General features: G+C 66.5%; 46 protein-coding genes (2 of these 46 cut by a window edge). 26 read left to right on the top strand and 20 right to left on the bottom strand.

Going from position 1 to position 57671, the window contains the following annotated elements:
- The 14 genes from BM397_RS21550 to BM397_RS21485 form a co-directional block, all read right to left on the bottom strand.
- Nucleotides 1-807, bottom strand: the 5' portion of a protein-coding gene (locus BM397_RS21550) for a phospholipase D family protein (RefSeq protein ID WP_092428367.1). 735 nt of this gene lie to the left of the window's left edge; 807 of the gene's 1542 nt are visible here — the first part of the coding sequence; its start codon is at nucleotides 805-807; the stop codon falls past the left edge of the window.
- A gap of 175 nt (nucleotides 808-982) precedes the next feature.
- A complete protein-coding gene (locus BM397_RS21545) occupies nucleotides 983-2077 on the bottom strand; it encodes a patatin-like phospholipase family protein (RefSeq protein WP_176806773.1) in 1095 nt (364 codons plus the stop codon).
- 112 nt (nucleotides 2078-2189) lie between these two features.
- The gene (locus tag BM397_RS21540) at nucleotides 2190-2552 is read right to left on the bottom strand and encodes a GFA family protein (protein WP_092428363.1); all 363 of its coding nucleotides are present in this window, start codon (nucleotides 2550-2552) and stop codon (nucleotides 2190-2192) included.
- Nucleotides 2553-2624: 72 nt separating this feature from the next.
- Entirely contained in the window at nucleotides 2625-4826 is a 2202-nt protein-coding gene (locus BM397_RS21535) for a pyrroloquinoline quinone-dependent dehydrogenase (protein WP_245696166.1), read from the bottom strand.
- Nucleotides 4823-5164, bottom strand: a complete 342-nt coding sequence (locus BM397_RS21530) for a hypothetical protein (protein ID WP_245696165.1) — start codon at nucleotides 5162-5164, stop codon at nucleotides 4823-4825. Before BM397_RS21530 ends, BM397_RS21535 begins: the two co-directional genes overlap by 4 nt.
- Nucleotides 5165-5308: 144 nt before the next feature.
- A complete protein-coding gene (locus BM397_RS21525) occupies nucleotides 5309-6763 on the bottom strand; it encodes a sensor histidine kinase (RefSeq protein WP_092428361.1) in 1455 nt (484 codons plus the stop codon).
- The gene (locus BM397_RS21520; RefSeq protein WP_092428359.1) at nucleotides 6760-7494 is read right to left on the bottom strand and encodes a response regulator transcription factor; all 735 of its coding nucleotides are present in this window, start codon (nucleotides 7492-7494) and stop codon (nucleotides 6760-6762) included. Before BM397_RS21520 ends, BM397_RS21525 begins: the two co-directional genes overlap by 4 nt.
- Before the next feature lie 206 nt (nucleotides 7495-7700).
- Nucleotides 7701-8513 carry an XdhC family protein gene (locus BM397_RS21515; protein WP_092428357.1) on the bottom strand — a complete coding sequence of 271 codons (813 nt, stop codon included), beginning with the start codon at nucleotides 8511-8513 and terminating at the stop codon, nucleotides 7701-7703.
- Nucleotides 8514-8529: 16 nt separating this feature from the next.
- Complete coding sequence (locus tag BM397_RS21510) at nucleotides 8530-9726, bottom strand: vWA domain-containing protein (RefSeq protein ID WP_092428355.1); 1197 nt, start codon at nucleotides 9724-9726, stop codon at nucleotides 8530-8532.
- Nucleotides 9723-10586 carry an AAA family ATPase gene (locus tag BM397_RS21505; RefSeq protein WP_176806771.1) on the bottom strand — a complete coding sequence of 288 codons (864 nt, stop codon included), beginning with the start codon at nucleotides 10584-10586 and terminating at the stop codon, nucleotides 9723-9725. The genes BM397_RS21510 and BM397_RS21505 overlap by 4 nt, the downstream gene beginning before the upstream one ends.
- 213 nt (nucleotides 10587-10799) lie before the next feature.
- On the bottom strand, nucleotides 10800-13220 hold the full coding sequence (locus BM397_RS21500) for an aerobic carbon-monoxide dehydrogenase large subunit (protein ID WP_092428353.1): 2421 nt from the start codon (nucleotides 13218-13220) through the stop codon (nucleotides 10800-10802).
- Complete coding sequence (locus BM397_RS21495) at nucleotides 13217-13747, bottom strand: (2Fe-2S)-binding protein (protein WP_092428351.1); 531 nt, start codon at nucleotides 13745-13747, stop codon at nucleotides 13217-13219. The genes BM397_RS21500 and BM397_RS21495 overlap by 4 nt, the downstream gene beginning before the upstream one ends.
- A gap of 10 nt (nucleotides 13748-13757) precedes the next feature.
- Nucleotides 13758-14591: an FAD binding domain-containing protein gene (locus tag BM397_RS21490; protein ID WP_092428349.1), complete on the bottom strand. Its 834-nt coding sequence runs from the start codon at nucleotides 14589-14591 to the stop codon at nucleotides 13758-13760.
- A gap of 136 nt (nucleotides 14592-14727) precedes the next feature.
- Nucleotides 14728-15888 carry an MHYT domain-containing protein gene (locus tag BM397_RS21485; protein ID WP_092428347.1) on the bottom strand — a complete coding sequence of 387 codons (1161 nt, stop codon included), beginning with the start codon at nucleotides 15886-15888 and terminating at the stop codon, nucleotides 14728-14730.
- 276 nt (nucleotides 15889-16164) lie between these two features.
- Here BM397_RS21485 and BM397_RS21480 point away from each other — a divergent pair, with 276 nt between their 5' ends.
- The 6 genes from BM397_RS21480 (at nucleotide 16165) to BM397_RS21455 (ending at nucleotide 23963) form a co-directional block, all read left to right on the top strand.
- The gene (locus BM397_RS21480; RefSeq protein WP_092428345.1) at nucleotides 16165-17409 is read left to right on the top strand and encodes an ABC transporter substrate-binding protein; all 1245 of its coding nucleotides are present in this window, start codon (nucleotides 16165-16167) and stop codon (nucleotides 17407-17409) included.
- A gap of 87 nt (nucleotides 17410-17496) precedes the next feature.
- The gene (locus BM397_RS21475) at nucleotides 17497-18369 is read left to right on the top strand and encodes a carbohydrate ABC transporter permease (protein WP_092428343.1); all 873 of its coding nucleotides are present in this window, start codon (nucleotides 17497-17499) and stop codon (nucleotides 18367-18369) included.
- Entirely contained in the window at nucleotides 18362-19270 is a 909-nt protein-coding gene (locus BM397_RS21470) for a carbohydrate ABC transporter permease (RefSeq protein ID WP_092428341.1), read from the top strand. Before BM397_RS21475 ends, BM397_RS21470 begins: the two co-directional genes overlap by 8 nt.
- Before the next feature lie 5 nt (nucleotides 19271-19275).
- Nucleotides 19276-20373: an ABC transporter ATP-binding protein gene (locus tag BM397_RS21465; protein ID WP_092428339.1), complete on the top strand. Its 1098-nt coding sequence runs from the start codon at nucleotides 19276-19278 to the stop codon at nucleotides 20371-20373.
- Between the two features lie 420 nt (nucleotides 20374-20793).
- Complete coding sequence (locus BM397_RS21460) at nucleotides 20794-22533, top strand: hypothetical protein (protein WP_092428337.1); 1740 nt, start codon at nucleotides 20794-20796, stop codon at nucleotides 22531-22533.
- A gap of 146 nt (nucleotides 22534-22679) precedes the next feature.
- Nucleotides 22680-23963: an NAD(P)/FAD-dependent oxidoreductase gene (locus BM397_RS21455; RefSeq protein WP_092428335.1), complete on the top strand. Its 1284-nt coding sequence runs from the start codon at nucleotides 22680-22682 to the stop codon at nucleotides 23961-23963.
- 62 nt (nucleotides 23964-24025) lie between these two features.
- Here the strand turns inward: BM397_RS21455 and amaB are convergent, their stop codons facing one another.
- On the bottom strand, nucleotides 24026-25546 hold the full coding sequence (gene amaB, locus BM397_RS21450; protein ID WP_092428333.1) for an L-piperidine-6-carboxylate dehydrogenase: 1521 nt from the start codon (nucleotides 25544-25546) through the stop codon (nucleotides 24026-24028).
- A 151-nt stretch (nucleotides 25547-25697) separates the two neighbouring features.
- Here amaB and BM397_RS21445 point away from each other — a divergent pair, with 151 nt between their 5' ends.
- Nucleotides 25698-26600 (top strand): LysR family transcriptional regulator, encoded by a 903-nt coding sequence (locus tag BM397_RS21445; RefSeq protein ID WP_092428397.1) that lies wholly within the window; start codon nucleotides 25698-25700, stop codon nucleotides 26598-26600.
- A gap of 378 nt (nucleotides 26601-26978) precedes the next feature.
- Here the strand turns inward: BM397_RS21445 and BM397_RS21440 are convergent, their stop codons facing one another.
- Entirely contained in the window at nucleotides 26979-29321 is a 2343-nt protein-coding gene (locus BM397_RS21440; RefSeq protein ID WP_218124908.1) for a helix-turn-helix transcriptional regulator, read from the bottom strand.
- A gap of 142 nt (nucleotides 29322-29463) precedes the next feature.
- Between BM397_RS21440 and BM397_RS21435 the strand changes: the two genes are divergently transcribed.
- The 12 genes from BM397_RS21435 to BM397_RS29055 all read left to right on the top strand — a co-directional run bounded on the left by BM397_RS21435 (nucleotide 29464) and on the right by BM397_RS29055 (nucleotide 43709).
- Complete coding sequence (locus BM397_RS21435; protein ID WP_092428329.1) at nucleotides 29464-30492, top strand: ABC transporter permease; 1029 nt, start codon at nucleotides 29464-29466, stop codon at nucleotides 30490-30492.
- The gene (locus tag BM397_RS21430) at nucleotides 30492-31376 is read left to right on the top strand and encodes an ABC transporter permease (RefSeq protein ID WP_092428327.1); all 885 of its coding nucleotides are present in this window, start codon (nucleotides 30492-30494) and stop codon (nucleotides 31374-31376) included. The genes BM397_RS21435 and BM397_RS21430 overlap by 1 nt, the downstream gene beginning before the upstream one ends.
- Nucleotide 31377: 1 nt before the next feature.
- The gene (locus BM397_RS21425) at nucleotides 31378-33024 is read left to right on the top strand and encodes an ATP-binding cassette domain-containing protein (RefSeq protein ID WP_092428325.1); all 1647 of its coding nucleotides are present in this window, start codon (nucleotides 31378-31380) and stop codon (nucleotides 33022-33024) included.
- Between the two features lie 14 nt (nucleotides 33025-33038).
- On the top strand, nucleotides 33039-34613 hold the full coding sequence (locus tag BM397_RS21420; protein ID WP_092428395.1) for a hydantoinase/oxoprolinase N-terminal domain-containing protein: 1575 nt from the start codon (nucleotides 33039-33041) through the stop codon (nucleotides 34611-34613).
- On the top strand, nucleotides 34606-35736 hold the full coding sequence (locus tag BM397_RS21415; RefSeq protein ID WP_092428323.1) for an S-methyl thiohydantoin desulfurase family protein: 1131 nt from the start codon (nucleotides 34606-34608) through the stop codon (nucleotides 35734-35736). The genes BM397_RS21420 and BM397_RS21415 overlap by 8 nt, the downstream gene beginning before the upstream one ends.
- A 32-nt stretch (nucleotides 35737-35768) precedes the next feature.
- Nucleotides 35769-37361, top strand: a complete 1593-nt coding sequence (locus tag BM397_RS21410) for an ABC transporter substrate-binding protein (RefSeq protein ID WP_218124907.1) — start codon at nucleotides 35769-35771, stop codon at nucleotides 37359-37361.
- 76 nt (nucleotides 37362-37437) lie between these two features.
- Nucleotides 37438-38514 carry an S-methyl thiohydantoin desulfurase family protein gene (locus tag BM397_RS21405; RefSeq protein ID WP_092428319.1) on the top strand — a complete coding sequence of 359 codons (1077 nt, stop codon included), beginning with the start codon at nucleotides 37438-37440 and terminating at the stop codon, nucleotides 38512-38514.
- Entirely contained in the window at nucleotides 38511-40049 is a 1539-nt protein-coding gene (locus BM397_RS21400; protein WP_092428317.1) for a hydantoinase/oxoprolinase N-terminal domain-containing protein, read from the top strand. The genes BM397_RS21405 and BM397_RS21400 overlap by 4 nt, the downstream gene beginning before the upstream one ends.
- A gap of 72 nt (nucleotides 40050-40121) precedes the next feature.
- The gene (locus BM397_RS21395) at nucleotides 40122-41081 is read left to right on the top strand and encodes an isoaspartyl peptidase/L-asparaginase family protein (RefSeq protein ID WP_092428315.1); all 960 of its coding nucleotides are present in this window, start codon (nucleotides 40122-40124) and stop codon (nucleotides 41079-41081) included.
- A gap of 5 nt (nucleotides 41082-41086) precedes the next feature.
- The gene (locus BM397_RS21390; RefSeq protein WP_092428393.1) at nucleotides 41087-42109 is read left to right on the top strand and encodes a dipeptidase; all 1023 of its coding nucleotides are present in this window, start codon (nucleotides 41087-41089) and stop codon (nucleotides 42107-42109) included.
- A gap of 195 nt (nucleotides 42110-42304) precedes the next feature.
- On the top strand, nucleotides 42305-43342 hold the full coding sequence (locus BM397_RS21385) for a zinc-dependent alcohol dehydrogenase family protein (protein ID WP_092428313.1): 1038 nt from the start codon (nucleotides 42305-42307) through the stop codon (nucleotides 43340-43342).
- 160 nt (nucleotides 43343-43502) lie between these two features.
- On the top strand, nucleotides 43503-43709 hold the full coding sequence (locus BM397_RS29055; RefSeq protein ID WP_143015402.1) for a hypothetical protein: 207 nt from the start codon (nucleotides 43503-43505) through the stop codon (nucleotides 43707-43709).
- Nucleotides 43710-44351: 642 nt separating this feature from the next.
- Here BM397_RS29055 and BM397_RS29385 read toward each other — a convergent pair.
- From BM397_RS29385 to BM397_RS21375, 3 genes are all read right to left on the bottom strand, one after another.
- Nucleotides 44352-44528, bottom strand: a complete 177-nt coding sequence (locus BM397_RS29385; RefSeq protein ID WP_176806769.1) for a hypothetical protein — start codon at nucleotides 44526-44528, stop codon at nucleotides 44352-44354.
- Between the two features lie 637 nt (nucleotides 44529-45165).
- Complete coding sequence (locus BM397_RS21380) at nucleotides 45166-46968, bottom strand: SulP family inorganic anion transporter (protein WP_092428309.1); 1803 nt, start codon at nucleotides 46966-46968, stop codon at nucleotides 45166-45168.
- Between the two features lie 71 nt (nucleotides 46969-47039).
- Nucleotides 47040-47519: an Lrp/AsnC family transcriptional regulator gene (locus BM397_RS21375; RefSeq protein WP_092428307.1), complete on the bottom strand. Its 480-nt coding sequence runs from the start codon at nucleotides 47517-47519 to the stop codon at nucleotides 47040-47042.
- A 138-nt stretch (nucleotides 47520-47657) separates the two neighbouring features.
- Between BM397_RS21375 and BM397_RS21370 the strand changes: the two genes are divergently transcribed.
- Nucleotides 47658-51098: an indolepyruvate ferredoxin oxidoreductase family protein gene (locus tag BM397_RS21370; RefSeq protein WP_092428305.1), complete on the top strand. Its 3441-nt coding sequence runs from the start codon at nucleotides 47658-47660 to the stop codon at nucleotides 51096-51098.
- Nucleotides 51099-51219: 121 nt separating this feature from the next.
- On the opposite strand, the gene BM397_RS21365 is transcribed toward BM397_RS21370, so the two are convergent.
- Nucleotides 51220-51687, bottom strand: coding sequence for a MarR family winged helix-turn-helix transcriptional regulator (locus tag BM397_RS21365; RefSeq protein ID WP_092428303.1), 468 nt, complete (start codon nucleotides 51685-51687; stop codon nucleotides 51220-51222).
- A gap of 77 nt (nucleotides 51688-51764) precedes the next feature.
- On the opposite strand from BM397_RS21365, the gene BM397_RS21360 reads away from it, so the two are divergent.
- The 6 genes from BM397_RS21360 to BM397_RS21335 all read left to right on the top strand — a co-directional run.
- On the top strand, nucleotides 51765-53237 hold the full coding sequence (locus BM397_RS21360) for a sulfatase-like hydrolase/transferase (protein ID WP_342707629.1): 1473 nt from the start codon (nucleotides 51765-51767) through the stop codon (nucleotides 53235-53237).
- Between the two features lie 21 nt (nucleotides 53238-53258).
- Nucleotides 53259-54227 (top strand): tripartite tricarboxylate transporter substrate-binding protein, encoded by a 969-nt coding sequence (locus BM397_RS21355; protein ID WP_092428299.1) that lies wholly within the window; start codon nucleotides 53259-53261, stop codon nucleotides 54225-54227.
- A gap of 80 nt (nucleotides 54228-54307) precedes the next feature.
- Nucleotides 54308-54874 (top strand): hypothetical protein, encoded by a 567-nt coding sequence (locus tag BM397_RS21350; RefSeq protein ID WP_092428297.1) that lies wholly within the window; start codon nucleotides 54308-54310, stop codon nucleotides 54872-54874.
- The gene (locus tag BM397_RS21345; protein WP_245696163.1) at nucleotides 54874-56487 is read left to right on the top strand and encodes a tripartite tricarboxylate transporter permease; all 1614 of its coding nucleotides are present in this window, start codon (nucleotides 54874-54876) and stop codon (nucleotides 56485-56487) included. The genes BM397_RS21350 and BM397_RS21345 overlap by 1 nt, the downstream gene beginning before the upstream one ends.
- Nucleotides 56487-57317: a universal stress protein gene (locus tag BM397_RS21340; RefSeq protein WP_092428293.1), complete on the top strand. Its 831-nt coding sequence runs from the start codon at nucleotides 56487-56489 to the stop codon at nucleotides 57315-57317. The genes BM397_RS21345 and BM397_RS21340 overlap by 1 nt, the downstream gene beginning before the upstream one ends.
- Before the next feature lie 36 nt (nucleotides 57318-57353).
- Nucleotides 57354-57671 carry the beginning of an FAD-binding oxidoreductase gene (locus tag BM397_RS21335; RefSeq protein ID WP_092428291.1) on the top strand. 1104 nt of this gene lie beyond the right edge of the window, so 318 of the gene's 1422 nt are visible here — the first part of the coding sequence; it begins with the start codon at nucleotides 57354-57356; its stop codon lies beyond the right edge, outside the window.

The following is a 57671-nucleotide window of genomic DNA, read 5'->3' as shown; positions in this document are numbered from 1 at the left end:
TTCCGCGACCACCTTCTGGTAGCCGTTGCCCATCGAAGAGGAGCGCGCCGCCTTGCCGACCTCGGCGAGCGCAGGGGTGTCCACCGGGTCGAGAAGCAGGTCGGCGTCATAGGCCGAGGCGCTGTTCCAGTAGCGGTCGAAAGAGGCCGAGACCTCGCCGACGATGGGACCCATCGCCAGCGCGTCGACGTCGAAGTAATGCGTGCCCTCGCCGTATTCGAAGTAGATGTCGCCGATGTTGCGCCCGCCGACCACCGTCGCCATGCCGTCCACGGTCATCGACTTGTTGTGCATGCGCCGGTTCAGTCGGGAGAAATCGAAGAGATAGGAGACCAGCTTGGGGTCGCGCAGGGAGAAGGGGTTGAAGATCCGCACATCGGAGCCCGGCATGGCGTCGAGCTCTGCCAGCAGCGCATCGAGGCCCGGTATGCCGTTGTCGTCCACCAGCAACCGCACCTGCACGCCGCGCGCGGCGGCGGCCCGCAGCTCGTCGAGCAGGATCATCCCGGTCGTGTCGTCCTGCCAGATGTAATACTGCGCGTCGATCGAGACCTGCGCGGCCCGCGCCAGCAGCACCCGTGCGGCAAAGGCGTCGCGCCCGTCGGCCAGCGGCAGCACGCCGCTCTGCCCTTCATGCGCGGCGAGGATCGGCGCGATGATCTGCCCGAGCGCGCCCTCGGTGTCAGGCGGCAGGTGCAGTTGCTCTTCGGCGAAATTCCGGTCGGGCAGGGGAAAGGCCAGCTTCATCCCGAAGACGAAGGTCACGAGGACAAGCACGAGTACGAGAAGGACTTCGAGAAAACGCATCGGACACACCCACATCTTCCGACCCGTCCGGTGAGATCACCCGCCGCGCATCTCCCGCCGACCGCTCCGTCGTCGGTCTGGGGCGCCGCCGTCCTCCCTTCCGTCGCGGGTCTTTGCTGCCGCTTGGGTGAAAGCCTAGCGTGAAGGCGGCGTCCGCGTCGAGAACTTCTGCCGATCAGCCGGGCGGATCGCCTTGCAGCACCTCCGAAAGATAGCGCTCCTTCAGCTTCGCCGTGCCGCGCTTGCCGAGATGCTCGAAGTTCTCTGCGAGCCAGCGTTGCGCCGCCGCGCGCCCCGACCCGTGCAGCTCGAGCAGCATTTCGAGCGCGGGATACATCTTGGTATGGGCGTCGAGCGCCGACAGGGTCTCCTCGTCATGGATTTCGTGGATGCGCAGGTCGTGCAGGTCGCGCAGCAGGTCCGAGCCGCTCTCGCCCTCGTGCGTCTTCATGTGTTCGACCAGGGCTTCCTGAATAATGGCAATGCCGCGCAGCTCGGTCAGCAGCGCCTGGTTGAAGCCCATTTCGCTGACCCGCTCGGTGATCTCCTCGGGCGAGCGCGGGGTGAAGGCACGTTGTGCCGGGTTGATGGTCACCAGCAGCAGGTCGGCCTGCGGCGTGAAACGGACCAGCGCGGCGATGGGCGGGTTCGCGGCATAGCCGCCGTCCCAGTAATCCACCCCGTCGATGGTCACCGGCGGAAAGCTCATCGGCAAGCAGGCCGAGGCGATTGCCACGTCGGGGCTGATCTCGTGATTGCGGAAGATATGGGCCGCACCGTTGCGGGCATTGGTCGCCGAGACGAAGAGGCGGGGCGCGTCCTCGCGTTTCAGCGCGTCGAAATCCACCTGCTCGGCGATCAGCTCGCGCAGCGCCATCTGTGCCGCGCGCCCCTGCCAGGGGCGCGACGAGACGGTGACCTGCCCGCCACTGACCATTTGCCACCAGGCCGCGGAGGCGGCGAAGAAGCCGGGAAAACTCTCCAGCATGTGGAACACCGGGGTGGCCTCCCGCGCGGCGGCGTTCACCGAGGTCCAGAAGCGCCGCAGCGCCGCGCGGCCGCCCTCGTTGCCGCCGGTGGCGAGGCCGGAGGCGACCACGATGGCGTTCATCGCCCCCGCGCTTGCGCCGGAGAGCGCGCCGATCTCGAGGCGCCCGTCTTCGAGCAATGCGTCCAGCACGCCCCAGGTGAAGGCGCCATGGGCACCGCCGCCCTGCAGCGCGACATCAAGCACGATCTTGTCGGTCTTGCCAGTTTTTGAATTGGTCATGGAAATGCAAAAAGCCTCCGGGGAAGGGAGAAATTCTGCGGTGCAGCGTAACGCGGCGGGGGATTCGCATCCAGCGGGCGGATCCGGTGGTCGGCGGCACCATGCCGAAGGCTCAGCGGGCAGGGCCGGGTGGCATGTCGCAGCGCCCGTCGTATCGTCGTGTCTGCAGGGTGAACACATCGATCCCCTCGATGCAGCGGGCGTTGACCGCGATCCGGTCGCCCCAGCCGGTGCGCAGCACGGCGACGCCGCAGTCGGGGCAGAAATGGTAGCCGCCATGGGCATCGCGCCAGAGGTAGGTGCTCAGGCGTATGCTTTCGGTCTTCAGCACCACCGCCTCGAGGGGCAGGAGCCAGCGCAAGAAGCCGGTGCGGGCGCAGGTCGAGCAGTTGCACTCGAGAAGATCCCCGGGCTCGGCATGCACCTCGGCGCGGAAGCGGCCGCAATGGCAGGTGATCGCATGGGGCTGGGGCATGGGGGCTCGCGTCCGTAGGGGCGCCGTCGCGGCATTCGTCCCGCCCGGATGTGGCTCCGGGCGGGGCTTGGATCAGAGCGGCAGGCGGTAGACCGAGATCATGTCGCCCACCGAGGGCTTCAGGATCGAATTGCCGCCCGAGATGAAGGCCACGTATTCTTGGCCGTCATGCTCGTAGATCGCCGGGTTGGAGACCGAGGGCGCCTCGGTCAGGTCGCGCCAGAGTTCCTCGCCACTCTGCATGTCATAAGCGCGCACCATGCCGTCCATCGTCGCGCCGATGAAGATCAGCCCGCCGGCGGTGACCGCCGGGCCGCCAATGGTCGGCGAGCCCCAGGCCTCGGGCATGTAGAAGCCGTATTTCTGCGACATGCCGAAGGGTTTGCGCCAGATCTGCTCGCCGGTGCTCATGTCGATCGCCATCAGCTCGCCAAAGGGCGGCTCCCAGCAGGGCATGCCCCAGCGGTTCATCGCGGTCTTCAGCGACATGCCGTAGGGGGCACCGGTCTGCGGATGGAAGCCACTCTCGCCAACCCCGGCTTCGCCGTTGATCTCGTCGTATTCCTCGCGCGGGTAGAGCTGGATGTACTGCACCACGTGGCTGAGGTTCACCACGGCGATCTGCCGCTCGGGATCGAAGCCGACGCCGCCCCATTGCACCACGCCCGCCGAGTTCGGGTAGGCGCCAGCGCCTTCACCCTCTGTGGTCGGCGCCGTGTACATGCCGTCGTAGGTCAGCTTGCTCCACAGCTCCGAGCACTCGCCGCCGGAGGCGAGATCGGCGATCTCCCACACGTCCGGCAGGCGCGACTGGTCGAGCAGGGGCGCGGGCGTGGTCGGGAAGGGCTGCGTGGGCGCGTAGCGCTCGCCCTCGATTGCCCCCGCGGGGACGGGGCGTTCCTCGATCGGCCAGATGTCCTCGCCGGTTTCTCGGTTCACCACGAAGAGAAAGCCCATCTTGGTGGCCTGCATCAGCGCCGGGATTTCTTCGCCGTTCACCGTGATGTCCATCAGGGTGGGGGCGGAGTTGATGTCATAATCCCAGATGTCGTGGTGCACCCATTGCCGCGACCAGATCACCTCGCCGGTGTCCACGTCGAGCGCGGTGGTTGAGGTGGCATAGGGGATATCCTCGGTCCGGTTGCCGCCCCAGTAGTTGGGCGAGGGCGAGGCCACGGGCAAATAGACGATGCCGCGCTCTTCGTCGGCGCTCATCGCGGTCCAGACATTGGCGGTGCCGGTCTTCTCGCGGATGCTCTCGGGGATGGTGTCAAAGGTCCACTCCAGTTCGCCGGTCCGCGCGTTGACCGAGAAGACCGAACCCGGAGGCGCCTCGGCCCAGTCCCAGTCGTTGCCGGCCCAGCCGATGATCACGTGATCCCCGACGATGGTCGGCGGCTGCAGCAGCGACAGCGGCCAACGGTCGTTGACGGTGTTCCACTGGTTGACGTCGAGCACGCCGCCATCCGCGAAGTCCTCGCAGAGCGCGCCGGTGTCGGCATCCATCGCAAACAGCCGCGCGTCCATCGTGCCGAGGTAGACGATCTTCTGGCAGGCCGCGCCGTCGGCAGGATCCTCGGCCTGCCAGTAGGCGACGCCGCGGTTCTTCAGGGCGGGCTGGGTCAGCGCCTCGAGCGTGGATTGGGTATCATAGGACCAAACCTCTTCGCCGGTGGCCGGATCGAGCGCCAGCACGCGGTAGAAGGGCGTGCCAATGTAGAGCATGTCGTTGGCGTAGATCGGCGTTGCCGACCAGACGGTCGCGGGCAGGTCCCCCGAGCCGTCCGACACGTCGCCGGTCTCGACCCGCCAGGCGAGCTCTAGATCGCCGACGTTCTCGGGGGTGATCTGGTCGAGCGGTGAGTATTTCGCGCCCGAGACCTGACCGTGGAAGCTGGGCCAGCCGGGGCCGGGAGTGGGTACCTTGGCATCGGACGAGGGGCGCGCGGAGGGCACTTCGACGGTGATCGTCTCGGCGTCGGGTTCGGGCTCACTGTCGTCCTGCGCTTCGGCGGCCGGGGCGTCCGCGGCGGGGCTGTCGGCGCTCTCCGCTTCGGGGCTTACCGCGTCTCGGGCGGGGTCTTCGTCGGCCGGGACCTCCGCGTCGCCGGCTTCGTCGGTCGCGGTCGCGCCGGGGGGCGGCGTTTCCGGGGTCTCGGTCTGCGGCGCGGCGCTTTCGGGCTGGGCCGGCGGGGTGGGGGTGTCCTCCTGTTGCGCGAGGGCGGGCGCGGCAAGAAGGGCGATCAGGGCGGTGCTGCGCAGAAGATGGGTCATGCGTACTCTCCTTCCGGGCCGGAGAGCGCCGCGATCCAGCCGATCGCGCAGACGGCCAGCGCCGCCAGCATCACCCATTGGTGCATCAGGAAGGTCGCAAGGGCGGTGAGCAGCAGGCCGATGGCCAGCAGCAGCATCAGAACGACGCGTGCAGCGCGCGCGCGGGCGCGCACCATCAGCGCCGCGCCGATCAGCAGGCAGAGCGCGCCGAAGGCGGCGGCGAGGGGGCCCCAGACACCGGTGACGCCGGTGAGCGGGGCGAAATAGGCGTAGAGGCCGCAGCCAAGCGCGACCAGCGCCGAGACCATCATCAGGGTCAGGCCGGATCGATAGGACATGAGAGATACCCGTTCAGTTTCACGGCGGGCCGTGCTGCGTTAGGTGCGCGACCGCGTCCCTTCAAGGAGTAGGGCGCGAGAGCGGTCAGGCAAATTTTCGTGTGTTGCGAGTGAGGGACGCAGTGTTTCCGCGCCGGGCGGTGATCAGCCCCGGCGCAGGGTGAAGACCGCGCGAAGCCCGTGCGGCGCGGTTTCGAAGCGCAGCTCGCCGCCGTGCATCATGGCGATGGTCGACACGATGCTCAGCCCCAGTCCGATGCCGTCGCTGGAGCGGGCATTGGCGCCGCGCCGGAACGGGGCCATCAGCGCTTCGATCTCCTCGGTCGAGCGCATGCCGCTTTCGTCCTCGACCATGATCGTCGCCATGTCGGCGGTGGCCTCCAGCCGGACCTCGGCGCGGCGGCCGTATTTCAGTGCGTTGTCCACAAGGTTCGAGACCGCCCGCTGGATCGACACCGGGCGGGCCGTGACGAGCACCCGGTGCGCGCCCTCGATCACCTGCGCGCCGCGCCGCGCGCTGAACAGCGATTGACCGCCATGCAGCACCATCGGCTCGACGCTGGCGAGGCTGACCGGCTGACCCATGTCGCGGTAGTCGTCCACCAGCGCCTCGACCAGCGCCGAGAGCGAGAGTTCGCGCGGCTCCTCGACGTTGAGCTCGGCGCGGGTGTAGGTCAGCGCGCTTTCGATGATCGCGGTCATCCGGTCGATGTCGGCCTCGAACTTGCCGCGCAGGGCCGCGTCCTCGATCAGCGCTGAGCGCAGGCGCAGACGGGTGGCCGGCGTGCCGAGGTCGTGGCTGACCCCCGACAGGACCACCGCGCGCTTGGCCAGCTGCTCGCGCTCGGCCTCGAGATAGGTGTTCACCGCGCCGACGATGGCACGCAGCTCGGCGGGCCCCTTGGCCTCGTAGCTCTCGGGTCCACCGAGGCGGCGGCGCGCAGCGAGGGCGGTGGCAAAGTCGGTGAAGCGGGCGGCGGTGCCGGTGACCAGCGTGAAGATCACCGCCAGCGCCAGCAGCGACAGGGCGATGGCGGGCAGGCGCAGGTCGGCGGGGGCGGCCTCGCAGCCCCAGACCTCCGGGCCCTCGACACGCTGCCACGCGCCATTGTCCGGGCGGGCGACGATCAGCGGATGGCTGCAGTAGCGGGCCATCAGCCGGGTGAGCTGGCCAAGCGTTTCCTCGGGGCGCTGGCCCGGACGCGAAGGCAGCTCGGCGACGCGATACTGGAGCCCGTCAGAGATCACCGCGAGGTGCAGACCGGGGCCACCGGCGCCGTCAGGCAGGATCGGCGCGATGGTGACATAGGCCGGACTGGGCAGCCCGGTGAGCGAAGTGAACGCACCGCGTTCGGCGCGGGCGGCATCGGCGGGGTCCACCTCGGTGAGGGTCACGCCCTCGGGCGCGCCGAGACCGCGGGTCAGCGTGTCGTAGAGCAGGATGCCGGCCCGCTCGGCGCGGTCGAGATGCGCCGTCCAGCGGGTTTGCGACAGGCTCCACATTGCGGTGATCACCACACCGGCCAGCGCCGCCGCAAAGATCAGCAGGCTACCCGAGACACGCAAGCTCGGGCCGTCGTGGCGCAGCTCTTCGCTCATGTCTCCTCGGTAGTCACGTCCACCGCGAAGACGTAGCCGACGCCGCGCTCGGTGCGCAGCATCTGCGGGTCCTTCGGGGTCTTTTCGATCTTCGAGCGCAGTCGACCGACCAGCACGTCGATGGCCCGGCCCTGCGCATCCTCGGTGCCGCCCTCGCCGGTGACGTCGAGCGCCGCGGCGATCTCCTCGCGGGTCAGCGGGATGAAGGGATTGGCGAGCAGCGCTTGCAGCAGCATGGTCTCGCGCCGCGACAGAGCCACCTGGAAGCCCTCGGGAGAGGTCACCTCGTCGCGCTTGGCATCATAGAGCCAGCCGGCGAAACGGAAGCTGCGAGTGCGGCGGCGGTGCGCCAGCGAGGCGGTGCGGCGGGTGCGGGCGAGGACGGCACGGACCTGCGCCACCATCAGCTCGGGATTGAAGGGCTTGGCAATGTAGTCATCCGCCCCGACCTCGTAGCCGGCCATGCGCTGGTGGTCCGCCGAGAGCGCCGAGACCATGATGATCGGCACCTCCTGCTCGCGCCGCAGCCGGGCGCAAATCTCGAGTCCGCTCTCGTCGCCGAGCATCACGTCGAGCAGGATCAGGTCAATGCGCCCGGCCTCCATGGCGGCGGTGATCTCTGCCATGTTCTGCGCGCCATGGGCGATGAAGCCCTGCTTGTGCAGAAACTGGGTCATCATGCTGCGCATCTCGAAGTCATCGTCGACGACGAGCAGTCTTGGGATGCTCACGCTGCTCTCCTCGGGCGGGGTCGGGCAGGGCGTTATCCCCCGCGGCGCCCGTCTTGGCAATCGTGCCGTGGACAGAGGCCTGTTGCGTGGGTGGCGAGGTCTGGTCAGTTGTCGTTCAGCAGCACCTCGGGTGGCCGTGGAGCAGCAGCTGTTCCCGCTGTTCCGCGCTCAGCGGTGCGGGCCTGCTGCGAAAGCGGCGCCACAAGCTACGCATGGTTTTCATGGGGCTTTCCGCTCCGGGCGCGGTCGGTATTGCGCCAGAGGATGATCTCCGCCAGCGCCGAGAGCGCGATCTCCTGCGGGTCGATGGCGTGGATGTCGAGCCCGGCCGGGGACTTAAGCCGCGCAATCTGGGCCTGCGGCAGACCGGCGGCGGCGAGCTTGGCGCAGAGCGTGTCCGCCTTGCGCCGCGAGGCCACCATGGCGACCCGTTCCGCCGGGCTTTCGAGCGCGGCACGCAGGCAGGCGAGGTCCTGCGTGCCCTGGCTCGCCACCACGACGAAATCGCGCGGGCCAAGCGCAAGAGGCGCAAGGTCGGTGTCGGCAAAGCGGGCGGCGGTCTCCGGTCCATCCGACGTCTCGGGCAGGGCGAGCCGATAGCCCGCCAGCGCCGCATGGGCAGCGAGGGCGTGGCTGATCGGGGTGTCGCCGAAGATCACCAGCATCGGCGGCAGCTCGTAGGGCTCGATCAGCAGGTCCACGGTGCCACCCGACGGGCAGCCGCTGCGGAACACCTGCGCGCCATCCTCGTCGGTGAGCGCGACAACCTTTTCCGAGGGTTTGACGCGGATCAGCCGGGTCTGGCCACTGCCGAGCGCCTCCTGCCCGGCGGTGAGCACCGCGCGCCGGACGCAGGCGCCGCCGAGATGGCCGAGGATCTCTCCGGTCTCGGTCACCACCGCCTTGGCCCCGGCCTTGGCCGAGGTCACGTCGGCGGTGCGCACCACGGTGGCGACGCAAAACGGCCGGCCCGTTCGCCGCTGCCGGTCGATCATGTCGAAGATGTCGAAGTCGGCCATGCGCGGTTCCCTTTGCTCAGAGCCTTGCGAATTGCGGTTCCAGCGCGGCCAGCGCCTCGATGGTGTTGGCCGGCAGATGTGCGTCGAGATGGGGCAGGGCGGCGGCCATGGCAGCCGCCACCGGCGCGTAGCCTTGCCAGCCCAGAAGCGGATTCAACCAGACGATGCGCCCTGCGCGGCGGCGAATGCGCGTGAGGGCATCGGCCAGCCGTTCGGGCTTGCCGGTGCAATAGCCGTCCGAGAGCACGATCACGACAGTGCGCCGGGTCAGCGCCCGCGCGCCGGGGCCCTCGGCAAAGGCGGCGAGCGATCCGCCGATGTCGGTGCCGCCGCCGAAGCCCTCGGCCATCAGGCTGAGCCGTGCGGCGGCGCGCAGCGTGTCGCTATCGCGCAGTGCCGGGGTGATGCGCATCAGCCGGGTGTGGAACAGATAGGCATCGGCGCTGGTGTCGGCGGCAACCAGCCCCTTGATAAAAGCCAGGAAGACCCGCGCGTAGACCGTCATCGACCCGGAGACGTCACAGAGCGCGACAATGCGCATGGGGCGGTCGGGCCGGGTTTTGCGGTACAGGTCCAGCGGTTCGCCGCCGCGCGCAAGCGAGGCGCGCAGGACGCGGCGCAGGTCGAGCTCGGCCCCGCGGCGGGCCTGCTGGCGACGCCGCGAGCGGCGGTCGCGGATCGCCTGGGCCAGATCGCGGGCGGCGCGCTCGGCGGCACGCAGGCTCTCCTCGTCCATCAGCTCGCGCAGGTCGCGCTTGCGAAGGTTGTCGGTGCGGGTGGCGATCAGGCGGCCCTCGATGCCCTCGGCGTCCCCCGCGCCATGGCCCGGGGTGCTCTCGGAGCCGTCGGTGTCGGTGCCGCCGTCGGCCTCCAGATGCGCCTGCCAGAGCGTCGACCGTGCCGACTGGCTGCGCACATGGGGGCTGGCGGTGAGGCTGGCGGTGCGTTGCCGGGTCCGGCCTGCGTTGAACCAATAGGCGTCGAAAAGCGCGTCGAAGGTCAGCCAACCCTCGGCATCCGGCACCAGCAGCACCTTCAGCGCGCGCCGTGCCTGATCGGCATCGGTGGCGTCCACCTCCGCAAGCACCGCCAGCGCGTCCGCGGTCTCCTGCGGGCCGAGCGGCAGCCCGTTCATCCGCAGGTGCGCGACGAAGCCGGTCATTCGGTCGGCCAGCCCCTCGGCCCGCGAAGGAAAGCGCGTCACCTGCATCATGCCACCTTGCCGATGATGCGGTCGAGCACCTCGGGCGGCGCGGCATCGCGGTCGGCGGCGGTCTTCAGTAGGCAGACCAGCGTGGCCTGCAGCGCTGCCCGGTCCTCGGTCAGGTCGTTGATCCCCAGACCCGCCAGCGCCGCCGCCCAGTCCAGCATCTCGGCAATTCCCGGCTTTTTCTCCAGTTCCTCGCGGCGCAGCGCCTGCACCACGCCGACGATCTGCCGCGCCAGCCGGGCCTCGATCTGCGGCCCGCGCCGGGCGAGGATGGCCAGTTCGGTGTCGCGGTCCGGGTAGTCGACGTAGGTGTAGAGGCAGCGCCGCCGCAGCGCGTCCGACAGGTCCCGCGTGCCGTTGGCGGTGAGGACCACCAGCGGTCGCGTCCTGGCGGGGATGGTGCCGATCTCGGGGATGGTGATCTGGAAGTCCGAGAGGATCTCCAGCAGGTAGGCCTCGAACTCCTCGTCGGCACGGTCGATTTCGTCGATCAGCAGCACCGGGGGGTCGTCCTGCGTGATCGCCTCGAGCAAGGGGCGCCTGAGCAGGAAACGGTCGGAAAACAGGCTCTCCTCGCTGGCCCCGTCAGCCCGGATCGCCAGCAGCTGGCGCTGGTAGTTCCATTCGTAGATGGCGTGGGCCGCATCCAGCCCCTCGTAACATTGCAGGCGGATTAGCCGGGCCCTGCGCACCTCTGCCAGCGCCTTGGCGATCTCGGTCTTGCCGACGCCGGCCGGGCCCTCGAGCAGCAACGGCCGGCCCAGCGAGATCGCCAGGTGCAGCGCCATGGACAGCGTGTCGTCGGCCACGTAGCCGGCCCCGGCGAGGGCGCGCATCAGCTCGGCTTGCGGTGCGGTGGTCATCCCGGCTCCTCGTTCAGGGACCCGAAACGTGCCGCGTGATGTCCCCTTCACACGGCACGCTCCGGGCCAACCATGCCAGGCTCGGGTGCTCCCCAGACCCCTCGCCCTCGCGGCATGGGCAAGATCGCGCAAGGTCCCCCACCGGACCATCAGAGCGCGTCTCGACTTCCATGGTCGCGGCGCCGGGACCGTCCCGGCGCCGCAAATGCTTGCTCAGACGTGCAGCCCGAGGTCCTCGGCGATCTTCCAGATGCGCCAGTGATCGTGCGGCATGTGGCTCTGCACCAGCCCGAAGGGCCGGAAGGCATCATGCACCGCGTTGGAAAAACAGGGCACCGAGCCGACGTTGGGACTTTCGCCCACGCCCTTGGCTCCGATCGGGTGATGGGGGCTCGGCGTCACGGTGAAATCGGTGGTGTAATGCGGCGTCTCCCAGGCCGTCGGCACGAAGAAATCCATCAGCGTCGCCGTCTTGTGGTTGCCCATCTCGTCGTAGGCAATCTCCTGCCCCATCGCGATGGCGTAGCCCTCGGTCGCGCCGCCGTGCACTTGCCCCTCGATGATCATCGGGTTGATCCGGGTGCCGCAATCGTCGAGCGCGTAGAAGCTGCGCACCTCGTGCTCGCCGGTGTCGACGTCGATCTCCATGACGCAGATGTAGGCGCCGAAGGGATAGGTCATGTTGGGCGGGTCGTAGTAGCTGACCGCCTCGAGCCCTGGCTCGACGCCGGGAATGGCCTGATTGTAGGAGGCAAAGGCGATCTCCTTCATCGTCTTGAAGCGCTCGGGCGCGCCCTTGACCACGAAGCGGTCGACCTCGAACTCGACGTCGTCGTCATGCACCTCCAGCAGGTAGGCGGCGATCATCTGCGCTTTGGCGCGGATCTTGCGGGCCGCCATGGCCGTGGCCGCCCCCGCGACGGGTGTCGATCGCGAGCCGTAGGTGCCGAGCCCGTAGGGCGCGGTGTCGGTGTCGCCCTCCTCAAGGGTGATGTCGTCCGCCGGAATGCCGATCTCCGAGGCGATGATCTGCGCGAAGGTCGTGGCATGGCCCTGCCCCTGGCTGATCGTGCCGAGCCGGGCGATGGCAGAGCCGGTGGGGTGGATGCGGATCTCGCAGCTGTCGAACATGCCGAGCCCAAGGATGTCGCAGTTCTTCACCGGGCCGGCCCCGACGATCTCGGTGAAATGCGTCAGCCCGATGCCGATCAGCTTGCGGGTCTCGCCGCGCTTGAACGCCTCCAGCCGCTCGGCCTGTTCGCGGCGCAGCACGTCGTAGCCGACGGCATTCAGCGCCTTCTCCCACGCGGTGTGATAGTCGCCGCTGTCGTACTCCCAGCCAAGCGCCGACTGGTAGGGGAACTGGTCCTTGCGGATGAAGTTGATCCGCCGCAGCTCGGCGGCGTCCATGTTCAGCCTGATGGCGAGCACCTCGATCATCCGTTCGATGAAATAGGCAGCCTCGGTGACCCGGAACGAGCAGCGGTAGGCCACGCCGCCCGGTGCCTTGTTGGTGTAGACGCCATCCACTGCGAGATAGGCCACAGGGATGTCGTACGACCCGGTGCAGATGTTCATGAAACCCGCCGGGAACTTGGTGGGATCGGCGCAGGCGTCGAAGCCGCCGTGATCGGCGGTGGTGTGGCACCAGAGGCCGGTGATCTTCCCCTCCTTGGTGGCGGCGATCTTGCCCTGCATCCAGTAGTCGCGGGCAAAGGCGGTGGACATCAGGTTGTCCATCCGGCTCTCGACCCATTTCACCGGCTTGCCGGTGACAATCGAGGCGACGATCGAGCAGACGTAGCCGGGATAAACTCCCACCTTGTTGCCGAAGCCGCCGCCGATGTCGGGGCTGATGACGCGGATATTGTGCTCGGCGATGCCCGAGATCAGCGAGGCCACGGTGCGCACCGCGTGCGGCGCCTGGAAGGTGCCCCAGAGCGTCAGCTTTCCGGTCACCTTGTCCATCGAGGCCACGCAGCCGCAGGTCTCCAGCGGCATCGGGTGGGTGCGGTGGTAGTAGACCATCTCCTCGGCCACCACGTCGGCTTCGGCCAGAACCGCCTCGGTCGCGGCCTTGTCGCCCTGCTCCCAGGTGAAGATGTGGTTGTGATGGCGGCGGGGCCCGTGCGCGCCCTCGGTCTGGCCGGCGAGATCCTCGCGCAGCACCGGGGCATCGGGGTCCATCGCCTTGAACGGGTCGGTGACGACGGGCAGGTCCTCGTAATCGACCTCGACCGCCGCCACGCCATCGGCGGCGGCATAGCGGTCGGTGGCGACGACATAGGCAACCTCCTGGCCCTGAAACAGCACCTTGCCGTCGGCCAGCACCATCTGCTTGTCGCCCGCCAGCGTCGGCATCCAGTGCAGGCCGAGCGGTTCCAGATCCTTGGCAGTCAGTACCGCCAGCACGCCCGGCACCGCCAGCGCCGCCTCGGTGTTGATCGACAGGATGCGCGCATGGGCATAGGGCGAGCGGACGAAGTCGCCGGTCAGCATGCCGTCGAGCTTGATATCGTCTACGTAGTTGCCGCGTCCTTGGGTGAAGCGCACGTCCTCGACCCGCTTGCGCGAGCAGCCGAGGCCCTTGAGGCCGGCGCTACGCTCTTCGGGGGATTGAACCTCGTCCTTCATTCCGCGGCCTCCACATTTTGCCCTACCGCTTCGCTGCTTGAGGGCGCCTTGTGAGCGTTCAGCTGCTCCGCCGCTGCGAGGATCGCCTTGACGATGTTCTGGTAGCCGGTGCAGCGGCACAGGTTGCCCGAGATGCCGAAGCGCACCTCCTCCTCGGTGGGCGTCGGGTTCTCCTGCAAGAGCCGGTGCGCGCGGGTGATCATCCCCGGCGTGCAGAAGCCGCATTGCAGCCCGTGGTGCTCGCGGAACATCTCCTGCAGCACGCCGAGCGTGCCGTCGGGGTTTGTCAGCCCCTCGACCGTGGTGATCGCGGCCCCGTCCGCCTGGCAGGCAAAGAGGGTGCAGGATTTGACCGACTTGCCGTTCAGGTCGACGGTGCAGGCGCCGCAATGGCTGGTCTCGCAGCCGATATGCGGGCCGGTGACCTTGAGGTTTTCGCGCAGGAAGTGGATCAGCAGCATCCGCGGCTCTGCGAGCCCCTCGACCTCCTGGCCGTTCAGATGGAACTTGATGTGCATCTTGCTCATGGCTTCCCCCTCAGGCCCGGCGTGACAGCGCGCTGTCGATGGCGCGGCGCAGGATTACCGCCGCCACGTGCTTCTTGAAGGCGATGGGCCCGCGCATGTCCTCCTGCGGATCGATCGCCGCCAGCATGGCCGCGACGCAGCCCTCGATGTCGCCGTTTGCCAGCGCCATGCCCGCCTCTTCGGACCAGACCGGTGTGTCGGACAGGTTGGTCATCGCGACAGAGGCGCTGGCTGTGCCCACCAGAACCGCGGCGGCAGCGGTGGCATAATCCCCGATCTTGCGCTTCTGCTTGGCATAGGCATAGCCGGTGCCCGCGGCGGGAACCGGGATCGTGACCTTCGTCAGGATCTCGTCGTCGGCCCGGGCGGTGAAATACGCGGACTCGTAGAAGTCGCGGGCGGCGACCTGCCGCGTGCCCGCTGGACCGTAGAGCTCGAAGCGCGCACCGAGGCATTGCATCAGCCCGGGCATGTCATTGCCGGGATCACCGTTGGCCACATTGCCGCCGACCGTGCCGAGATAGCGCACCTGCGGGTCGGCGATCTGCAATGCTGCCTCGCGCAGCAGGGGGATCGCGGTCGCAAGGTCCGCATGTTCGATCAGCTCGTGCTGGGTGGTCATCGCGCCGAGGATGGCGGTGCCGTCTGCGATCTCGATGCCTTTCAGCTCGCCGATTGCCTGGAGATCCACGAGGTGGCCGAGCTCGGCCATGCGCAGCTTCATCATCGGGATAAGGCTGTGACCGCCCGCCACCACGCGCGCCTCTTCGCCGTGCTCCTGCAGAAGGCCGACCGCCGACGCGAGGTCGGCGGGCCGATGGTATTCGAACCCGGCTGGTATCATGAGGACTCCTCCCTTCGGCATACGTGGCGACGCCTTTGGCGGGAGCTTTGATCAAGACGCGCAGGGCACAAAATGCGATGTCGCGAATGCCGGTGTTTCGTGCACGAAATGCGAAATGGCCGCACGAAATGCGAATTCAGACCCCTAGCGCGGTCTTCACATCGGCCAGCCGCGAGCGGCTTACGGGGGCCTGGGCAAGCGTCTCGACCTCCTTGAAGAAGCAGACCCCGGTGTCCTTGGTGCGCTGGAAATGGCTGACGTGCAAAGGGTTGATCAGGTAGGAGCGATGTACCCGGAGAAAGCGGTAAGGTTCGAGCCGCGCGCAGGCCTCGGAGATCGACCAAGGGCAGAGATGCTTGTGCTTGCCAGTGTAGATCACCGTATAGTGCCCCTCGGCCCGGATCGCGGCAATGGTCGTGGACTCGGCGAAATGGGTCTTGCCGTCGCGCTCGAAAGGGACCGGCAACGAGATTGCCGGTGCGACCGCTTCGGCCACGTCCGGAGCAGGTTCGGGGTCGGCGTCGTGCCGGGCGAACGGGGCCGGGACCGTGGGGTTCGTATCGGATGCGAAGCTTGTCGCCTGAGGTTCCGGCGGGGTGAAAAAGGACACGCCGCTGAGCAGCGCGACACCGCTGATGACGAAGGACGACAGGGTGACCAGCATCGCGAGCAGCGCATTGCTCAGCACCGGCCCGGCAGTGCCCGCGGCCTCGCTCCGGTAGAACTCGGTGCCCGCCATGGCGACGAAATGCATGGTCACCACCGCGACGGCGAAACACAGGGTGCCGAGCAGGATGTGCGCCTTGCTGCGCGACCCATAGGCGGCCCAGATCGCGAGGTTGGACAGGCCGAGCGCCGTCAGCAGCGAGACGGCAATGCCTGGCAGGCCGAAGACCGGCCCGCAGAGTTGCATGCCGAGCATCCCGATATAGTGCATCGCCGCGATACCGCAGCCCAGCACCGCGCCCGCGAGCGCGATCCTCGCGCGCGTCCGACGCCCGAAGTGCAGCAGCAGCAGCGCCAGCCCCACCATCAGGATCGCAACCAGCGCCGAGATCAGCGTGTTCAGCCCGTCGTAGAAGAAGATCACCGGCAATTGCAGGCCCAGCATCGCAACGAAGTGCATGGACCAGATGCCGCCGCCCAGAACAACGGCGGCGATGACCACCAGAAGCTTGCGCCGGTTGGTGGCGAGTGCCGAGGCCCCGCGCAGAAGGGACAGGCCGCTGAACCCGGCAAAGAGCGCTACGGCAAAAGAGGCCGCAACCATCCACGGATTGTGACTGAATTCCAGCAACTGCAGGCTCCTCCCTGGGGTGACGCTAACACACTCCTGCTTCCTTGCAATTGCGCTGTGCCTGCTGGCAGCGCCGCCTGCGCGGCCCGGCACCGTCGTTGTCGCCAAGTCGGAAGCTGCGGTGCAGCGATGTAACGGGCTGTAACAGAACGCCTGCATTTCTGCGGAAATGCCCGGAGTTCGCGCCATGTAAGATCTTGCGAACACAAACTGCCAGAGCGCAGGATTTCTGTCATCGCTGCCCGCGGGGGCAGCAACTATGGGAGGATTACCGACATGAAATACACCGCTAAGGCGGCTATCTCCGCCATTGCCCTGACGGTTGCGGGTGCAGCCCATGCCGAGCCGCAAGCCGAGGTTCTGCACTGGTGGACCGCCGGTGGCGAGGCCAAGGCGGTCGCCGTGCTGCAGCAGGAATTCTCGGAGAACGGCGGCACCTGGACCGACATGCCGGTGGCCGGTGGCGGCGGCGACGCCGCGATGACCGCGCTGCGCGCCCGCGTGCTTTCGGGCAATGCGCCGACTGCCGTTCAGCTCAAGGGTCCGGCGATCCAGGAGTGGTACGAAGAGGGCGTGCTGGCCGACATCTCCTCGGTCGCCGAAGCCGAGGGCTGGGCCGACGTGCTGCCCGCGCAGATCGCCGAGCACATGAAGTGCGAGGGCGACTGGTGCGCCGCGCCGGTCAACGTGCACCGGGTCGACTGGATCTGGGCGAACAAATCCGTGCTCGACGCCAATGGCATCGAGATGCCGACCACCTGGGACGAGTTTAACGCCGCGGCCGAGAAGCTGCAGGCGGCGGGCGTCATTCCGCTGGCCCACGGTGGCCAGTCCTGGCAGGACGCCACCGTCTTCGAGACCGTGGTGCTTGGCCTCGGCGGCCCCGAATTCTTCCAGAAGGCACTGGTGGATCTCGACCAGGAGGCGCTGACCTCGGACACGATGGTGCAGGTCTTCGACCAGATGCGCACCCTGCGCGGTTACGTCGACGACAACTTCTCGGGCCGTGACTGGAACCTTGCCACCGCCATGGTGATGAACGGCGAAGCCGCCTTCCAGATCATGGGCGACTGGGCCAAGGGCGAGTTCCTTGCCGCCGGCAAGGTGCCCGGTGAGGACTTCCTCTGCGCTTCGACCCCGGGTGAGGGCTACCTTTACAACGTCGACAGCTTCGCCATGTTCGAAGTTGACGGCGACGACAAGAAAGCCGGGCAGGACCTGCTTGCCAAGCTGATCGTCGGCCCGAACTTCCAGAAGGTGTTCAACCTCAACAAGGGCTCGATCCCGGTCCGCACCGACGTTTCGCTCGACGAGTTCGATGAATGTGCGGTGAAGTCCTCCGAGGACATGAAGGCCAGCGCCGAGAACGGCTCGCTGCTGCCCTCCTACGCCCACGGCATGGCGCTGCGCGGCGCGCAGTCCGGCGCGATCACTGACGTGGTGACGGCGCACTTCAACTCGGACATGAGCTCCGAGGATGCGGTGAAGATGCTCGCGGACGCTGTCGCGAACTCGATGTAATCACCGTTCCCGGTCTCTGAGCTTTTCGTCTCTGACCAAACCCAAGCGGGCCCGTCTCATGGGGCGGGCCCGTCATAGGAGAACACCATGGCCAAATGGTTCGAAACCCATTTGCCGAAGATCGTGCTGGCGCCCAGCTTCATCGCGGTCCTGATCTTCGTCTACGGCTTCATCGGCTGGACCGCCTGGGTGTCTCTCACCCGCTCCAAGCTGATGCCGCGCTACGAGATCGACGGCTTCATCCAATACGACCGGCTCTTTGCCTCCCCGCGCTGGGACACGGCAATGAACAACCTCTACATCTTCGGGGGGATGTTCATCGTCATCTCGCTGGTGCTGGGGCTGATCCTCGCCATCCTGCTCGATCAGCAGATCCGCGTCGAGGGCGCGATCCGCACGATCTACCTCTACCCCATGGCGCTGTCGATGATCGTCACCGGCACCGCATGGAAGTGGATCCTCAACCCGGGCCTCGGCGTGCAGGCCATGGTGCAGGGCTGGGGCTTCGAGAATTTCAAGTTCGACTGGCTGGTGAACCCGGACATGGCCATCTACACGGTGGTGATGGCGGCGATCTGGCAGAGCTCGGGCTTCGTCATGGCGCTGTTCCTTGCCGGCCTGCGCTCCGTCGACACCGAGATCATCCGCGCCGCGCAGATCGACGGCATCCCCACGTGGCGCGTCTACACCGCGATCATCATCCCCTCGATGGCCCCGATTTTCCTGTCGGCCTTCATCGTGCTGGCACACCTCGCCATCAAGAGCTTCGACCTCGTCATCGCGCTGACCGGCGGCGGCCCCGGCTATGCCACCGACCTTCCGGCCACCTACATGTACGCGATGGCCTTCTCGCGCGGCGACGTCGGCCAGGCGGCGAGCTCGGCAATGATCATGATGCTGGTGATCTTCATCATCGTGGTGCCCTATCTCTACTCCGAACTGAGGGCGAAAAATGACTGATGTCTCTGCAACGCCCGCCGCAGCGGCGGCCTCCCGTTCGCAAGGCGCGGGCATGAAGACCGCGCTGCGCTGGGGGCTCTACCTGATCCTCGGCCTCTTCGCGATCTACTACCTGATGCCGCTCTTCGTGATGCTCACCACATCTCTGAAGAGCCTCGAGGAAATCCGCACCGGCGATCTCGTCGCGCTGCCGCGCGAGGTCACATTTGACGCCTGGGCCAAGGCCTGGTCCGGCGCCTGTACCGGCATCCAGTGCGAGGGCGTGCGCCCGTACTTCTGGAACTCGGTGCTGATCGCCGTGCCCGGCGTGCTGATCTCGACCCTCCTCGGGGCGGTGAACGGCTACGTGATCGCGCAATGGCGCTTCAAGGGCGCCAACATCATCTTCGCGCTGATGCTCTTCGGTTGCTTCATCCCGTTCCAGGTGGTGCTGCTGCCGATGGCGCGCCTGCTCGGGCTGATGGGCATCGCCGGGACGATCCCGGGGCTGGTCTTCGTGCACGTGATCTACGGCCTCGGCTTCACCACGCTGTTCTTCCGCAACTACTACGTCACGATCCCGCAGGAGCTGGTGAAGGCGGCCAAGGTCGATGGCGCGGGCTTCCTGCGCATCTTCTGGTCGATCTTCCTGCCACTCAGCATTCCGATCATCGTGGTCAGCGTGATCTGGCAGTTCACCCAGATCTGGAACGACTTCCTCTTCGGTGTCTCCTTCAGCTCGGCCGGCACCCAGCCGGTGACCGTGGCGCTGAACAACATCGTCAACTCGACGACGGGCGTGAAGGAATACAACGTCGACATGGCCGCCGCGATCATCGCCGCGCTGCCGACCCTCCTCGTCTACGTCGTCGCCGGCAAATACTTCATCCGCGGTCTGACCGCCGGATCCGTCAAAGGATGATCCCCATGGCTCCGATCCTCGATATCCAGCACCTCTACAAGAACTACGGCGCGACCGAGATCCTCAAGGACATCAACGTCTCGATCGAACAGGGCGATTTCCTCGTGCTCGTCGGCCCTTCGGGCTGCGGCAAGTCCACGCTGCTCAACTGCATCGCCGGGCTCGAGCCGATCACCGGCGGCACGCTGAAGATTGGCGGCGAGGACATGACCCATGTCTCGCCCAAGGACCGTGACATCGCCATGGTGTTCCAGTCCTACGCGCTCTACCCGACGATGAGCGTCGCCAAGAACATCACCTTCGGCATGAAGGTGCGCGGCGTCGATCAGGCAACGCAGGAGCGCAAGCTCGCAGAAGTGGCCCGCCAACTGCAGATCGAGCCGCTGCTCAAGCGCCGTCCGGGCCAGCTCTCGGGCGGCCAGCGGCAGCGTGTGGCCATGGGCCGGGCATTGGTACGCGATCCCAAGCTCTTCCTCTTCGACGAACCGCTGTCGAACCTCGACGCCAAGCTGCGGGTCGAGATGCGCACCGAGATCAAGTCGCTGCACCAGCGGCTCGGCGCGTCGATGGTCTACGTGACCCACGACCAGATCGAGGCGATGACGCTGGCCACCAAGATCGTCGTGATGAAGGGCGGCGTGATCCAGCAGATCGGCACCCCTGCCGAGATCTACAACAAGCCCGCCAACCTCTTCGTGGCGGACTTCATGGGCTCGCCGGCGATGAACCTGATCCCGGCCAAGGCACGCGCCAACGGCACCGGCACCAAGCTCGAGATCGCCCGTGAGGGTGGCGCGCCGATCGTGCTGACCGACACCCGCGCTACCAACCTGCCCGAGGACGTGATCCTTGGCCTGCGCCCCGAAGACATCTCGGAGCCGGGCTTCCGCTCTGGCGAGACCGTGCAGGAAGCGCAGTGTCAGGTCGAGATCGTCGAGCCCGCCGGTGCGGACACCTACGTGATGACCACGCTGGGCGGCAAGCAGATCACCGCGCGCCTGCATTCCGAGACCGAAGCGGCGCCGGGGGCGGCGCATACCTTCGCCTTCGACCTCGGCAAGGTGTCCTACTTCAAGCCCGATACCGGCGAGCGCATTCTCTGAGTGCGCGCCGGGCCCTCCCGGCATCCCGGACAGCAAGCGCGGCGGCAAGCGATTGTCGCCGCGCTTCTTTTTTGCGGAGAGCCGCTCCGGCAGAGCCCCGCGCATGGGATCGGTGCGCCGTGATCACGCTTGCCTGAACGGAGGCGGCAATCTACCCTTGATTGCGTGGCGCCGGTGGGATTTCGCGCCTCGTACATTTGTCTCATGCCTTTCGATCACGACCACGCCGCGGTTTTCGCGGCATCAGGATATTCGACACGTTGAACGAGTGCCTCGTGACGGCCCGAAGGTTGGGCCCGTCCCTGTATCGCTGTCTCCTGATCGACCAGTACTCCGCTTTGCCCGTGCCCGGGACTTTCCCGGAGCGTCGCGAGTTTCCCCGGTTTCCCCTGATTTGCCCGCCGCCAACCGGAGGATGGCATGCCCTTTGCCCTGCCCACGGCCGTCACGGTCTCTGGCGTGCCCGCCGGGGCAGCGCTCTTTGGCGGCAACATCCTTGCTCCGCGCACTGCGATGACTGGCGATGGCTCCTACGCCGAGGCGATCTCGGCGCTCAACGTGACCGGGCTGCGCTACCCGGGTGGGTCGCTGACCGAATACTACTTCGACCTTGCCGATCCCGATGCCGCAACCGCCACCCACAAGATGACCGGGGCCGAGATCTCCTTCATTCCACTGTCGGAGTTCATGACCTACGCGGGCAATGCGGGACACGCGGTGACACTCGTGCTGCCGACCCGGGACCAGCTGTCGGATCGGCGTGACGAGAACGGTGACCGCCTACCGCAGATTGAAGAAGAGGAGCTGCGCGATTTCGTCCACGACCTCGTCTCGGGGGTCTACGGAGACGCCGAGATCGCCGCGCTGGAGATCGGCAACGAGTACTGGGGCTCGGGCGAGATGAACGCGGTCGAGTACGGTCGGCTCGCTGCGGAGATGGCGGAGATCGTCGCTGACGAACTGGCGCTGGTGGCCGAGGTGCAGGGCGTCGATACCAGCGAGATCCGGGTGCTCGCGCAGATGGGCCAGAACTACGGGTTCTCGAAGATCTCCGACGACTACGCGGGCTGGAGTTCCGAGGACATCATTGCCGATCTGGCCGCCACCTACCCGGATGCGGAGCTGAGTACCGCGAACATCCGGGGCAATGGCGAGGTGAACTGGTCCGAGGTTTCCAACGCGCTGGTCCGCATGGGCTTCGAGACCGAGGCGCAGCAGGAGTCTCTCGACGGGATCATCGCCCATGTCTATGCCCGCGGCACCGAGAGCAGCCGCTCCTACGACCTCGACACGATCCACAATACGTGGCTCGAGCAGGAAGGATTTTCCGAGCTCGAGGTCCACGTCACCGAGTGGAACATGAAATCCTCGGAGAACCTCGATCGGGAAGCGGACTACGGCCTGCTGCAGGCACAGGAGATGCTGGAGATCGTCGAGGAGTTTCTCGAGGCCGGGGTCGATCAGGCGCATGTCTGGCCGCTGATCCAGAACACCGCCAACGCGCTCTCCACCGGCTTCACCTATGAAGCCAGCACGGTGCCCGGCGAGATGTTCGCGATGATGGCGCAAGCGCTGCCGGGCAAGACCATGCTCGACTTCACCCCCGGCACCGACAGTGGCACCGAGGCGGAGAGCGGCGAGACCGATGTGCATGGGTTCGCAGGGCAGGGCGGGCTCGTGCTCTACGTGACCTCGCAGAGTGCCGCGGCCAGTGTCACCGACCTCGATCTCTCGGGCCTGCTGACGGGATTCGGCGGCATGGAGATCACCCGTCTTGGCGTGGCCGAGGGTCAGGCGGCGGGGGATACCGGGTCCACGCCGGTCCTTGAGACGCTGGACGCGGGCGAGATCTACGCAGACGGGATGCTGGAGGTTGACCTCGGACCGCACGAGGTCTTGCAGGTGGTGATCCGCGATGTCGAGCCGAGCGAGAGCTTCGCCCCGGTTCTGGCGTCCATTGACGGCTCCGGTGAAACAGGGGGGCCGGTCGCGGAAGAGGGTGTCGGGCTGGAGGCACTTTTGCCGGTGGTCGAGGCCGCGGAGGCGGAGCCCTCGGGCGACGAGGATGACGGCGACGAGGGAGGAGGCGCTGAGGGGGGCTGGGCCGAGATCGGCATGATCCTCGCGCTGCTGCCGCTCGCCGGGCTTGTCGGGTTCTGACTGCACTCAGCGCTGCCAAGGGACCCTGCTGCGGCAGTCATGCGCGCCGCGTGTCGATCCATGCGCAAACGGCACTGGACCTTGCCGCCCGCGGCGGACAAGACTGCTTGCGCGGCCAGCTGGGCCGTGAAGACCGGACTGAAATCATGGCAGAATTCCCGCGCAGCAATCTCTGGCAGGCCAGCGCCGCCGAAAGCTTCGTCGCGCCGCCGCTGGCGCAGGACCTCGACGTCGACCTGGCGATCATCGGTGGCGGTTTCACCGGCTGCGCGGCGGCACTGGCGGCGGCACGGCGCGGCGCAAGCGTGGTTCTGCTCGAGGCGCAGGAGATCGGCCACGGCGGTTCGGGACGCAACGTCGGGCTGGTCAATGCCGGACTCTGGCTGCCGCCCGACGAGATAATCGCGCAGATGGGCGAGGAGGCCGGGCGCCGGCTGATCGCCGTGCTCGGCGAAGCGCCATCGCAGGTCTTCGGGCTGATCGAGCGCGAGGGCATCGCCTGCGAGGCGACGCGCAATGGCACGTTGCATCTTGCGCATGCGCCCTCCGGGGCAGCGGACCTTGCGTCGCGCCACCGGCAGGGCAACCGCGTCGGCGCGCCGGTGCAGCTGCTGGACGCGACCGAGACCGCGCGGCGCACGGGCTCTGAGGCCTTTCATGGGGCGCTGCTTGATCCGCGCGCGGGCACGGTGCAGCCGCTGGCCTACTGCCGGGGGCTGGCGCGCGCCGCCGCCGGAGCAGGCGCGCGATTGCACGCGCGCTCGCAGGTCACCGGTCTGTCGCGGTCGGGCGAGGGATGGGAGATCCGCGCCTGCGGGCAGCGCGTGCGGGCAGGGGCCGTTCTCATGGCGACCAATGCCTATCATGGGGGCTTCTCCGACCCGTTCCGCCCGTCCTACGTGGCGGTGCACTACAGCCAGTTCGCCACAAGGCCGCTGACCGAGGCGCAGCGTGCCCGCATTCTGCATGGCGGCGAGGGCTGCTGGGACACCGCGCTGGTCATGTCCTCTTTCCGCACCGATCAGGCCGGGCGGCTTATCCTCGGCGCTATGGGCGATGCCGAGGGGCTCGGTGGGCGGGTGCACGCGGACTGGGCGCGGCGCAAACTGGCGAGGGTCTACCCCGAGCTGGCCGACGTGCCGTTCGAACACGCCTGGCAGGGCCGCATCGCGATGACCTCGGATCACGTGCCTAAGGCCGTGCGTTTCGGCCCCTCGGCGCTGGCGGTCTTTGGCTATTCCGGGCGTGGCATCGCGCCGGGCACGGTTTTCGGCACGGCGGCGGCGGAGGCGCTTCTGGAAGGGCGCGAGCAGGCGCTCCCAGTCGCGCCGATCGACAGCTATTCCGAGCGCTTTACCGGGGTGCGCAGCGGTTACTACGAATTCGGCGCAACGCTCACCCATGCGCTGAAGCCCGGAGTGCTGGGCTAGGCTCTTTTCGGCGGCTTGAGGGAAGGGGAGGGCCGGGCTTTGTATCGCCCGGCCCTCTTTCTTCAGTCGATATCGAAGACCACACCCTGCGCCAGCGGCAGCTCCGAAGAGTAGTTGATCGTGTTTGTCGCCCGCCGCATGTAGGCGCGCCAGGCGTCCGAGCCGCTCTCGCGCCCGCCGCCGGTCTCCTTCTCGCCGCCGAAGGCCCCGCCGATCTCGGCCCCGGAGGTGCCGATGTTGACGTTTGCGATGCCGCAATCGGAGCCGCGCGCCGAAAGGAAGGTCTCCATCTCGCGCAGATCGGTGGTGAAGATAGACGAGCTCAGTCCGCCGCCGACGTCATTGTGCAGTTCCAGTACCGGGTCGAAGTCGCTGTATTTCATCACGTAGAGGATCGGCGCGAAGGTCTCGCGCAGCACCGGGCCGGTCTGTTCGGGCATTTCGACCAGCGCGGGCTTGACGTAATAGGCCGCCTCGCCTTCGACCGCTTCGCGCTGACCGCCGTGCACGGAGCCACCCAGTTCCGCGGCTTCTTTCAATGCCGTCTGCATGCCATCGAAGGCGGCCTTGTCGATCAACGGTCCGACCAGCGCGCTGCTCTCCAGCGGATTGCCCACGGTGACGCTGGCGTAGGCCTTCTTGAGAGCGGGCACGAGCTGGTCGTAAATGCTCTCATGCACGAAGAGTCGGCGCATGGTGGTGCAGCGCTGGCCCGCCGTACCCATGGCACCGAAGGCGATGGCGCGCAGCGCCATGTCCATGTCGGCCGAGGGGCAGACGATGCCCGCGTTGTTGCCGCCGAGCTCGAGGATACATTTGCCGAAACGCGCCGCCACCTTGGGTCCGACGATCCGACCCATGCGGGTCGAGCCGGTGGCCGAGATCAGTGCTACCTTCGGGCTGTCCACCAGCGCCTCGCCCAGCTCGGGTCCGCCGACCAGAACTTGGCTCAGCCCGTCCGGTGCGTCGCCGAAACGGGCGATGGCGCGCTCGAAGACGGCCTGGCAGGCCAATGCGGTCAGCGGGGTCTTTTCCGAGGGCTTCCAGATCACCGGATCGCCGCAGACCAGCGCCAGCGCCGCGTTCCAGCACCACGGGGCGCAAGGGAAGTTGAAGGCGGTGATGATGCCCACCACGCCGAGCGGATGCCAGGTTTCCATCATCCGATGGCCGGGGCGCTCGGTGGCGATGGTGAGGCCATAGAGCTGCCGCGACAGGCCGACGGCGAAGTCGCAGATGTCGATCATCTCCTGCACCTCGCCGAGTCCTTCGGAGGGCGACTTGCCCGCCTCGATCGAGACCATGCGGCCAAGCTCGTCCTTGGATTTGCGCAACTCCTCGGCATAGAGGCGTACAAGCTCACCGCGGCGCGGCGCAGGCACGAGGCGCCAGTCGCGGAAGGCCTTTGCTGCGGTATCGATGGCCCGCGCGGCATCCGCCGTGCTGTGCGTCGCGAGCGCGGCCACGACCTCGCCGGTGACTGGCGAGACGACCTGCATCCCGCCTTCGACGTCCAGCGCTGCGGTGACGCCGCAGCATTCGAGGGTTTCGGCGGTCAGGGCGGACAGGGGTTTGCTCAGCATCGGGGCCTCCGTGTATCTTGCGTTTGCATCAGGTTACCAAGCGCGCGACCGGCGCGCATAACGTCAAGTCTGGCTGCCCCCATGCAGGTTTGGCATGGTTCCCGGCGCGCCTGCGGCCTATCGTGGCCGGCGCAACAACCCGAGGACCCACGTGCCCCTGCAAAGACGCCTGCTTCCCGACATGAAGGTGCTGCAGACCTTCGAACTGGCCGCCCGGCACGGCAATTTCACCCGTGCGGGCGAGGAGTTGGCGCTGACCCAGAGCGCGGTGAGCCGACACGTTCGCGAGCTGGAGGAGCAGATCGGCAAACCGCTGTTCGAGCGGCTGCGGGGCAGGGTGGTGCTGACCCGGGCCGGGGCCGATTTGTTGCCCGAGGTGCAGCGCCTATTGCGCATGGCCGAGAGTACCATGCGCCATGCCACCGCCGGGGCGCAGGGCCAAAGCCTGCTGGCGCTGAACGCCCCACCAACCTTTGCCACGCGCTGGCTGATGCCGCGTCTGCCCGATTTCCTTGCGCAGCATCCCGAGCTGCGTGTCGATGTCGGCACGACCACGGGGGTCTTCGACCTCGACACGCGGCAATGCGACCTGGCGCTGCATTTCGGCCAGCCGCTCTGGCCGGGCGGCAGCTGCACCTACCTGTGCAGCGAGGTCGTCGTACCGGTGGCAGGGGGAGATCTGCGCGCGGCATCCATAACCCGCGCCGGAGACCTTCTGGCGCTGCCCCGGCTGCATGTGACCAGCCGCGCGACCATGTGGGGAGACTGGTTCGCCAGCCAGGAACTGGAGCTGGCCGACCCGCAGGGGGGCCACTGGTTCGATGAGTTCGCGCTGAGCATCGAGGCCGTGAAGGCCGGGCTCGGCGTGGCGCTCCTGCCGCGCTACCTGATCGAGGCCGAACTGGCGCGGGGGGAGCTCTGCGTCATGCTGGACGCGCCGCAAAGCACCGAGCTCGCCTGGTACATTGTCACGCCGGAGGGCCGGGGGGACAAGGCCGCGGCTTTCTCCGACTGGTTGCTGGGGCAGGTCTCGTTTCGGCCTCTCGTGAAGTAGGGCGTCAAAGTTAATCGTGTCGGGGCAAGGGGTTCACCCGGCCGGCCCCGCCTGCGCAGAGCCATGCGCAGAGTGCAAGGCGGGTCTTCCCTATCGGCAGTGGTGCTGCAGCGCAGCAAATGGCATCAATGGTCCATCGGCGCCACGCAGTGCCGAGGAATTTTCTAGAGGCTCTCCTCCTCCTCCCTGAGCCTCAGAAATCGGCGACGGCCCTTCTCCTCCTCCCTAGGGTCGTCGCCACCCATTCCCCTCTCATCGCTCGCGTATGTTTTGGCTTCATGGGCGATTGCGTTCGCCGACCGGGCCGCCGTCTGTTGTCTGGCTCTTTGCGGTTGAGGGGCTGCGAGCGGCGCGCGTCAGCGGCTCCTGCCTCCCCGGCTACAGCCAGCCCAGAGCACGGGCGGACTGAATGGCTTCGCTTCGTTTCTTCACGCCGAGCTTCGCGTAGAGCCGGGACAGGTGAAACTTCACCGTCGGCTGCGCGATATTCAAAGCTTGCGAGATGCGCTTGTTGGGATAGCCTCCGGCGATCAGTTGCAAGAGCTGGGCTTCGCGCTCTGTCAGCCCCCCGGAGCGCGCCTTTGCCTTGGGCGTCGAAATTGATTCCGCGTATTTCGAGAGGGTTGCGCGGATGTCTGGTGCGGTGTCGAGGTGCTGGCGAATGCGCGTCTCTCGCAGGAGCGGAGCAAGGAAGATTCGCTGCTCGGAGAGCACGCCGAAACAGCCCAGCCGGGAGGCCGAGAGCAGCGCGGCCTGCAGCTGGCTGCGGGCGGCGGCGGTGTCGCGGCGCTTGTGGGCGAGATGGGCGCGCCAGATCTTCAGTGAGACGGTTTCCCGTAAGGTCGCTTTTGGACTGCTCTCGAGCGCGGCGAGTTGACGGTCGATATCCGGTCCGGGCGCGGGGCTCTCGACGAGGCAGCGCAGGCGCGCCATGGCCAGTGTGATGGTGTTGCGGTCGTTGAGCTGCGCCAGCCAATCGGGGGTCATCGCCTCCGGCGGGACACTCTGCGCGGCGCGCAGGCTCTGCAGCGTTGCGGTCGCTTCGCCGATGCGGCCCTCGTTCTGATAGGCAGTGGCGGTGCGGATCTGTACGGCCTGCAGCAGGTCCATCCGCTCGGCAAGGTGGAGCCAGAGGCCGTCGAGGAAGCCGGGCCGGATGCTGGCCGGGTAATGGTCCATCACCGCCTGTGACGCATATTGGATCGCGAAATGGAACAGGCTCGGCCAGATCTCGGCACGCGCGAAGGCGTCGAACTCCTGCTCGACAAAGGCGACGAGTTTCTGCGGCTGGCCGTCCTCGTAGGCCAGCGCGGCTTCGGCAAGGTGCAGCATCCGGAATTCCTGCTCGACGGGATGCGTGACGGATTGCAGCTTTTCGCGGGCGATGCGCGCGGCGGGCCGGGCGAGCCGGACATCTCCGTTCGTCAGGTGCAGAACGATCAGGTGAAGATGGATAAAGAACTCGAGCAGCGGGTGCCCCCCGATCTTGCGGAAGTAGATCAGTGCGCGTGCGGCGGCGGCCTCGGCCTCGCGGAAGTTCCTGCGCCGAATCTCGAATTCCAGCAGCGCGTTGTAGAAGGCGGCCCATTTCTGATCGTCGCCTACCGGGTAGTCGGCCATGAACTCGCCAAGCCGCTGCAGCATCGCGTCGGAGGGCGTCATGTCCTCGCTGATCATCATGTTGAGGCGAAAGCGGCGCGCCGCGAAGGAGAACCGCGTCCCGCGTGACAGAACCTTGAGCGGATCGAGATAGTCCGAGCCCAGGTGCTTCGCCACAAGCTGGCGGACGCGCTGGAACTCGCCCTGCTTCATCAGCGTGCGGGTGATCGCGAAGAGCACTGTCTCGTTCGTCGCCACGACCTCCGGCGAGAACCGCAGCACGATCCGGCTGAACTCGTCGAGGTTGGAATCGTAGATCAGCTCCAGCCCGCGCGAATGCGCGAGGATCTGCGCCGCATGGGCCTCGTGCCCATGGTCGAGCAGCAGCGCCATGGCGGCGAGCGGGCGGTGTGCGGCTTCCAGCGCAGTGGCGACCTCGGTCACCGCGCTGGAATTGGAGAAGGCTTCGAGCCGCGCCGCCACCGCCGTGCGCAATGCGCCGATCAGGGCGGATTGCGTGTCGGGTGCGCTCAGGAGGAAGGGCGGCAGCGCATCGCACCAGTCGTCGTCGGGGTCCGGGGTAGGGGCCTCGAGCCAGATCGACAAACGGATCGTGGGTGCGGGAGAGAGCTGGCTGAGAAAGGTCTCGCCGACATAGTCGGCGATGAGTGCGGGGTCCGGAGCGGCCGTCAGCGGCAGAAACGCCGGCCAGCCGGCGTAGTCGTCGAGCAAGCGGCGCATCGCGGGGGCGGGAAGGCGGGTGCCGATCTCGTCGGCGCTGAAACTCAGCGCGCGCGCGTCGAGCGTCTGCGTGCCCCCGTGCAGCAGCCGCCGGGCAAGGCCGGTGATCTTCTGGCTGGGGCGGTGGGCGATCACCAGATGCTCGACGGTTTCCGCCACCTGCGCCGAGAGGCGGGCGGTGCGGGCCGAGCCCGGAACATCCCAGAACAGCCAGCCGTTCTGCACGTCGCTTTCGCGCGGGGTATGCAAAGCGCAAACCGATGTGCCGAGCCGGTCCGCCGCGTCGCGCATCAGGGTCGATTTCCCGGCGCCGGCGGGGGCGCGCAGGAAAACCGTGCCGGTCTGGTCGCTCAGGATGCGATCAACCAGCGGTTTGCGCAATATTCTTTCGGGTGGCGGGGCATCGGGGGACATTCCAAAACCTATACCATTTTTATGAAAACCCATACCATCCCCAAATTGTCGAGTCCCCGGCGCTGCAGAATAGTCCGCCGAAAGAGACCAACCGGGAGGTTTCCGGCTGATGCAGCAAAACCCGTTCTTAGCGATCCTGACTCGACTCGGCACCTTCGTGCTGGTGATGGTCGTGCTCTCGATCATGATTTTCGTGCTGGCCCGCGTGGTGCCTGGCGACCCTGCCCGCATGGCGCTGGGGCCCACCGCCACTCCTGAGCAGGTCAGCGCGCTGCGTACCGAGATGGGGCTCGATGACTCCCTGCCGGTGCAATACGTTTCCTACATGGGGCGTGCCCTGCAGGGCGATCTTGGCATGTCGCTGCTGTCGCAGCGCCCGGTGACGGCGGACCTTGGCCAGACGGTGCCGGCGACGGTCGAGCTGGTGCTGGTGGCGGTGATCATCATGTTCGCCGTGGCCATCCCGCTCGGCGTCATGACCGCCCACTTCCGCGATCGCTGGGTCGATCACGTCGGGCGGCTGTTCTCGCTCGTCGGGGTGACCATCCCGAGCTTCCTCTTCGCCATCTCGCTGCAGCTGCTGGCCGCGCGCTACTTCGGCGACTGGCCGATCATCGGGCGCATGGATCACGGCCTCGGCTTTGCCGGCGGGCCGACCGGGCTGATGCTGGTGGACTCGCTGCTTGCCGGCCGGATCGACGTCTTCGTCTCGGCGCTGCAGCATCTTGCGCTGCCTGCCGTCGCCCTGTCGATGGCCGGGATCGGTCAGATCACCCGCATCACCCGCTCGGCTATGCTGGAGAACCGCCGCAAGGATCACGTGCTCACGCTGCAGAGCTTCGGCGTGCCGGAGCGGGTGATCATCTTCCGCTACCTGCTGAAGCTCTCGTCGATCGCGCCGCTGACCATCATGGGGCTCGAGTTCGCCTCGCTGATTGGCAACGCCTTCGTCATCGAGATGGTCTTCTCCTGGGGCGGTTTCGCCTCCTACGGGCTCAACGCGATCCTGCAGAAGGACCTGAACGCGGTCACCGCCGTGGTGCTTGTGTCGGGCCTGTTCTTCATCGTCGCCAACCTGATCGTCGATGTGCTGATCGCCATCATCGATCCCCGCATGCGCCGAAAGGAGGCCCGCTGATGGCCGAGGTTAAGATGGCTCTGGACGGAGCGAACAAGGACCTGAGCGCAAGCTACATGATGTGGTACCGCTTCAGCCGCAATCCCGCGGCGGTGATCGGCACCCTGATCGTGCTCTCGGCGGTGATCTTCGCGATCCTCGCACCCTACATCACCCCGAAGCCGGAGGACGTGGGGGCCGTGGTGAACTTTCGCGCGCGCCACCTGCCGCCGGATGCGACGCACTGGTTCGGCACCGACAAGGTCGGGCGCGACATCTTCTCTCGCGCTGTCTTCGGCCTGCGCATCTCGCTGCTGCTGGTCATCGGCGTGCTCGGGATCTCGGTACCGATTGGCACCGTGCTCGGCCTCGCCGCGGGCTACTTCGGCGGCTGGACCGAGCGGATCATCACCGGGCTGACCAACGTCATGCTGGCGATGCCGCCGCTGGTGATGGCGCTGGCCGTGTCGAACCTGCTGGAGCCGACACTGATGAACGCGATGATCGCGATCACCCTGCTGTGGTGGACCTGGCACGCACGGCTGATCTACGCGGTGTCGAAATCGGTGGCGTCCGAGGACTTCATCGAGGCGGCACGCATCGCCGGGGCTGGCCCGATGCACATCCTCTTCCGCGAGATTCTGCCCAACTGCGTCTCGGTGATCTCGGTCAAGACGACGTTGGACGCGGCCTTCGTGATCCTCTTCGGCGCAACGCTGAGTTTCCTCGGCTTCGGCGTGAAACCCCCGACCCCGGATCTCGGCTCGATGGTGGCGGACGGGCGGCAGTTCATGCCCGATTTCTGGTGGGAGGTGCTGTGCCCGGGGGCGGTCATTCTCTACGTCACGCTCGGCTTCAACCTTCTGGGCGACGGTCTGCGCGACATGTTCGATATGGAGGGCTGAGATGAGCGACGCACTACTGAAAGTCGAGGGACTCGACGTCCTGTTCACCTCCTACGGCCAGACCCGGCAGGTGCTCCGCGACATCTCCTTCACCGTCGGTGCGGGCGAGCGCGTGGCGCTGATCGGCGAGACCGGCTCGGGCAAATCCGTCACCGCCAAGGCGATCCTCGGCACGCTGCCACGCAATGCCACGGTCAGCGCCGGCCGCATCGAGGTCGAGGGGCGCAACGTGCTGGAACTGCCGCGCGGCGAGCGCGATGCCCTGAAGGGCTCGGCCTTCTCGCTGATCATGCAGGACCCGCTGTCGTCCTTTAACCCGGTGTTCAAGATCGGCACCCACCTCGATGACGTGCTGCGCTTCGCCGACAGCCGCGAGGGGGTGAAATCGAGCCGCGCCGACCGGCGCGCGCGCATCGCCGCCGTGCTGCGCCGCGTGCAGCTCGCTGACCCGGACCGGGTGATGAATGCCTACCCGTCGGAGCTGTCGGGCGGCATGCGCCAGCGTGTGCTGATCGGTCTGGCGCTGCTGCACCAACCGAAGCTGCTGATCGCCGACGAGCCGGGCACCGCGCTCGACGTGACCACGCAGGACGAGATCCTCAACCTGATCAATACGCTCGTGGCCGAAGAAGGCATGGCGCTGCTGATGATCACCCACAACCTCGGGGTGGTGCGCAAGGTCGCGGACCGCGTGGTGGTGATGCGGCACGGCGATATCGTCGAAGCCGGCCCTTGCGAGAAGATCCTCGCGGCCCCCGAGCATGAGTACACCATCGGCCTGCTGGACGCGGTGCCGCCGCTTTACGGGCCGCGGGTGCAGACCCAGCAGATCAGCGCGCAGGCACCCATTGTCAGCGCAACTGGGCTCGGCAAGGAATTCGGCCGGCACGGCAAGCGCTTCACCGCGGTGAAGGACGTGTCGATCACCCTGCGCGAGGGCGAGATCTTCGGTCTTGCCGGGGAGTCGGGCTCGGGCAAGACCACCGTGGCGCGGATGATGATGGGGCTGTCGCGCCCCACCTTCGGCAGCGTTTCTGTGGATGGCACGCCGAACCCCGGCCGCCCGCTGGCGCAGATCGTCTACCAGAACCCCGGTACCTCGCTGAACCCCAAGCGGACGGTGAAGCAGAGCCTCGGCCTGCCGCTGAAATACGCCGGGCTGACCGGCGCGGCGCGCGACGCACGCATGGCCGAGCTGATGGAGCTGGTGCGCCTGCCGGTGTCCTACCTGGCGAAGTATCCGCATGAGCTGTCGGGCGGGCAGAAACAGCGCGTCGCCATCGCGCGCGCGCTGGCCGCCGATCCGAAGGTGCTGATCCTCGACGAGCCGACTGCGGCGCTCGACGTGTCGGTGCAGAAGACGGTGATCGAGCTGCTGCTGCAACTGCGCGAGGAGCTGGGGCTGACCTACTTCATGATCTCGCACGACCTGTCGCTGATGCGCAATTTCTGCTCGCGCCTCGCGATCATGCTGCGCGGCGAGATCGTCGAGGAAGGCGCCACGCCCGAGATCTTCGCCGACCCGAAACACCCCTATACCCGCGCGCTGATCGCGGCGATCCCGGTCGTTACCGACGATGAGGAACGCCACAAGCCCGCGGTCAGCCCGGAAGAGCGCGCAGCCTTCCTGGTCAAAACCACTGATTGATGAAGGAGCCTTTGGTGTATCGCGTAGGAATTGACGTAGGCGGCACGAATACCGATGCCGTCGTGCTGAAGGGCAATGAGGTGCTCGCCGGGATCAAGGCTTCGACCACCGAGGACGTGACCTCGGGCGTGTTCGAGGCGCTGGAACAGGTGATCGCCGCCTCGGGGATCGACCGTGCCCGCATCGGCGCGGTGATGATCGGCACCACCCATTTCACCAATGCGGTGATCGAGCGCCGGCACCTCGATCCGGTGGCTGCCATCCGCCTCGGTCTGCCTTCGGGCGCGGGTCTGCCGCCAATGGTCGACTGGCCCGAGGACATCCGCGAAATGGTCGGCGACCACGGCTACCAGGTGAAGGGCGGCTACGAGTTCGACGGCCGCGTCCTGTCGCCGCTGGACGAGGGTGAGATCCGCAGGATCGCGGGCGAAATTCGTGAGAAGGGCATCCGGGCGGCCTCGGTCACCGGCGTCTTCTCCGGTGTGAACGACGCGATGGAGCTGCGCACCCGCGAGATCCTGCTGGAAGAATGCTCTGGCCTCAGCGTCGTGCTGTCGCGCGATATTGGACGGCACGGCCTGCTGGCGCGTGAGAGCGCGGCGATCATGAACGCCTCGCTTCTGCGACTTGCGGACAAGACGGTGCAGGCTTTCGGCCACGCGCTGGAACAGGCGGGCGTGAAGGCGCCCTTCTTCATCACCCAGAACGACGGCACGCTGATGGCAGCCGACACCGTCCGCGCCTTCCCGGTGCTGACCTTTGCCTCGGGTCCCACCAACTCGATGCGCGGTGCGGCCTTCCTCACCGGCCTCAAGGAGGCGATCGTGGTCGACGTGGGCGGCACCACCTCGGACGTCGGCGCGCTGTCGCATGGCTTCCCGCGGCAGGCCTCCACCTCGGTGGACATCGGCGGGGTCCGGACGAACTTCCGCATGCCCGACGTCTTCTCGATCGGCCTCGGTGGCGGCTCGCTGGTGAAGGGCACCCCGGAGAACGTGGTGATCGGCCCGCAGTCCGTCGGATACCGTGTGCGCCAAGAGGCGTTGGTCTTCGGCGGTCAGACCCTGACCGCGACCGACATCGCCGTGGCCACCGGCAAGGCCGAGATCGGCGATGCGGCGCTGCTGGCGAGCGTCGATGCCGAGCTGGTCACCGCGGCAGCAAAGCAAATGACCGAGATGTTCGAGACCTGTGTCGAGCGGGCACGTATCTCTGCCGAGCCGGTGCCGGTGATCGCGGTCGGCGGCGGCTCGGTGCTGATGCCCGACCAGATCGGCGATCTGCAGGTGATCCGCCCCGAGAACTTCGCCGTGGCCAACGCGGTGGGCGCGGCGATCGCGCAGATCTCGGGCGAGACCGACCGGATCTTCAGCCTGACCGATGGCGTCACCCGCGACAGCGCGCTGGCCGAGGCCGAGGCGGAAGCCCGCGCCCAGGCCATCGCCGCCGGGGCCGTCGCCGAGACCATCGAGGTGATCGAGCGCGAGGACATGCCCCTCGCCTACCTGCCCGGCAATGCCACCCGCATCCACGTGAAGGTCGTGGGTGAGATGGGTGCCCTCGCAGAAATGGAAGTCGAAAATGCCTGATACCCGTGAGCTGACCTACGATCCCGCCGACCTGTGGGAGCTGACACTCGAAGATCTCGAGGCGCTGGAAGTCGGCGCCGGGATTCTCGGCACCGGTGGCGGCGGTAACCCCTACCAGGGCAAGCTGCTGACCCGCGAGGCGATGAAGGCGGGTCACAAGATGACCATCCTCGCCACGGACAAGATCGCCGATGACGCGCTGTGCATGTCGATCGGCGGCATCGGCGCACCGGTGGTGGGCACCGAACGGATCCGCGAAGGCCGCGAGGGGCTGCGCTGCCTGCAGGGCATGGAAGAGCTGACCGGTCGCAAGATGGACGCCATCGTCTGCGAGGAAATCGGCGGCGCCAATTCGATGAACCCGCTGGTTGCCGCGGCGCTCGGCGGCCTGCCGGTGCTGGATTGCGACGGCATGGGCCGGGCCTTCCCCGAGATGCAGATGACCACCTTCTCGATCTACGGCCACAGCTCGACCCCCTCGGTAATGTGCGACCTGCACGGCAACCGCGTGGTGTTCCAGCACGCGGTGACCGAGGTGTTCCACGAGCGCATGGCGCGGGCCTGCGTGGTGGCGCAGGGCGGGGCGGCGATGCTCGCCACGGCCCCGATGCCGGCGAGCTTCGTGCGCCAGAACGCAATTCCCCAGAGCTACACGAAGGCGATCCGCCTCGGACGGGCTGTGCTGGATGCGCGCCGCAACGGCGACGATCCGGTCGCGACGGTCTGTGCCCTGGAAGGTGGGCGGCACGTGTTCACCGGCAAGATCACCGACCTGAAGCGCCACCTGCGCGGCGGCTTCGCCGTTGGCGATCTGGAACTCGGCGGCTTCGACGGCTTCCAGGGCCAGACCGCCAGCATCGCGATCCAGAACGAGTTCCTGATCTTCCGCCGCGAAGGCGAGGTCGAGGTGACCGTGCCGGACCTGATCATCGTGCTGGATGTGGACACTGGCTACCCGATCACCACCGAGATGCTGCGCTACGGCCAGCGCATCGCGGTGCTCGCCGTGCCCTGCCACGACCTGCTGCGCTCCGCGCGCGCGCTCGACGTCGTCGGCCCCGCCGCCTTCGGCTATCCCGAGATCCCCTTCGCGCCGCTTGCCCCGCTGGGGCAAGCCGCCTGAGCCCAAGAAGAAAACCCAACAGGAGTACAACAGTGTCTATTCTGGCAAATAAACGCGGGCTGTCGGCCCTCGCGCTTGCAGCAGTGCTCGGCCTCGGTGCCGCACCCGCCGCAATGGCGCAGGAAAAGGTGTCGACCGTGGTCAACACCATGCAGATCTTCAGCTCGCTCGATCCGGCGAAGGTCACCGACTACACCGGCTACATGGCGGTGGTGAACATGTACGACGGTCTGACCACCGTCGCACCTTCGGGCGAGATCGTGCCGCACCTGGCGAAATCCTGGGACATTTCCGAGGACGGGCTGACCTACACCTTCCACCTGCGTGATGACGTGACCTTCCAGGACGGCTCGGCGCTGAGCGCCTCCGACGCGGTCTGGTCGATCCAGCGCCTGCTGAAGATCAACAAGGGTCCGTCGAACCTGCTCGTCGACCTGATCGACCCGGCCAACGTCACCGCGCCCGACGCGACGACGGTCGAGATCAAGCTGAATCGCCCGTTCTCTCCCTTCCTTGCCTCCACCCCGATCCTGCTGGTGCTGAACCAGAAGCTGGTCGAGGCGAACGCGACGGCGGATGACGCGCTCGGCGAAGCCTACGTCGGCGACAACTCGGTCGGTTCGGGCCCGTACTCGCTGGTCAGCTACAACCGTTCGGCGGACATGGTGATCGAGCGCAACCCCGACTACTTCCTCGGCTGGGACAAGGGCACGCCGATCGACGAAGTGCGCTTCGTGCAGACCTCGGACGACGCCACCGTGCGCGCGCTTGCGGAGAAGGGCGAGCTGGGCCTCTCCTCGCACGGTCTCGGCAATGACACCTTTGAATCCATCGGCAACATGCCCGGCTACAAGCTGCTGCAGACCCGTACGGCCGGCGGTTTCCAGATCAAGCTGAACACCAAGGTCTACCCGACCGACGACGTGCACGTGCGTCGCGCCATCGCCTATGCGACCGACTACGAGACGATCCAGGAGATCATCTACCCGGGCGTTCCGATGCACGGCCCGCTCTCGGACACCTTCGAGACCGCGTTCAACACCGAGATCCCGACCGGCGTCTACGACCTGGAGAAGGCCAAGGAAGAGCTGGCACTGTCCAAATACGCGGGCGAGGACATCACGCTGGTCAACAGCTACGTCGCCTCGCTGGCCTTCGAGCAGGAAGTGGCGCTGCTGATGCAGGCCAACCTCGCACAGATCGGCATCACGCTCGACATCCGTCCCGAGCCGTGGAACCGCATCGTCGAGCTGGCGTCGAATCCCGACACCACCCCGGCCTCGACGCAGGTCAACGTGAGCCCGAGCTACCCCTCGCCGGACGCAATGTTCTTCAACCAGTACCACTCCAAGGCGTCGGGCACCTGGTGGTCGATGGAATGGCTGCAGGACCCGGAGATCGACGCGCTGATCGACCAGTCGCGCGCCCAGACCGATCCGGCCGAGATCAACGCGACTTACAAGGAGCTGCAGCAATCGATCTATGACCTGCAGCCCGCCGTCTGGGCCGTGGCGCCGATGCGCCGCTATGCGGCCAACGCCTGCCTGCAAGGCTACGAGTTCCGACCCATGCAGAGCTGGGACCTGAACTTCTGGCACTTCACCTGGGAATGCCCGTCGAACTGATCGGTCGCGATCCCCATTGAAACAGGCCGGTCCCGCAGCGAGCGGGGCCGGCACAAGTAAGGCCCAAGGTGGACAGATGCTCCAGGAATTTCCGGAAGAGAATATTGAATCCCTCGCCACCGGCGCGTGGATTCTGGGTACGGGCGGCGGCGGCAACCCTTATCTTTCAACGCTGAACCTCCGCCGCCTTTACGCCGAGGGCGCGCGGGTCCAGGTCCTGCAGCCAAGTGAGCTGGCGGACGACGACATGGTCGCGGTGGTCTCCGGCATGGGCGCACCGCTGGTCGGCCAGGAACGGCTGAAGGACCCTCGGCACATGGCCCGCGCCGTCGAGCTGATGGAAGATTACCTCGGCCGTCCGTTCCGCGCGATCATGGCGCTGGAGATCGGCGGGGCCAACGCGCTCTCGCCCTTCCTCGCCGCGGCGCTGCTGGGGCGGCCGGTGGTCAACGCCGACTGCATGGGCCGCGCCTACCCCGAAGCGCAGATGACCTCCTTCGCGATCGGCGGGCTGTCGATGTTCCCGCTGTCGCTGGTGGACGTGCGCGACAATGAGGTGATCGTCACGCGCGCAGAAAGCTGGAAATGGATGGAGAAGGTCTCCCGCGCGGTCTGCACCGCCGTGGGCTCGACCGCGGCGACCTGCAAGGCGCCCCGTACGGGCCGTGAGGTCAAGGACTGGGGCATCCACGACACGATCACCCAGGCGACCGATCTCGGCCGCGTGGTGCTCGAGGCCCGTGCCCGTCATGACGACCCGGTGGCTGCCGTGCTGGACCACGCCAAGGGCAAGCAGATCTTCCGCGGCAAGATCGTCGACGTGGATCGCACCACCACGGGCGGCTTCCTGCGCGGCAAGACCGTGATCGAGGGCATCGACGCGGATCGCGGCGCGACGCTCGAACTGGCCTTCCAGAACGAATGGGCCGTGGCCTTCCGCAATGGTGAGCCAGTGGCGATGACGCCGGACCTGCTGTGCCTTCTCGACAGCGTGTCGGGAAGCGCAATCGGCACCGAATCCGTGCGCTACGGACAGCGCGTGAGCGTGGTGGCGCTTCCGGCGCCGGAGATCCTCACGACGCCCGCGGGCGTGGCGGCGGTCGGCCCGCGTGCCTTCGGCTATGACATTGACTTCAAATCGGTATTCAAATGAAGCGGATTGGCATTGACGTTGGCGGCACCAATACGGATGCCGTGCTGATCGACGGCGACAAGATCACCGCCTCGATCAAGGTTCCCACCACGCAGGACGTGATGTCGGGCGTGAAATCCGCGCTCGCGCATGTCGCTGCGCATATCGGCGACACCCCGCGTCCGCTCGACGCGGTGATGATCGGCACGACCCATTTCACCAATGCCGTGGTCGAACGCGCCCGGCTCGAACGCGTGGCGGCGATCCGCATTGCATTGCCGACCGGCGCGTCGCTGCCGCCGATGTGCGACTGGCCAGAGGACCTCTATCGCGCGGTCGATCCGATGATCTTCATGGTGCATGGCGGGCACGAATACGATGGCAGCCCGCTGGTACCGCTGCGCGAGGACGAGATCCGCGAGGCAGCGATGAAGATCCGCGACGCCGGGGTGACCTCGGTGGCGATCTCGGCGACCTTCTCGCCGCTGACCACGGAATGCGAGGACCGCGCGGCGGAGATCGTGCGCTCGATCATCCCCGAGGCACGGATCACCCTGTCGAACAGCCTCGGCCGGATCGGTCTGCTGGAACGCGAGAACGTCGCGCTGCTGAACGCTTCGCTGCAATCGCTCGGCAAGACCACGGTGCAGGCCTTCAAGACGGCGCTCGCCGAGATCGGCCTCGATGCGCCGTTCTTCCTGACGCAGAACGACGGCACCGTGGCGCTGGCCGACGTGGCGGCGGCGAACCCGGTGTTCAGCTTTGCCTCGGGCCCGACCAACTCGATGCGCGGAGCGGCCTTCCTGACCGGGCTGAATGACGCGATGGTGGTCGACGTCGGCGGCACGACCTCGGACATCGGCTGTCTTATCGGGGGCTTCCCGCGCGAGGCCAACAACATCGTCCATATCGGCGGCGTGCGAACACTGTTCCGGATGCCCGACCTGCTGCCCATCGCGCTCGGCGGCGGCACGGTGGTCGATCCCGAGACCGGTGCCATCGGGCCACGCTCGGTGGGCTACCGCATCCTGCAAGAAGCCCGGGTCTTCGGCGGCCAAACGCTGACCACCTCTGACATCGCGGTCGCCGCGGGCATGATCGAGATGGGCGATCCGTCGCTGGTCCGCGATCTCGACCCGACCTTCGTGCAGGACACGCTTGCCCGGATGCGCGCCATGGTGGCCGAGAACTTCGACCAGATGAAGACCTCTGCCGAGGACGTGCCGCTGATCGCGGTCGGCGGCGGCGCCTTCCTGATCCCCGACGAGGTGCCGGGCGCCTCCGAGGTGCTGCGGGTCGAGAATGCCGGCGTGGCCAATGCGCTCGGCGCGGCCATGGCGCAGGTCTCGGGCGAGGTCGACCAGGTGTTCTCGGACATGAGCCGCGAGCAGGCGCTGGCGGCGGCGGAGACCGAGGCGCGGGCCGCCGCGGTCGCCGCGGGTGCCGATGCCGAGAGCCTGCAGGTTCTCGAGATCGAGGACATCCCCATCGCCTACCTGCCCGGCGGCGCGCGCCGCGTGCGGGTGCGGGTGATCGGTGATATCTCCTTTGGCTGACGCCTAGGCTGAGGACTGAGCCGCCCCGGCGATGATGCCAGGGCGGCTCTGCATGAAGACAGGAAGACGACTATGACGACGATTGCACTGGCCATTCACGGGGGCTGCGGCGTGCTGCCCCTCGACAGCATGAGCGCGGAAGACTGGGCCGAGGCTCGGCAGGACCTGGCGCGCGCGCTCGCCGCGGGCTGGGCGGAACTGACGGAAGGCGGCTCTGCCGTCGCCGCAGTGGAGGCCGCCGTCGTCGTCATGGAAGACAGTCCGCATTTCAACGCCGGGCACGGTGCCGCGCTGAACGAGGACGGCTTCCACGAACTTGATGCCTCGATCATGGACGGTGCCACGCTCGAGGCGGGCGCAGTCAGCGCGGCGCGCGGCATCCGCAATCCGGTGCGCGCGGCCCGTGCGCTGATGGACGATGGCCGCGCGGTGTTCCTGACCGGCGGCGCGGCGGATGACTTCGCTGCCGGGGCGGGCCTCGAGGTCATGCCGCAGGACTATTTCACCACGCAGAAACGCGTCGAGGCCCTCGCGGCGATGAAGGCGCATGCGGCTGCCGGAACCGAGGCGACCGAGAACGAGAAGCACGGAACCGTCGGCGCGGTGGCGCTCGATGGGGCTGGGCACCTCGCGGCGGCCACCTCGACCGGGGGCTACACCAACAAGCCCGCCGGCCGCGTCGGCGACAGCCCGGTGATCGGTGCCGGCACCTACGCGCGCGACGGGGTCTGCGCCGTGTCGGGCACCGGCAAGGGCGAGTTCTTCATCCGGCACGTGGTCGGGCACGAGATCGCGGCGCGGATTGCCTATCTGAAGGAAGACGTCCGTACGGCGGCCGAGCATGTGGTGCACGTGGATCTCTCGGCCTCGTCGCAGACCACCGGGATCGTCGGTGCGGGGCTGGTGGCGCTGGACGCCTCGGGTCAGGTCAGCGCGCCCTTCAACACCGCAGGCATGTTCCGCGGCTGGGTCACCCCCGAAGGCCGGGCCTTCGTCGCGACCCACGAGGACATCCACGAGGTGCAGCTGTGAGCGAGATGATCCCCGTCTTCGACGGCCACAACGATGTGCTCTCGAAACTGCTGAGCGCTCGTGACGGCGCCGAGACCCGCTTCCTGACCGGCGCGCCGGGCATGCAGATCGACCTGCCACGGGCGCAGGCCTCGAAGTTCGCTGGCGGGCTCTGCGCGGTCTGGGTGAGCACCGACGATCAGACGCTGGACGAGAACGGCGACCTGCCGCGCGTGCCGCAGGCCTCTGCCCTTAAGCAGACGATTGCGCAAGCCGCGCTGCTTCATCGCATCGTGCGCCAGTCTGACGGGGCGGTCACGCTCTGCCGCAGTGCCGCCGATATCCGCGCGGCCATGGCAGAGGGCAGCTTTGCCGCCGTGTTCCACATAGAGGGCATCGAGGCCGCGACCGAAGACCTCGACCTGCTGCACGTGCTGCATGCCGCCGGCTTGCGCACGATGGGTCCGGTCTGGAGCCGCCCGAACATCTTCGCCCATGGCGTGCCTTTCGTCATGGGGCGTGAGCCCGACATCGGTGGCGGGCTGACCGCGGCCGGGCAGGATCTGGTCCGGCTCTGCAACGAGCTGGGGATCCTCGTAGATCTGTCGCACCTCAACGACGCCGGCTTCTGGGATGTCGCGCGGATCTCGGATGCGCCGCTTGTGGCCTCGCATTCGAACGCCTTCGCGATCTGCCCGCACAGCCGCAATGCCACGGACAAGCAACTGGATGCGATCCGAGAGACCGGCGGCCTGATCGGGCTGAACTTCGGCGTGCGCTTCCTCCACCCCGAGGGGATCCGCGATCCCGAGATGGGCTTTGACGTCATGGTCCGCCACATCGACTACCTCGTCGAGCGCGTCGGTATCGACCACGTTGCGCTCGGCTCGGATTTCGACGGCACCTTCATGTCGCGTCAGATGGGGGATGTGGCTGGCGTGCAGCGCCTTCTGGAGGCCCTGCGCGCGGCCGGTTACGGCGAGGAAGACCTCGCGAAAATCGCCCACCGCAACTGGATCGCGACGCTGGAGCGCACCTGGGGGCAGTGATCTCCGGTCGTTGCAATCGCGCCCCGGAGACAATCGAGTGTCCGCCGCCGGAGAGGTGGCGGGTATCCCGCGAGCACTGGTCGTCGCGGCGGATCTGCTGCAAGACATCCGAGCGGGAGGAAGATCGGCAGGCAGGGTTTCCCCGATGCCGACGTGCTCCCGAAAAATGAACGTGAACAGCCGAAAGACCCTGCGATGAAAGCCGTTTTGTTCGAGAAATTCCAGGAAGCCCCGAAGCTGGTCACCGTGGAAGACCCTTCGCCGGAGGCGCATGGCGTCGTGCTCCGGGTCAGGGCCACCGGGGTCTGCCGCAGCGACTGGCATGGCTGGATGGGCCACGACAGCGACATCGAGCTGCCGCATGTTCCGGGGCACGAACTGGCGGGTGTAGTCGAGGCCGTGGGCAAGGACGTCGTCAACTGGAAGGTGGGCGACAAGGTGACCGTGCCGTTCATCTGCGGCTGCGGCAGTTGCTCGGAGTGCCATGCAGGGCAGCAGCAAGTGTGCCTGCATCAGGAGCAGCCGGGCTTCACCCACTGGGGATCCTTCGCCGAATATGTCGGCATTCACCAGGCTGACCTGAACCTCGTGGCGCTGCCCGAAAGCATGGATTTCGCCACTGCGGCGAGCCTCGGGTGCCGCTTCGCCACCTCCTTCCGCGCGGTGATCGACCAGGGCAAGGTCAGCGCCGGGCAATGGGTGGCCGTGCATGGTTGCGGCGGTGTCGGCCTGTCAGCGGTGATGATCGCAGCGGCTGCGGGCGCAAACGTCATTGGTGTCGATCTCGATCCGGCCAAGTTGGCGCTGGCCAGGGAACTTGGCGCAGTCGCCGTCATCAACGGTGGCGAGGCGGATGTGCCCGAGGCGATCCGCGAGATCACGCGCGGCGGCGCGCATGTCTCGCTCGATGCGCTTGGCCATCCGGTGACCATGACCAATTCGATCCTCTGCCTGCGCCCGCGCGGCAAACACATTCAGGTTGGGCTGATGCTCGGCGAGCACGCCGCTCCCGCGGTGCCAATGCCCAAGATCGTCGGCCAGGAGATCGAGCTGCTCGGGTCCCACGGGATGCAAGCGCATCGCTATGGCGCGATGCTCGACATGGTCGCCAGCGGCAAGCTGGACCCGGCGCGACTTGTGGGAGACCGGATCAGCCTTGCCGACGCGCCCGAGGCGCTGATGAACATGGACAAGTTCCGATCCGTCGGGGCGACGGTCATCACGCGGTTCTGAAACGGCGATTTTGGTGAGCGCGTGCCAGCGAGCGGCCCAGGCCAAAAGCCAGTGCAAGGTTGGCCGTCGACACCGCAGGGAAGGGCCCCGGTGTCGATGGCGGCTATCCGAGCGCGCTTTTCGGCCGGGCTGCGTGCTCTGCCCCTGAGAACTGGACCGTTTGAAGCTGGAGTTTTCAGCTGGTCTTTCCTGGCTGGGAAAGGCGCGGGAACTCATGAAGGCATCGAGGTTCACGGCGGCGCAGAAGGCGTTCATCCTGAAGCAGGCCGAGCAAGGCACGCCGGTCGCGAAGACTTGGCGGAAAACCGGGACTAGCGAGGCGGCAAACTTCACCTTGCAGAAAGGTGCGGCGCCTGCTGCTGGATGAGACGCGCCGGGCGAAGGCGCTGGAGGATGCGAACAGCCGGCTAAAGATCGCCGCGGACCTGACGTTTGACCACGAAATGTTGCAGGACGTGATCCGGCGAAAGCCCTGCAGCTTGGCCGTTTTCGCAACCTCGTCACCGGGATGCGCGTTGCCTGGGGTGTGTTGATACGGAGGGTTCGTGGGGCCATTCGTGTCGCTACGTCCAGCTAACACTACAAGTCCCAGCGCACGGATCAGGCTGCTGTCGGGATGAGGAGCAGGGTGATCTGCGAGACACGCGTGCGGCAGGCTCTTGTGCAGCAATGTCCCGAGAGGGGCGGCCCGGAACCCAGCAGACCCACATCTCGACCGCGCTCGGCATCCATGCCATCGCGCATCGTCGCCGGAGGGTGCGCGGCTTCTCGACCATCTAACTCTTCAATGCTCTCGAGCAGGAGGAGGCCAAGTGAACAGACGGACACATCGCGGAGACCCTCATCCGCCTCGATCTGGTGATCCTGCCCTCCCGGCAGATTGCGGCGCAATCACCTGCCGGGCAATAGACGAGCTCGGAAAGCTGCCGTTCAGCGCGTAGGGGGCCCTTGATCTTCCACCTGCTGAGCACGCTCTACGAGCGCACCAGCGCGGTCATCACCACGAGCCTCAGCCAGGTTTCCTTTGATCGAGGTTGGCGAGCCTCTCCATGTGGCAATGGACGGTTTCGTCCCCGGCCTTGCGGCCTCCCCAGAACAGATCCCATTGCCCGATCGCCTTGGCCTTTTCCGCCACCGCCTGAAGCGGCGCGTCCCTGCTCCAGAAGTCGGTGCGGCAGACCTTCATGTTGCGTTCCGCAAGTCAGGGCGTCGCCTCGCGGCGGCCTAGCCGGGTCGGCCCTAGAACGCGCCGGCGCGGGTGTTGACCAGAGCGATGGTACCAGGCGCCGATGCGGGCGAACCCGGCCTTCATCTCGACGGGCGCTGGCGCGCCGTGACCAGGTGTGGATCTGCGCCACGAAGCGGATGCGCGCGGCGGCGTCGGCCGAGGTGCGGCCCATCGGCGCGTGGTCGCAGATCACGCCGAATTCGCTCTCGATGTCGATGCCGTCCTCCTCGGAGGGCAGAGACACGTTCTGCGGGGCGGCGACAAAGCGATCCGACACCCCTTGGCACATCAGCGGTCGGCCCGGCGGATTGGGCTTGGGGTCGGAGATCTTCTGCATCAGGTCGCCATGGGCGGCATGGTCAAGCCGTCGCGCCATCGCCCGGCGCGGGATCCGGAGGGGCCAGCGCCAGGCAGCCACTAGGGCCAGAGGGGTGGTTCATTCCTTTGCGATGTGAGCTTTTGCGGCCGCTACCAAGCGCATTCCCGCATTCCGAGCGGCCCTGAAAACTCGGTGCCCAATGGTGGCCTCCGCATCGCCGCCGACAGTCTCGAGACCTGAAAGGCGCTTGCGCGGGGGCCGCACCCGGCGCGGCGCCTAGATGGGGCTGCTTTCCGGCCCGGTGACATGCATTGTGTCGGCACCCTTCTTGAGCTGACACTCGTGAAAGATCCGGGCGCTGCAACGGGCGCAGATGTCTTCATCTGCCTCATGGACGGCCGCGGCGACGGCATCGGTCTTGTGGGTGTGCATATAGTCCGCGCCGACGATCTGCGTGACCTGAAGACGCGCGAGATCGTGCAACATCGCCGGGTTGGCGACGATGAGGTGCAGCTTGTGGCCGGAGCCTTCGATCTTGCGGGCCAGCTTGATCAGGAAATCGGCGCCCGAGAGGTCAATCTTGCCGACCCCCTTCAGGCTGAGCAGAACATCAGTCGCTGCAGGCGCGCGCGCCATGATCCGCGAAAGCTCGTCCTCCACCGCTTCGATCGCACCGAAGAAGAGCGGGCCGCCAATCCGGACGGTGCGGATCTGCGGGCATTCGGGCACGGCATGGAGCTCGGTGTTCACGAAGACCTTGCGCCCGTTGCGCATGGTCGGGGCTCCGCTTGCGACCACCGGGTGCGCGCTGTGCCTGAGGAAGACCGCCAGTGAAATCACCACGCCGACGTAGATCGAGAAGTCGAGGCCGACGAGAAGGCCCGAAAGAAAGCTGGCGGCGAGGATGAAGATCTCGCTGCGCTCGCTGTCGAAGATGTGCCGGATCATCGGCTTGTCGATCAGCTTCCATGCCACAAAGAGCACCACCGCCGACATCGCGGGGATCGGGATGTACTGCGCGAGGGGTGCAAGGATCAGCAGGCCGGCAAACAGGAAGCCGGCGGCAAAGATCGATGACATCGCCGTTGCGGCACCGCTTTCGATGTTGAGACCGGAACGGGTGAAGGAGCCCGATCCTGTGTAGCATTGCAGGAAGCTGCCCACGACGTTGGACAGCCCCTGTCCGACGATTTCCTGATTGGCGTCGTAGCGCTCGCCCCGGCGATAGGCAAAGGATCGCCCGATCGAGATGGCGCCGAGCAGGCCGACAAACGACAGGGCAGATGCGCCCGGCAGCAGGTCGCTCCAAATCCCCGGCGAGACGCTGGGCAGGGTAAGCCCGGGGACGACCGACGTGAGCGGCTTGAACATCGCGATGCCGGCCGTTTCCGCCCCCAGCAGCAGCGCCAAACCGGAGCCTGCGCCAAGAGCGAGGATGTAGGCCGGGATCTTTTTGCTGATGTGCAGAAGTCCCATGAGGAGGCCAAGGGTTACCGCGGCCACCAGCAGCGAGGGCCAGTGGACCTCGCCGATCATTTCGATCACGTGCAGCAGCTGGCTCGGTGTGTCGCCCTGCGGCACGCCGCTTAGTCCCAGCGCACCGGGGAGCTGCGAGATCGCGATGATGATTGCGGCGGCCGCCGTGAAGCCGACGATCACCGAATGCGACACGAAGGCGATCAATGCGCCGAGCCCAGTCAGCCCTGCGAGCAACTGCAGGATGCCGACGATGAGCGTCAAGGTGATCGCCAGGGCGATGTAATGCTCTGTCCCGGGCATCGCCATTTCCGACAGCGTCGCAAAGAGAAGGGCCGACATCGCCGTTGTCGGCCCCGACACCATGAGGCCTGACGAGCCGTAGAAGGCGGCAATCGCGGTGATGATGATGCCGGAGAAGAGACCGAATTCCGGTGGCAGGCCCGCGATGATGGCGAAAGCGACACCCTGCGGCAGCGCAAAGGCCGCGTTTGTCAGCCCGGCGACGACATCGCGCCCGAGCGTTTGCCGGCCGACGGTCCTGAACCAGGGGCGAAGCGGTGACAGTTGCGCGAGGCGCCTGCCTGGAACGCGATCAAACATGCTCTCCTCCACGGCTTGGCGCGGCAATGCACCAAAACCGGGACCCGATCAACAATAATGCGGATAAGTCTTCATCCATGTTCGACGGGGATGACCGTCGTGTGCTTGACCCGGCGCAGAACGAAAAGCGTGGATGCGCTGGCAACGCAGTCGAGTTCGTGCACCCGTCCCATCAGCACTTGTTCGAGATCGGCGATGTCGTGAACCACGAGATGCAGCAGGTAGTCCCAGTCGCCCGAGATCGAGTACACCTCTATGATTGCGGGCTCAGCCTCCATGGCTTTCTGGAAAAGAGCCCGTGCTCTTGCGTCCTGTGATTTCATCCGCACCTGGCAAAAGGCGTCCATGCCCCGACCGACTTTCGCCGGATCGACGAGGCGGACAGGGGGGCTCAGCACGCCGGCCTCCTCCATCGCGCGGATGCGGCGCCAGCAGGTGGCGGTCGAGCTGTTGGTGCGCTCGGCGAGCTCGCCGACGCTGATCGAGGCGTCCTTTTGCAGCTCAGACGCAATCTTCGCTTCTAGAGGGCCGATCTTGAATGCCTGTTTCACGATTTCGCTCCAAGTGAATTTGTCAGGTCAATTATCCGGCAATTCTGGATGGATTGGGAATCAAAATTCAGGTCGAACATGTATCATTCATGAATGATGACATGTCTACATTCTAGTATGTAGCTCTGGGGGGAGACTATGACTGACCAGACACCCATTCTTCGCGACTACGAACTGCTCGACCGCTACACGCGCACCGAGGGACGGGTCTTTCTGACCGGCACCCAGGCGATCGTGCGCATTGCGCTCGATCAGGCCCGCCGCGACCGCAAGAACGGCCTCAACACGCGCGGCTTCATTTCCGGATACCGTGGCTCGCCGGTGGGCGGGATCGATCTCGAGGTCTCGAAGAACCGCAAGCTGGTGGCCGAGGCCGGGGTCGACTTCGTGCCCGCCGTGAACGAAGAGCTTGGCGCCACGCAGATCATCGGCACCCAGCAGGTCGAGACCGACCCGGAGCGCACCGTCGATGGCGTCTTCGGGCTCTGGTACGGCAAGGGGCCGGGTGTCGACCGGGCCGGGGACGCGCTCAAGCACGGCAACGCCTACGGCTCGTCGCCGCATGGCGGCGTTCTGGTGGTGGCGGGCGACGACCACGGCTGCGTCTCCTCGTCGATGTCGCACCAGTCGGACGTGGCGTTCATGAGCTTCTTCATGCCGACCATCAACCCGGCCAACGTCTCGGAATTCCTGACCTTTGCCGAATGGGGCTACGCGCTGTCGCGCTTCTCCGGCATGTGGGTCGGCTTCAAGGCGATCTCCGAGACGGTCGAGTCGGGCATGTCCTTCGAGCTGCCGAAGGACCGCGTTTTCGTCACGCCCGAGTTCGAGGCGCCGGAAGATGGCCTGCACTACCGCTGGCCGGACCTGCCCGGGCCGCAGATCGAGGCGCGGCTCGAACACAAGAAGGCGGCAGTGCTGGCTTTTGCCCGCGCCAATCCCATCGATCGCACCGAGTGGGGGCACGCAAATGCCCGCTTCGGCATCGTGACCACCGGCAAGTCGCATCTCGACGTGCTCGAGGCGCTGCGCCTGCTGGGCATCGACAAGGCCCGTGCCGCCGAGATCGGAATCGACCTCTACAAGGTCGGCATGGTCTGGCCGCTCGAGCACGATGGCGCGCTGCACTTCGCGCAGGGCAAGCAGGAGCTGCTGGTCGTCGAGGAGAAGCGCGGCATCATCGAGAGCCAGCTGAAGGAATACTTCTACGACTATCCGGGCCGCAAACCCGAGCGCATGGTCGGCAAGCGCGACGAGAACGGCGACCGGCTGATCCCCTGGACGCAGGAGCTCGGCGCGGTGATGCTGGCAAAGCACATCGCTGGCCGGCTCGAGCGCAACTTCCCGGAGCTGGATTTGGTGGCCAAGGCCGCATCCGTCGTGCCCGCCGCCGCGCCGATCAACGTGCCGGGCGCAACCCGCACGCCCTACTTCTGCTCGGGCTGCCCGCACAACAGCTCGACCAAGGTTCCCGAGGGCAGCCAGGCCCTGGCGGGCATCGGCTGTCACTTCATGGCCAGCTGGATGAACCGCAACACCACCTCGCTGATCCAGATGGGCGGCGAGGGCGTGAATTGGGTGTCGCGCTCGAAGTACAACGGCAACAAGCACATCTTCCAGAACCTCGGGGACGGGACCTATTACCACTCGGGCTCGCTCGCGCTGCGTCAGGCGATCGCCGCCGGCACCAACATCACCTACAAGATCCTGTTCAACGACGCGGTCGCGATGACCGGCGGGCAGGACGTGGACGGGCCGATTTCCGTGCCCGCGATCGCCCAGTCAGTGGCTGCCGAAGGCGCGAAGAAGGTGGTGATCGTCTCGGACAAGCCGGAAGCGTTCCGGAAGTCGGACTTCCCGGCTGGCGTCGAGATCGAGCATCGCCGGGAGCTCGACCGCGTGCAGCGCGAGTTGCGCGAGGTCCCCGGCACGACCGTGCTTATTTACCAGCAGACCTGCGCCACCGAGAAACGCCGCCTGCGCAAGCGCGGCAAGATGGAAGACCCGAAGAAATTCGCGGTCATCAACCCGCTGGTCTGCGAGGGCTGCGGCGATTGCTCGGTTGAATCGAACTGCCTCAGCGTCGAGCCGGTGGAGACCGAGTTCGGGCGCAAGCGGAAGATCAACCTCAACAACTGCAACAAGGACTTCACCTGCGTGAATGGCTTCTGTCCGAGTTTCGTCACGGTGGAGGGCGCGACCCTGAAGAAGGCCGGGGCAGGGGCCGACCCGAGGCAGCTCGAGAAACTTGCCGCGAAGCTGCCGCTGCCGCAGCGGCCGGACCTCTCGGCACCCTGGGATATCCTCGTGACTGGCGTCGGTGGCACGGGTGTGGTCACCGTGGGTCAGCTCATCGTCATGGCCGCGAACCTCGAGCAGAAGGGCGCGTCCGTGCTCGATTTCATGGGCTTTGCGCAGAAGTTCGGCCCGGTGCTCAGCTACATCCGCATGGCCCGGACCGAGGCCGAGGTGAATCAGGTGAAGATCGAGCCGAGTTCTGCGCATGCGCTGATCGGCTGTGATCTGGTGGTCAGTTCCTCGCCCAAGGCCTCGATGACCTATCGCAAGGGCGAGACTCGCGCCGTGATGAACACCGCGGTGATGCCCACCGGCGATCTGGTGCAGAACCGGGATGCCGACCTCAACGCGGGTGCCCGCCTCGAGGCAATCCGCGGCACCGTCGATGCGGCGAGCCTGCAGACGCTGGATGCCAACCTGCTCTCCGAGGCGCTGCTCGGCGACAGCGTCTACGCCAACGTGATGATCCTCGGTGCGGCCTGGCAGGCGGGCCTCGTGCCGCTCGGCGAAGACAGCCTCATGCGCGCGATCGAGCTCAACGGCGTGAAGCCCGAGCTCAACAAGGCGGCCTTCACCTGGGGCCGCGTGGTGGTGAACGACCGCGCCGCGGTCGAGCGTATCGCGGCCATGCCGGTGACCGAGGTGCAGACGCTCGACGAGCAGATCAGCCGCCGGGCGGCATTCCTGACCGACTACCAGAACAAGGGCTGGGCCAAGCGCTACTCGGATGCGGTCGAGAAGATCCGCTTGGCGGAAACGGCGGCCACAGGTGCGCCGGGCGCATTGACCGAAGCCGCCGTGAAAGGTCTCTTCAAGGTCATGTCCTACAAGGATGAGTACGAGGTCGCGCGGCTGCACACCCAGACTGGCTTCTACGAGACCCTCGGCGCGCGGTTCGAGGGCGACTTCACCGTCAAGCATCACATGGCACCGCCGTTCTTCCCGGCGAAGCTGGATGCGCGCGGCCGCCCCTACAAGCGCGAGTTCGGAAGCTGGATGCAGGGCGGACTCAAGACGCTGGCGAAACTGAAAGCGCTGCGGGGCACGCCGCTCGATCCCTTCGGCCACACCGCCGAGCGCAAGATGGAGCGGGAGATGATCGCCGACTACCGGGCGCTCCTTGACCGGCTCGCGGCGGGTCTGACCGCCGGAAACCGCGAGGAAGCGGCGCGCATCGCCGGGCTGGTGATGGGTGTCCGGGGCTACGGGCCGGTGAAGGAGCAGGCCGCCGAGAAGGTCCGCGCCGAAACCAAGGCGGCGCTGGAGGCGTCCGAGTTCTAGGACGGTTTGCCACCCCTCCCATGCATTGGTCGAAGAAGAGGGCGCCCACCGTTCGGTGGGCGCCCTTTTTTGCGGGAGAAATCCATCAACGCCGGCTCGGCATTTCGTTCGGGCCCGGCGGTCAGTCCTTGATCGCGTCTTCCAGCCTGTCGAGGCAGTCGTGCAGCGAGGCGAACATGTCCTCGCCGAGGTGGGCCCGCAGCTTGGTGCGCCGCGCCTCGAAGCGCGGCATGATGTGGGACAGGAATTCCTCTCCGTCCTTCGTCAGGGCGACGAGCTTCTTGCGGCGGTTCGAGGGGTCCTTGCGGAACTCGACATATCTCTTGCGCTCGAGCTCGACCGCGGTGCGGCTGGCAAGGGCGCGATCCATGGCGATGAATCGGGCCATGTCGGCAATCGAGCTCTCGCCGAGGCTCTCTAGGGTGGTCATGAACCGGTAGGCCGACAGGTTGATCGGCGTATCGCGCAACATCTCGGCAGCCTGCTGGTCGATCTGCTTGCTCAGAATATGCAGACGGAACGTCAGGCGCTGCTCTAGCTCTCGGATTTTCTGCAGCTTTCCTTCGAGCTCTTGCTTCTTCGTCTGCACATCGGTCTCCCATCACAATGCGGATATGTCATCATTTATGTAGATCTATCATGTATAATAGGATAAGGCTTAGGAAGTTGGCTAGGCAGTATCTTCGGGGAGGAGATCGGGCGTTGTCAGAGCACACGAACGTCCTCGTCATCATGACGGACGAGCAGCAGGCGGCAGCGCTTTCCTGCGCCGGTCATCCGCTTGTAAAGACGCCGAATTTGGACCGTCTTGCAGAACGGGGAGTGCGTTTCTCGAACGCCTACACGCCCAGCCCGATCTGTGTTCCGGCGCGCGCAGCCTTCGCCACCGGCCAGTACGTCCACGATATCGGGTTCTGGGACAACGCGCTGGCCTATGATGGCCTGCCGCGCTCCTGGGGGCACAGCCTGCAGAGTGCCGGTGTCGCACCGGTCAGCGTCGGCAAGTTGCACTACCGCAATGCCGAGGATGACACGGGCTTCGCCGCGCAGATCGCGCCTTTGCACATCCTTGATGGCGTCGGGCAGGTCTGGGGCTCGGTACGTGACCCGCTCCCGGAGGAGCCGCGCTCTCCCAACATGCTCGGCGGCATCGGCCCCGGGCAATCGAAGTACAATTCCTACGACGAAGAGGTCGCCGAGCGCTGCGCTGCCCGGATTTCCGGGGCCGATCCCAAGACGCCATGGATGATGTTCGCCAGTTTCGTGGCACCGCATTTTCCGCTGATCGTGCCGCAGCGGTATCTTGATCTCTACCCTGCAGCAGATATGCCGCTGCCGAGCCTGAGGCCGGGCGAGAGCTGCACGCTCCATCCCTGGCTCGCGCGCATGAGCGCCTACCACGACCCCGATCAGGTCCTCAGAGATGACGCGGAGCGCCGCCTGGCGATTGCCTGCTACTATGCGCTGTGCACCTTCGTTGACGAGTTGATCGGCAAGCTTCTCTCTGCGCTTGAAAAAAGCGGGCAGACCGGAAACACGATGGTCATCTTTACATCGGATCATGGCGAAATGCTGGGCGAGCGTGGGCGTTGGGGCAAGAGCACGCTCTATGGCGAGTCAACGCGGATCCCGATGATCCTTGCCGGACCCGGAGTGCCCGAGGGCCATGTTTCGAAAACGCCGGTCAGTCTTCTGGACGCGGTGCCCACCATTGCTCAGGCAATGGGGGTCGAGCCGGAACGGGCCTGGGTGGGTACCTCGCTTCTCGATCTCATTGCCAAGGGCGAAGATCCCGAGCGTTGCGTCTTCTCCGAGTATCACGCCGTCGCCTCGCCTTCTGCTGGCTTCATGCTGGCGAACGCGCGGTGGAAATACCACGAATATGTCGGCTATCCGCCCGAGTTGTTCGATCTCGACGCGGACCCGGGCGAGACCCGCAACCTTGCCGACGATCCGGGGCACGCCGAGGTTCTTGCGCAGATGCGCCGGGGATTGCGGAAGATCTGCGATCCGGAGGAAACGGATCGCGCGGCGAAGGCCGACCAGAATGCTCTCGTTGCGCGCTTCGGTGGGGTCGACGCGGCGCTGGACATCGGGCCGAAAGGCGCCTCGCCGGTGCCAGCCCGAGAAAGTAAGTGAACTGCCAATTGGGAGGAGACCATGGCTAAATTCAAGATTGGCGCCACTGTCGCGGCTTTCGTGCTGACTTGTACACCGCAATTGAGCCTTGCCGCAGACAATGATCTGCCTTGGGAGCCCAGTGGTCAGGTCACGATGATGATCGGGTTCAACGCCGGTGGCGGGGCCGACTCGCTGGCGCGCATGCTCGCTGAAGGTCTGAACAGCCGCTTCGGCTGGAACGTGGTGCCCGAGAATGTGCCGGGCCGTGGCGGGGCGGCGATGAACGAGGCACTCAAGGATGAGCCCGCGGACGGTCTGGCGATCGGTGTGACCGTGTCACAATCGCTGACCTACGACCCGCAGGTTGCGATGACCCCGACCTTCGAACTCGACGATTTCGACTACCTTTCGAGCCTGACCGGCTCGCAGGTTGGCATCGTGGCGCGGGCCGATCGCGGCTGGTCCACGCTGGGCGATGTCATCGAAGCGGCAAAATCGGGCGAGGACATCACCTTCGCCTCGATCACCCAGAAGTTCTCGGACGGGACCTATGTCATCGGCAAGCGCAATGGCGTCGAGTTCACTTCGGTGAATGCCGAGGGTGGGCGTGGCGGCCTCAACGCGGTGATGGCGGATGACGTCGATATCGCCTGGGTCGGTGGCGCGCAGGCGAGCTCTGTGCTCTCGGGCGACGTGGTGAACATCGCGTCGGGCGAAGAGGCCGCGCTCCAGGTCTCGCCGGATGCGCCTCTGCTGACCGAGTACGACGTGCCCTACACCTTCGGCGTCAAGTTCATGGTGATCGCGCCCGCGGGGTTGCCCGAAGACGTCAAGACCACCTACATGACCGCGATTTCCGAGCTCCTCAACGACCCCGAGAGCCAGCTGGCGCAGCTCACGGTCAAGGGTTTTTCGGGACCGGATCTCGTGCAGGGTGATGCTTTGCGCGCCGACATCGATGCGCGCTACGCCGAAGCGGCGGCGCTGATCGAGGACGCGGGACAGTAACCTCCTCCCCCCGCATCCTCGTCCCGCCGCGACCTGAGGGTCGCGGCGGGTAAATCTTCTCAGACTTCAGGTAGAACGCCATGCTCGAACGCAAGGTTGAGCTCTGGATCGCCTTAGGCATGATGCTCTTCGGGCTCGTGTCGGCGCTGATCTGGATCCCAGCGGACACCCAGACCCCTGCCATCTACACCTTCCGGCGTCAGACCCTGCTGGGAGACGCGTTCCTGCCGATGCTCGCGGCCTGCGGCATGGCGCTCTTCGGTGCGCTGCAGCTCTTCGTGACGTGGCGCCGCGCGCGGTACCAGTCGGCGAACCCGCCGATGGATGGCGGTACGCTGGCCTTCTTCGCGATGCTCGGCGCGGTGCTTGCAGCCTCGCTGGTCCTGATGTTCTGGTCTGGCCCGGCAGTCTGGGCGCTCTTCGGGGACGGCTCGGGCACGTACCGCACCGTGCGGGGTGAAGCACCCTGGAAATACATCGGCTTCCTTGTCGGGGGCACCGTGATGCTCTGGGGGATCATCGCGATCGTCGAGGGCCGCTTCACGCTGCGCAGGCTGATCGTCTCGGTGATCTTTACCGTCTTGCTGATCCTGCTTTTTGGCGTTCCCTTCGACACGCTCATGCTGCCACCCAACGGAGATTGGTGATGCAGCCTCTCGACTATGTCTGGGCAGGTGTGCTCGCGTTCTTCCAGGGACCGGAAGCCTTCTCGCTGCTCGGGGTGGCGATCCCCATCGCCGTGATCATGGTGGCCTTCGGTTTCTTCGTCGGCATCGTCGGAGGCGCGACCCCGGGGCTGGCAGGACCCTTCATCATGGCGGTGTCGCTGCCGATCCTGCTCTCGGTCTTCGGCTTCACGCCCGACGCGCTGTTGCCGGTCATGGGCTTCCTGGTCGGCGTCATGAAAGGGTCTACCGTGGGCGGCGCCGTGCCGGCGATCCTGTTCAACACGCCGGGGACGCCGGACGCCATGCTGACCACGCTGGATGGCTACCCGATGGCGAAGAAGGGGCAGGCCAAGAAGGCGCTGCGCGTCGCGCATTTCTCCTCAGTGACCGGGGATACCTTCTCCGACCTCGTGCTCTTCACCTGCGCGCCCTTCCTTGCCATCCTGGTGGAGTCCTACCTTGGCTTCCCGGAGAAGGCGGCGCTCATCATCCTGTCGCTCAGCTTCGTCGCGGCGGTCGTCGGGGACAGCCCGCTCAAGGGGCTCTTCTCGGCGGCGCTCGGGCTCTTCGTGGCCTCGATCGCCACCGGGCAGGACAGCTATCCCCGGCTGACCCTCGACACGGGCTTTCTGCGCGACGGTGTGCCGCTGACCACCGCGCTGCTCGGCGTGCTGATCCTTGGCGAAGTGCTGGTCTCGCTCGAGGAGCTCTTCCGCCGGCGCCGCAGCACCTCCGAGATCGCGCCCGAACCGGTGCAAGGCGGCGACAACAGCTTCACCCTGCGCGACCGCTGGCGGCTGATGCCCTACATCAGCGTCTCGGCCGTGATCGGCACCATTGTCGGCGCGCTGCCGGGGATCGGCTCGACCCTTGCCGCTACGCTCGGCTACGTCACCGGGCACAAGATGCACAAGGGCAAGGTGCCGTTCGGACAGGGCGCGCCCGAGGGGCTGGCCGCGACCGAGGCGGCGAATAGCTCGGTCTCCGGCGCCAACCTCATTCCCGTGCTGTCGCTGGGCATCCCGGGCAACGTCGGGGCGGTGTTCCTCATCCTCGCGGCGGAGTCGATTGGCGGTTTCACCCCCGGCCCCGCGGTGTTCCGTTTCAGCGAGGGAGAGGTCAACCAGCAGGCCGTCATCGCCTTTGGCCTCTTCACCGCGATGATGTTCGCCAACATCCTGAACTGGATCGTCGGCGGCCACCTGATGCGCGCCTGCGGCATCATGGCGAAGGTGCCCAAGCACGTGCTGCTGCCGATGGTGCTCTTGCTGACACTGACCGCGATCTACGTGCAGGAAACCAGCTTCGACGCCTTCTACTTTGCCTTCGCGCTGGCGGTGCTGGGCTATGTGATGCGCAAGCTACTCATTCCGACGCTGCCCTTCGTGATCTCGATGATCCTCGCCGGGAACTTCGAGTCGGCGATCCGGCAGGCCTTCTCGGTTTCCGGCGGCGATCCTTTCTTCCTGTTCAGCAGCCCGCTGTCGATCGGCTTTCTCGTGGCCGCGGTGCTGGTGGTCGTGGTGCTGACCCGCCGCAAGGGGGCGCAGGCCTCCGAAGAGGTTCGGGAAGACGTGGAAAGGTCCGCCTGATGAGCTACAAGAACATCCTCGTCGCGTTCAACGACACCGAGAGTTCCGCCTCTGCGCTGCGATGCGCCATGCTGATGCATGAAAGGTGGGGCTGCCATGTGACCGGCGTGCACGCCTACTCCAACCAGTTCGAGAAGCTGCGCGGGCAGGAATGGGTTCCCGAAAGCATGCGCCGGCTCATCGCCACGCAGGTCAAGGATGGCGAGGGCCGCCTGAAGGACAGCTTTCTTGCCGCCGTAGCAGACCGGATCCCGCCCGAGATGTGCCATTGGATCAGCCAGCAAGGTCAGCCCGACGCGATGATCGCCGACTATGCGCGGATGTTCGATCTGACTGTGGTCGGTCGCCACGACACCCTGCACAGTGGCGAGCTGGCGCTGCACCCGGACCGGATCGCGCTAAAATCCGGTCGCGGGGTGCTGGTCGTCCCGCGGACCTGGCAGGCAGAGCACATCCCGGAACATGCGGTGATCGCCTGGGACGGGCACAGGGCGGTGACGCGCGCCCTGTCCGAGGCCATGCCGATGCTCAGCGCCAAGGCGCTGGTGACAGTGCTGAGGGTCCGATGCGACTCTCTCGGGCAGCCTCTGCAGGGCATAACGGTAGAGACCGCGCTGACCCGCCACGGCATCGCGGTCGACAGCCGCACGGTCACGCCGCGCGACGGGCAGGATGTCGGGCAGGAGATCCTCGCGCAGTGTTCCGAGCTCGGCGCCGGACTGCTGGTCATGGGCGCATATGAGCACAGCGTCTTCCGTGAGGAACTGCTGGGCGGCACCACGAACACGATCCTGCGCAACACCGAGATGCCGGTGCTGCTTGCGCATTGATCAGAAGTGACAGACCCGAAGACCCGAGGGGAGACCATGGAAGACTTTGAAGCCATCGTCGGGACCGACAACGTGATCACGGCGGACGCCGACATGATCCCCTACCTGCATGATGCAACGGGCGCTTTGAAAGGATCGGCCGCCGCCGTGATCTGCCCCGGCTCGACCGAGGAAGTTGCCGCCGTGGTCAGGCTGGCGTCCAAGCGGGCGCTCAAGGTCACGGTTCAGTCCGGCAATACGTCACTCTGCGGCGGCAGCGTGCCGCGGGGCAACCCGGACGAGATCATCCTGTCGCTGCGGCGCCTCAACAGTATCCGCAGTGTCGATGCCGCCGCCCGCACCGCGACCGTCGAT

Origin of the sequence: Alloyangia pacifica (assembly GCF_900116195.1) — a bacterium.
In the GTDB taxonomy this organism is placed as follows: Bacteria; Pseudomonadota; Alphaproteobacteria; order Rhodobacterales; family Rhodobacteraceae; genus Salipiger; species Salipiger pacificus.
Note: the sequence above shows the minus strand (reverse complement) of the source record. Positions and strands in the feature narration are given on the sequence as shown.

Coding starts and splice junctions, on each gene's coding strand:
- BM397_RS21545 (WP_176806773.1), bottom strand. CDS start 2,077: ATGACCAATTCAAAAACTGGCAAGACCGACAAGATCGTGCTTGATGTC.
- BM397_RS21540 (WP_092428363.1), bottom strand. CDS start 2,552: ATGCCCCAGCCCCATGCGATCACCTGCCATTGCGGCCGCTTCCGCGCC.
- BM397_RS21535 (WP_245696166.1), bottom strand. CDS start 4,826: ATGACCCATCTTCTGCGCAGCACCGCCCTGATCGCCCTTCTTGCCGCG.
- BM397_RS21530 (WP_245696165.1), bottom strand. CDS start 5,164: ATGTCCTATCGATCCGGCCTGACCCTGATGATGGTCTCGGCGCTGGTC.
- BM397_RS21525 (WP_092428361.1), bottom strand. CDS start 6,763: ATGAGCGAAGAGCTGCGCCACGACGGCCCGAGCTTGCGTGTCTCGGGT.
- BM397_RS21515 (WP_092428357.1), bottom strand. CDS start 8,513: ATGGCCGACTTCGACATCTTCGACATGATCGACCGGCAGCGGCGAACG.
- BM397_RS21510 (WP_092428355.1), bottom strand. CDS start 9,726: ATGATGCAGGTGACGCGCTTTCCTTCGCGGGCCGAGGGGCTGGCCGAC.
- BM397_RS21505 (WP_176806771.1), bottom strand. CDS start 10,586: ATGACCACCGCACCGCAAGCCGAGCTGATGCGCGCCCTCGCCGGGGCC.
- BM397_RS21500 (WP_092428353.1), bottom strand. CDS start 13,220: ATGAAGGACGAGGTTCAATCCCCCGAAGAGCGTAGCGCCGGCCTCAAG.
- BM397_RS21495 (WP_092428351.1), bottom strand. CDS start 13,747: ATGAGCAAGATGCACATCAAGTTCCATCTGAACGGCCAGGAGGTCGAG.
- BM397_RS21490 (WP_092428349.1), bottom strand. CDS start 14,591: ATGATACCAGCCGGGTTCGAATACCATCGGCCCGCCGACCTCGCGTCG.
- BM397_RS21480 (WP_092428345.1), top strand. CDS start 16,165: ATGAAATACACCGCTAAGGCGGCTATCTCCGCCATTGCCCTGACGGTT.
- BM397_RS21475 (WP_092428343.1), top strand. CDS start 17,497: ATGGCCAAATGGTTCGAAACCCATTTGCCGAAGATCGTGCTGGCGCCC.
- BM397_RS21470 (WP_092428341.1), top strand. CDS start 18,362: ATGACTGATGTCTCTGCAACGCCCGCCGCAGCGGCGGCCTCCCGTTCG.
- BM397_RS21465 (WP_092428339.1), top strand. CDS start 19,276: ATGGCTCCGATCCTCGATATCCAGCACCTCTACAAGAACTACGGCGCG.
- BM397_RS21460 (WP_092428337.1), top strand. CDS start 20,794: ATGCCCTTTGCCCTGCCCACGGCCGTCACGGTCTCTGGCGTGCCCGCC.
- BM397_RS21455 (WP_092428335.1), top strand. CDS start 22,680: ATGGCAGAATTCCCGCGCAGCAATCTCTGGCAGGCCAGCGCCGCCGAA.
- amaB (WP_092428333.1), bottom strand. CDS start 25,546: ATGCTGAGCAAACCCCTGTCCGCCCTGACCGCCGAAACCCTCGAATGC.
- BM397_RS21435 (WP_092428329.1), top strand. CDS start 29,464: ATGCAGCAAAACCCGTTCTTAGCGATCCTGACTCGACTCGGCACCTTC.
- BM397_RS21430 (WP_092428327.1), top strand. CDS start 30,492: ATGGCCGAGGTTAAGATGGCTCTGGACGGAGCGAACAAGGACCTGAGC.
- BM397_RS21425 (WP_092428325.1), top strand. CDS start 31,378: ATGAGCGACGCACTACTGAAAGTCGAGGGACTCGACGTCCTGTTCACC.
- BM397_RS21415 (WP_092428323.1), top strand. CDS start 34,606: ATGCCTGATACCCGTGAGCTGACCTACGATCCCGCCGACCTGTGGGAG.
- BM397_RS21405 (WP_092428319.1), top strand. CDS start 37,438: ATGCTCCAGGAATTTCCGGAAGAGAATATTGAATCCCTCGCCACCGGC.
- BM397_RS21400 (WP_092428317.1), top strand. CDS start 38,511: ATGAAGCGGATTGGCATTGACGTTGGCGGCACCAATACGGATGCCGTG.
- BM397_RS21395 (WP_092428315.1), top strand. CDS start 40,122: ATGACGACGATTGCACTGGCCATTCACGGGGGCTGCGGCGTGCTGCCC.
- BM397_RS21390 (WP_092428393.1), top strand. CDS start 41,087: ATGATCCCCGTCTTCGACGGCCACAACGATGTGCTCTCGAAACTGCTG.
- BM397_RS21385 (WP_092428313.1), top strand. CDS start 42,305: ATGAAAGCCGTTTTGTTCGAGAAATTCCAGGAAGCCCCGAAGCTGGTC.
- BM397_RS29385 (WP_176806769.1), bottom strand. CDS start 44,528: ATGAAGGTCTGCCGCACCGACTTCTGGAGCAGGGACGCGCCGCTTCAG.
- BM397_RS21380 (WP_092428309.1), bottom strand. CDS start 46,968: ATGTTTGATCGCGTTCCAGGCAGGCGCCTCGCGCAACTGTCACCGCTT.
- BM397_RS21370 (WP_092428305.1), top strand. CDS start 47,658: ATGACTGACCAGACACCCATTCTTCGCGACTACGAACTGCTCGACCGC.
- BM397_RS21355 (WP_092428299.1), top strand. CDS start 53,259: ATGGCTAAATTCAAGATTGGCGCCACTGTCGCGGCTTTCGTGCTGACT.
- BM397_RS21350 (WP_092428297.1), top strand. CDS start 54,308: ATGCTCGAACGCAAGGTTGAGCTCTGGATCGCCTTAGGCATGATGCTC.
- BM397_RS21345 (WP_245696163.1), top strand. CDS start 54,874: ATGCAGCCTCTCGACTATGTCTGGGCAGGTGTGCTCGCGTTCTTCCAG.
- BM397_RS21340 (WP_092428293.1), top strand. CDS start 56,487: ATGAGCTACAAGAACATCCTCGTCGCGTTCAACGACACCGAGAGTTCC.